Below are 55,396 nucleotides of genomic sequence, written 5' to 3' on the forward strand. Positions count from 1 at the left end.
AAGACCGACACCAATGCAGTCAGCGAAAAGCTGACCGAGATCGTCGGCAGTGCGCAGCATATTTCCGGCTCGCTGAAGCAGGCGACCGGCGAAATCCTTTCGGGCATGAACGATCTTTCCGAACGCACCACCAAGCAGGCAGCGACGATCGAAGAGACGTCCGCTGCCATGGAGCAGCTGGCGTCGACGGTGGCCGACAATGCCCGCATGGCGGAGGATGCCAGCGGCAAGGCGCAGACCGTTTCGCGCAGCGCGACGCAGAGCGGAGAGACGATGAACCAGGCCAATGAAGCCATGGAGCGGATCACGTCGAGCTCGGCCAAGATCTCCAATATCATTGGCATGATCGACGATATCGCCTTCCAGACCAATCTGCTGGCGCTCAATGCGTCGGTGGAAGCGGCGCGCGCCGGCGATGCCGGCAAGGGCTTTGCGGTGGTCGCCGTGGAAGTGCGGCGCCTGGCGCAGTCCTCGGCCGAGGCATCTTCGGAGATCAAGGCGCTGATCGAACAGTCGTCCGGCGAAGTGCAGGGTGGATCGCGCCTTGTGTCGAGTGCGTCCGAACAATTGTCGGCCATGCTCGCCGCAGTCAACGAGAATGCCAGCATGATGCAATCCATCGCCAAGGCCAGCCGCGAGCAGGCGTCGGCCATCGACGAAGTGACGGTCGCCGTGCGCCAGCTCGACGAGATGACCCAGCACAATGCGGCTCTGGTGGAAGAGACCAACGCCGCTATCGAGCAGACCGAGGCGCAGGCGAGTGAGCTGGACCGTGTCGTTGACGTGTTCACGCTCGATGGTCGTGCGCCCAAGCGGTCTGCTGCGCCTGTCGCCGCGCCGCCAGTTGCGGCGCCGCGCGACGCCTCGCGCCGAATGCAGTCGGTCAAGCAGAGCTATCTCAGCGACGGCAATGCAGCGATTTCAAGTGACTGGTCTGAATTCTAGAATTCACCTGTAAAACGCATGAAATGGGCGCCAGTGGCGTCCATTTTTATTTGGTGTCAGACCTTTAGTATTTTACTGGCCATTAACTGCCTTTGCCACAGTGTGACCATCGGACGCAGTAGCAGATTATGGCAGCCACGCCTGGGAAACGGGGCCGCCGGAGGAGCCAGGCGTTCGTATATTCCATATCCATCCACATATCGTGGCTGCGGATCCGGGCAGGTCTTGCCCCGGAGCGAGGCACCTATTGCCCGTCGATCCCGCCCGCATGCCCGTCCAGACGTTCGGAGCCTATCGGTGACCCATCTCTTCACAGGCAGCATTGCCCGGCGGCTCTATAGCCTGCTGTTCGTTTTTGCCATCGGCTTTGCGGCCGTGGTGGCCTATCAGCTGTTCGCCCTGCGGCAGAGTCTGGACCAGTTCAAGCGCACGGAAATCCAGTCCGTGGTGCAGACCGGCGCGAGCATTGTCGAGCATTACTACGAACTGGCCCAGGCGGGCACGATGACGACCGAAGCGGCGCAAGCAGAGGCGCTCGATTCATTGCGGGCCGTGCGCTACCAGGGCGAGGAATATCTCTTCGTCGACAATTACGACTACATCAACGTCATGCATGCCTATCAGCCGGAAAAGCAGGGCACCAACCGCAAGGACGTGACCGACGGCAATGGCAAGCTCTATCTCGACGAGCTGATCACGCAGGCCAAGACGCAGGGCTCCTATTTCATCAATTATGCCTTCAAGGACAAGGACGGTGCGTTCAAGGACAAGGTCACCTATGCCCAGGCTTTCGAGCCCTGGGGGTGGGTAATTGCCTCGGGCGTGCTGATGACCACGGTGGAAGCCATTTTCTGGCAGGCGGCGATCACCAGCGCGCTGATCACGCTGGGCGTAATGGCGAGCGTACTGCTGTTGGGCGGCCTGATTGCCCGCGCCATCAGCAAGCCGGTCACAGGCCTCACCCAGGATATGACGCGCATCGCCGACAATGACTTCTCGATCGTGCTTGAAGGTCAGGATCGTCGCGATGAGATCGGCGCCATGGCGCGCGCCGTGGAAGTGTTCCGTGAGAACGGGCTCAAGGTCAGCCAGATGACCGAGGCAGAAGCGGCCCGCATCATTTCCGACCAGAAGAACCGCCAGCAGATGATGAGCGAGCTGCAGTCGGCCTTCGGCAATGTTGTGGATGCGGCGATTGCCGGGGACTTCACCCGTCGCGTCGAGGCCGAATTCCCCGATCCCGAGCTCAATGGTCTTGCCAGCAGCGTCAACAGCCTTGTCTCGACGGTCGATCGCGGACTTGAGGAGAGCGGCCAGGTGCTGACGGCGCTGGCCAATACCGATCTTACCAAGCGTGTCGAGGGTCAGTATCAGGGCGCCTTCGCCCAGCTCAAGGCCGATACCAATGCGGTGGGTGACAAGCTGACCGATGTGGTGACCCAATTGCGCAATACCTCGCGCTCCCTGCGCGTGGCGACGGGTGAAATTCTCGCCGGTGCCAATGATCTGTCCGAACGTACGACCAAGCAGGCAGCGACGATCGAGGAGACTTCGGCTGCCATGGAGCAACTGGCTTCCACCGTGCTGCAGAATGCCCAGCGCGCCAAGGATGCCAGCCTAAATGCGGCCGAAGTGACCCGCACTGCCGAAGAAGGCGGGCAGGTGATGGCCAAGGCCAATGAGGCCATGGCGGCGATTGAAACCAGTTCGGGCAAGATTTCCAATATCATCGGCATGATCGACGATATCGCCTTTCAGACCAATCTCCTGGCGCTCAATGCCTCTGTCGAGGCGGCGCGCGCCGGTGATGCCGGCAAGGGCTTCGCCGTGGTGGCGGTGGAAGTGCGCCGCCTGGCGCAGTCGGCGGCATCTGCCTCGTCCGATGTGAAGGTGCTGATCGAGCAATCGGCCGGCGAGGTCGGGCTCGGTTCGCGCCTGGTCTCGGATGCGGCGGCGCGACTGACGGCCATGCTCGATGCGGCGCGCTCGAACAACCAGTTGATGGACGGCATTGCGCGGGACAGCAATGAACAGGCTGCGGCGATCGACGAGGTCAATGTCGCGGTGCGACAGATGGACGAGATGACGCAACACAATGCGGCGCTGGTCGAAGAAACCAATGCCGCCATCGAACAGACTGAGGCGCAAGCCAGCGCGCTCGATGACATCGTTGCCGTGTTCCACACCCATGGCTCTGCCCCGGCGCCCCGAAGCATTGCTCCGGCAGCGCCTGTAGCCTCGCGCAAGCCGGTAAGCGTCAGGAACGCTGCGGCCTCCTATCTCAGCCAGGGCAATGCAGCGCTGGCTACGGACTGGAGCGAATTCTAGAGCCTGTCGGGAGCGGTCGTCGCGAGATGGCCGCTCCGACGCACTCAATAAATTCGAATGAAGCGCTTATTTAACCATATGCTTTCTATGGTGGATTCCACGTCATGACCGTGGAGAGGAGCTGCGGGCGTGCCTTACAGGCAGTATTGCCGCAACTCCGGAAGACCGTCATGGCCAGCCAGCTCAAACTTGCCTTCAAACTGCCCGCAATGGTTGTCGCCATCGCGCTGGTCACCGGCGCGAGCCTGGCTTTCGCCGCCTATTTTGCCAGTAGCGCCATCGTCAACGACCAGGCCGAGCAACGCCTGACGTCGGCAGCCGTCAATGCAAGGTCGGCGCTCGATGCCTATCTGACGGAAATGGCCGAAGACCTAACGCTGTTTGCCGGGCGGTCGGAAATCGCCGCCAGCATCGACCTGTTCTCGGGCGCCATGCGCTCGATGAAGGGTCAGGGCGATCCGACCGAACTGCTGCAGGACGCCTATATCACAACCAATCCCAATGCTCCCGCCGAGCGTATGCTGCTCGACAGCTCCGACAAGGTGCCGGTCTATGACCTGCATCATCGGAGCCTTCATGCCGACTTCCGCGACCTGCTGAGCAAACGCGGCTATTACGACGTCTTCCTGTTCGATACCGATTTCAACAATGTCTATTCGGTCGCCAAGGAAGCCGATTTCGGCACCAATTTCGCCGAAAACGGGGGGCCATGGGCCGATAGCGACCTGGGCCGCGTTGTGCGCCTCGCCATGGCAGGCCAAGAAGGACAGGTGTTTCTCACCGACTTTGCGCCCTATGGTCCAAGTGCTGGCGCGCCGGCCGGCTTCATTGCCGCGCCCGTCTATGACCAGGGCTTTCTGATTGGCGTGCTGGCCTTCCAGATGCCGACGAGCCGAATCGGCGAAGTGCTGGCCCGTACCGAGGGTCTGGGCGAGAGCGGAGAAACCTATCTTGTCGGGCAGGACGGGCTGGCGCGCAGCGACTCGGCCAAGACCGCCGGCAATGACGTCCTGCAGCTTTCCCTTCAGGGCGATGTGGTCAGCGCCGCGCTGGGCGGAACGCCCGGCATGGGCGAGATGCGGCACCATGACGGGGAGACCTATGTCGCCGAAGCCGAGCCCCTGAGCTTTGGCGGTGTGGACTGGGCCGTGGTGTCGCTCGAAAGCAAGGCAGATATCGAGGCGCCGGCCGCCGGCCTGCGCAATACCATGCTGGTGATCGGCGCAGTGTTGCTGGCGCTGGCTGCGATCAACAGTGTGCTCATTGCCCGCACCATAACCCGGCCCATTTCGCGTCTGACCAATGCGATGACCGAGCTCGCGGGCGACAGGCTCGACATCGCCGTCCCGGGTCTCGATCGCGCGGACGAGCTTGGCCATATGGCGGACGCCGTGGATGTGTTCCGCGCCAATGGCCTCAAGATGCGCGACCTGCGTGCGGCCGAACTGGACAGCAGCGCCGAACGTGCCGGCGAAGTGCGCGTGATCCAGGCGCTACAGCTTGAAATCGGCCAGGTGGTCGATGCGGCGCTCGACGGCGATTTCAGCCACCGCATTCGCATTGAGCCGGCGGACGACGAGCTGCGTCGCCTGGCGCAGAACGTCAACAACCTCGTGGCTTCGGTCGATCAAGGACTAGCGGAGACCGGCACGGTGCTGGCGGCGCTGGCGCGGGCCGATCTCAGCCAGCGCATGGAGGGCCACTACAAGGGCGCCTTCGCGCGGCTGCAGGAAGACACCAATGGGGTGGCGACACAGCTCGGCCAGATCGTCACCCAGTTGCGCGGCACGTCTGGAGCACTCAAGACCGCTACCAGCGAAATTCTTTCGGGTGCCAATGACCTGTCCGAACGCACGACGCGCCAGGCGGCGACCATCGAGGAGACCAGTGCGGCGATCGAGCAGCTTAGCCGCACGGTGGTCGACAATGCCGGCCAGGCCGAGCAGGCCAGCCAGAAGGCCCGTGCGGTCTCGGCCGAAGCCGAGGCGAGTGGCGCGGTCATGGTCGAAGCCACGGGCGCCATGGAGCGCATCACCCAGTCTTCGGCCAAGATTTCCAACATTATCGGCATGATCGACGACATCGCATTCCAGACCAACCTGCTGGCGCTCAATGCCTCGGTCGAGGCCGCGCGTGCCGGTGATGCCGGCAATGGGTTCGCCGTGGTGGCGGTGGAAGTGCGGCGCCTGGCGCAGTCCTCGGCCGAGGCATCCTCGCAGATCAAGGCGCTGATCGAGCAGAGTGCCAGCGAAGTGCAGGGCGGTACCAAACTCGTCGCCAGCGCCGCCGAGCGGCTGGTGGGCGTGCAGGAGGCGATCCGAGCCAATGCCAGTCTGCTCGATGCGATCGCCAAGGCCAGCCGCGAGCAGGCGGGGGCCATCGACGAGGTGACGACCGCTGTGCGGCAGATGGACGAGATGACCCAGCACAATGCGGCGCTGGTGGAAGAAACCAATGCCGCCATCGAGCAGACCGAGGCGCAGGCGGGCGAGCTGGACCGGGTGATCGGAGTCTTTACCCTGACGGATGCCGTCCGCGGCGTAGAGCTGGATCTGCCGCAGCGCCGCCGGGCCTGACGTTAAGACTTTGCAGCGACGGTGAACTACGTAGAAGGGCGCATTTGTTGCGCCCTTTTTATTTGTTCCGATCCTGAAATTGGCGCTCCATTAACCTTTCGCGCGCAGGATCGCAGCCGGGACGCAGATCACAGAAACTTCATCGCCGGTTGGGATCGGCGGTGGCAAGGCGCGGTCGGCCATGATCCCACTTGTCTCCTGCATAGAACCAATGACAGCCCCACCAGCGGGCTGTGCCGGATATGGGAAATGCCCTCCATATGCCTGCGAGAGCAGCAGCCCAGGCCCGGGTTGGCTCGCAATCCTGTTTCACACCACATCAGCAGATTTCGAGCGCCGCCACGCGGCATGATCAGAGGCTGGAGGGCCTTCTCGATGGGAATTTTCTCGCGTCAAAACAGGGATGATGACAGGGCCAAGGTGGATGCCATCATGCGCAGCCAGGCGGTCATCGAATTCAATCTCGATGGTACCATCATTACCGCCAACGACAATTTTCTGGCAGCGCTCGGCTATCAGCTCAGCGAAATCCAGGGCAAGCACCACCGCATTTTCGTCGACCCGGAGGAGGCCAACTCGCCGGAATACAAGCAGTTCTGGACCGATCTGGCGCATGGCCAGTTCCAGTCAGCAGCCTATCGGCGTATTGCCAAGGGCGGCCGTGAAGTGTGGATCCAGGCGACCTACAATCCGGTTTTCGACAAGCGTGGCAAGCCGATCAAGGTGATCAAGTTCGCCACCGACATTACCCAGCAGAAAAACCAGTCAGCCGACCACGAGGCGCAGATCGCGGCCATCTCGCGCGCGCAGGCGGTGATCGAGTTCGGTCTCGACGGCACCATCCGGAATGCCAACGAAAATTTCCTCGCCACTCTGGGCTATTCGCTCGACGAAATCACCGGCAGGCATCATCGCATGTTTGTCGATCCCACCCATGCCTCGAGCGCCGAATATCGCCAGTTCTGGGAACGGCTGCGCAGCGGCGAATATGTGGCGGGCGAATTCCAGCGCGTCGGCAAGAATGGACAACCAATCTGGATCCAGGCCTCCTATAATCCCGTGCTCGATGCGCAGGGGCGGCCGGTCAAGGTGGTCAAATTTGCCACCGACATCACGGAGCGCAAACGCGCCGAGGGGATTATTGCCCAGCTCAGCTCAAGCCTTGCCAAGATGGCGGAAGGCGATCTCAGCGGGCGGATCGATACCGAGTTTACCGGGGAATACGAGCAGCTGCGACAGGCCTTCAACCGCTCGCTGAGCCGGCTGCTGGATATCGTTTCGAGCCTGCGCAGCACATCGCGCTCGCTCAAGAATGCGACCGGGGAAATCCTCGCCGGTGCCAATGACCTGTCGGAACGCACCACCAAGCAGGCGGCCACGATCGAGGAAACCTCCGCCTCGGTCGAGCAGCTGTCGAGCGCGGTGCATGCCAATGCCGATCGTGCTGCCACGGCAAGCCAAAAGGCCAAGGCTGTAGCGACCAGCGCCACGGAAGGCGGTTCAGTGATGTCACAGGCCAATACGGCAATGGATGCTATTGAATCCTCCTCGGCCAAGATTTCCAACATCATCGGGCTGATCGACGACATCGCCTTCCAGACCAATCTGCTCGCCCTGAACGCTTCGGTCGAAGCAGCGCGGGCGGGCGATGCCGGCAAGGGTTTTGCCGTTGTGGCGGTTGAAGTGCGGCGACTGGCGCAGTCGGCGGCGCAGGCATCGAGCGAGGTCAAGGTGCTGATCGAGGCCAGTGCCAGCGAGGTCAAGGCGGGATCGCGCCTCGTCGGCCAGGTGGCCAGCAAGCTCAAGGATATCGTCACCGGCGCTCAGGAAAGCTCCGCGCTGATCGATTCCATTGCCCAGGCCAATAGCGAGCAGTCCTCTTCGCTCGGAGAGGTGTCGGTTGCGGTTCGGCTGATGGACGAGATGACGCAACACAACGCAGCGCTGGTGGAAGAAACCAATGCCGCGATCGAACAGACCGAGGCACAGGCCAGCGAACTCGACCATATCGTCGAGATTTTCAAGCTGGACGAAAAGATGCCGCTGTCGCCGCCAGCCCGCTCGGCGCCGCCGGTGCAGTCGTCGGTCTCGCGCTACAAGCCAGCCTTGCGCACGGTCGGCAATGCAGCGGTTTCCGAGGACTGGAACGAGTTCTAGCGGTCTGCTGACAGGCTCTGTCAGGACCTCGGATGAAGGGTGGCCCGGCGTCACAACCCGGGCTGCCATCATGCTCACCTCCGTCATCGATCCCGTCTATTCGAAAAGCTTCGCCGAACTGGTCGCGCCCTTGCCGGCGCCGGTGGGCGAATTGACGGCCCGGCTGGTGGCGCTGGTTGCCGCGCATCCCGGCCTTAGCGGCAAGGTGATGACGGGCTGGCGCTCGGTCAATTTCCGTCATGGCCAGGCCGGCCATCTCTGTTCCGTCTTTCCCCATCCCGACCGCGTGTCGCTCTATTTCGAGCATGGCCGGATGCTGGCGCATGGCGATGGGTTGCTCGAAGGCGACGGCCTCAAGAGCGGGCGCTATCTGCGGCTTGTTCCGGGTGATGATATTCCGGTCGACCGGATCGGCATGTTGCTGGGCGAGGCCATTGCCCTCTTTGCCTGAAGCATGCTTGAAGCAGTCTCCAGCATGGAGATTGCTCATGGCGCGCATCGGGCTCGTGGCTCACGACGACAAGAAGGACGATCTCTGCCGCTGGGCCGAGCATCACAAGCACAAGCTGGCACAGCACGAGCTTTGGGGCACAGGTACCACGGGCAGCCGCGTCATGGCCGCCACCGGCATGACGGTGACCCTGCTCAAGAGTGGTCCTTTGGGCGGCGATCAGCAGCTCGGCGCGATGATCTGCGAAGGCAAGCTCGACATGCTGATCTTTTTCATCGATCCGCTCTCGGCCCAGCCGCATGACGTCGATGTCAAAGCCCTGACCCGCCTCGCAACGCTCTATGACGTGCCCTGCGCCAACAACAAATCCACAGCCGACGCGGTCCTCGCCTATCTCTGACGGACCAGTTAGTTGACCCATTGCCCGCCTTATGAGCAGATGCCGCAAAATAGCCGGAATAAAAACCGGCACGACTTGGCATTAGGAAAATCGGGACGGGCTCGTGTCCTCTGACTTGGTAATTGACGTTCGCAACGTCACAAAACGCTTTGGCGGGCTGACGGCCGTCAACAATTGCTCGCTCTCGGTGCGACGCGGCTCGGTGACCGGGCTGATCGGGCCCAATGGCGCTGGCAAATCGACGCTGTTCAATATCGTTGCCGGCAATATCGTGCCCGACGAGGGCGCGGTGATCTTTGACGGCAAGGACGTTACCGGCTTCAAGCCGCATGAACTGTTCCGCACCGGCATGCTGCGCACTTTCCAAATCGCGCATGAATTCAGCCAGATGACGGCGCTCGAAAACCTGATGATGGTGCCGGGCGACCAGCCGGGTGAGCATCTGATGCAAACCTGGTTCCGGCCGGGCCTGGTCCGCTCGCGCGAGACGGAAGTGCGCAAGAAGGCGCTCGATGTCATCGATTTTCTGAAGCTCGGCCATGTGCGCAACGAACTGGCCGGCAATCTCTCGGGCGGTCAGAAAAAGCTGCTCGAGCTGGGCCGCACCATGATGGTCGATGCCAAGGTCGTGCTGCTCGACGAAGTTGCGGCCGGCGTCAACAAGACGCTGCTCAACGACCTGGCCGCCAATATCGAGCGGATGAACAAGGAGCTGGGCTATACGTTCTTTGTCATCGAGCATGACATGGATCTGATCGGTCGCCTCTGCGATCCGGTCATCGTAATGGCGCAGGGCGAAAAGATCGCCGAAGGCCCGATGGCCGAAATCCGCGCCAATCCCCAAATCGTCGAAGCCTATTTCGGCACTCCGGTCGAGGTAGCGTAATGGCCCTGTTGCAACTCAAGCACGTCGTCGGCGGCTACGGCGGCGCGCCGATCCTCAATGGCGTCAACATGGCCATCGAGCAAAGCGATATCGGCGTGATCGTCGGCCCCAATGGCGCCGGCAAGTCGACCACGCTCAAGGCCATCTTCGGCCTGCTCAAGGTCACCGGCGGCACGGTGGATTTTTTGGGCGAGAACATCGCCAATTCGCTGCCCGACAAGCTGGTGCCCAAGGGCCTGAGCTTCGTGCCACAGGAAAAGAACGTCTTCACCTCGATGAGCGTCGAGGAAAATCTCGAAATGGGGGCCTTCACCCGCAAGGATGATTTCTCCGAGACCATGCAATGGGTCTACGAAATGTTCCCCGTGCTGGCCGAAAAGCGCCGCCAGCCGGCGGGCGAGCTTTCGGGCGGGCAGCGCCAGATGGTGGCCATGGGCCGCGCGCTGATGAGCAAGCCGAAGCTTTTGATGCTCGACGAGCCCTCGGCAGGGCTGTCGCCGCGCTATGTCATCGAAATCTTCGAGACCATCGTGCGCGTCAACAAGGAAGGCGTGGGCATCCTCATGGTCGAGCAGAATGCGCGCCAGGCGCTGGCCTTCGCATCAAAGGGCTTTGTGCTTGCACAGGGCCAGAACCGCTTCACCGGCACGGGGCAAGAGCTCATTGCCGATCCCGAAGTCGCCAAAAGTTTCCTCGGGGGCTGAGCCGTGACCGAATTCATCTTCTTTATCAACCAGGTGGTCATTGCCGGCGCGGTGCTGGGCTGTATCTATGCCCTGGGCGCCGTCGGCATCACGCTGGTCTTCGGCATCCTGCGCTTTGCCCATTTCGCGCATTCCGAGCTCATGACCTCGGGCGCCTTCTTTGCCTTTCTTTTGGCCAGCGCCTTTGCGGCATGGGGCATCGTGACACCGATCCCGACCGGCTTTGTCGTCCTGCCCATCGCCATGGTGGCTTCGGCCATCTTTGCGCTGGGCGTCGACAAGGGCTTTTATGCGCCGCTGCGCAAACGCGGCGCCAAGCCGGTGATCCTGCTGATCGCCTCCATCGGTGTCACGTTGATGGTGCAGGGCCTCATCCGCCTGTTCTTTGGCGCGGGCTCCTATTCGTTCTTCGAGACGGAGACCAAGGACGTCTTCCGCATCGACACGAGTTTTCTCGGTTCGACAAGGCCGCTGGTCATCACCGAGCCGCAGCTGATCATGATCGTGGTGACGGTCATTACAGTGCTGGCATTGCACTTCTTCCTGACCCGCTCGCGCCTGGGCAAGGGCATGCGCGCCATGGCCGACAATGCCGATCTGGCGCAGGTCTCGGGCATCAACACGGCGCTCGTCGTGCGCGTGACCTGGGTGGTTGCCGGGGCGCTGGCCTGCATGGCCGGCACCATGCTGGCGCTGGATGTGACGCTCAAGCCTGATCTGGCTTTCAACATCATCATCCCGATCTTTGCCGCCGCCATCGTCGGCGGGCTCGGCCAGGCCTATGGCGCCATTGCCGGAGGCCTGCTGATCGGCTTTGCCGAGTCGCTGGCCGTGTTCAACTGGACCATGGTGCTGCGGCCGCTCAATGCCGTGTTGCCGGAATGGGCACAATTGCCAGCAACGCTGTCGCTGGTGCCTACCGAATACAAGCTGACCGTTGCCTTCGTCATTCTCGTGGTCGTGCTGCTGGTTCGTCCCACGGGAATCTTCAAGGGAGCTTCGTCATGATCCGGCGTTCGCTAACCCTCTTTGCCGGCCTGTTCGTGCTGATCCTTGTGATCGGCTGGGCCATGGGCCTGCCCTTTACCTCTTCGCGCCTGGTCGAGGCGGCAGCCTATTCGCTGATCGCGCTGGGGCTCAATATCCAGTGGGGCTATGGCGGGCTGTTCAACTTCGGCATCATGGGCTTCCTGATGCTGGGCGGCTTTGCCGTTACCTTCATCTCCTATCCGGTCAATCCGCAGTTCTGGGGCTCCGATGGCCCCTGGATGCTGGGCCGGGCGCTGATCGCCTTCGCGGCCGGTGCGCTTCTCGTTTATGGGGCGCGGCAGAGTGACAGGGTCGGCATTCGCGGTGGCTGGAAGACTTTCGTCACCGTGCTGGCCTGGTTTGTCGCCTATTGCGTCTATCGCAGCCAGATCGACCCGGCGGCGGCCTATATCGAGGCCAATGCCGGCTTTGTCGGTGGCCTGGGTGGCCATCCGGTGCTGGGCTGGCTTTTTGGCGGCGTTCTGGCGGCGGCAGTGGCCTTTGTAGTCGGCAAGATCGCGCTTGGCCTGCGCACCGACTATCTCGCCATCGCGACGATCGGCATTTCGGAAATCATCCGTGCGCTGATCAAGAACATGGACTGGTTGACTCGCGGCACGCTGACCGTCTCTCCCATTCCGTGGCCGACCAACCTGCCGCAGGCCTATCAGGCCAGCGGATCCAGCCAGTTCGAATCGCTCATCCTCGCGCGCGGCGGCTTCCTGCTGCTGGCGATTGCCGTGCTGGCGGTGGCGCTGTTCCTGATTTCGCGTGCCTATGCCGGTCCGTGGGGCCGCATGATGAGGGCGATCCGCGACAATCACATTGCTTCGGCTTCGATGGGCAAGAATGTGACTGCCCGCCAGCTCGAAATCTTTGTCTTCGGCTCGGTGCTGATGGGCATTGGCGGCGCCATGCTGGTCAGCTTCACGCAGATCTTTGATCCATCGAGCTATCAGCCGATCAACCACACCTTCCTGATCTGGGTGATGATCATCGTTGGCGGCGCCGGCAATAATTGGGGTGCCGTGTTCGGCGCCGTGCTGATCTGGCTGGTCTGGGTCGTCTCCGAACCGCTGGCAAAGGTTATCTTCGATTTCGTCAGCTACTGGTCGAGCAATGTGGGCTGGGGCGCCATCCCCGAGATAGAATCCCGCTCGGCGCAGATGCGTGTCTTCGTGCTGGGGCTGGTCATCACCATCGCCCTGCGCTGGGCGCCAAAGGGCCTGATCCCGGAAGCGGTCAGGCGCGAGGGCTAGGCCTGGGTGCTGCAAGCTTTGAAAGGGCCTGTCTTGCGACGGGCCCTTTGCTTTTTCAGTAGTGCCTAGCCTCATAGGTCAGCGCCAGGGCGCCCGAGCCAAAGGTCCGCTGGCTGGTCAACTTGAGGTCGATATAGGCTGGCAGGCCGGCGAAAAGCGTCGGGCCGTGGCCGGCGATGCGCGGATTGACCACGAAGACATAGTCGTCGATCAGGCCTAACGCGGCGATCTGGCCGGCGAGGTCGACACCGCCCAAAGAAATCACCCCGTCTTCCTCGCGTTTCAACCGCTCGACTGCAGCCTCGAGGTCTCCCTCCAGCAGTTCGGAATTCCAGTCGAGTTGGGTCAGCGTGGTGGAGGCTACGACTTTGCGCGCCTTGTGAATGGAATGGGCAAAGGGTGCCACCCAGTCGGCCATGCCATCGGGCACCAGACCGCTTTCGCCTATTGGGCGCCACGCGTCTTCCATCATCTGATAGGTGACGCGGCCATAGAGCAGGACGCTGGCCCTTCCCACGACATCGGCCCAGAACTGGTGCATATCCGGGTCGGGCATGCCGGCCCTGTGGTCACAGCAGCCGTCCAGCGTGACGTTGATCGCATATTGCAGTCTGGCCAAGATGTCCTCCCACCAAGGCGGGCATGCTAGCAAACCGCTTCAATATTGCAAGCGGTCTAGCCAGGCATGCTAATCGTGCCGTCCCCGGCGATGGGGAAGTCGGGGTTCCAGGCGATCTCCCAGGAGAAGCCATCCGGGTCGGCCAGATAGGCTACGCGCCCGCCCCAGGGCATTGTGCGGGTCGGCGCGGTAATCGTGGCACCCAGCAAAACCAGCTTGTCGACGATGACATCCACATCGTCTTCCGCGCGCACATTATGCGACAGCGAGAAGGCGCCCGGTCCCTTGATGTCGGGCGTACCGGCGTCCTTGGCGAGGTCAGGATAGAGCGACAGGATCAAACCGCCGAGCTGGAAGAAGGCAACGCCTTCCGCTTCCTTCATCGAACGTTGCCAGCCTAGTGCCTCATAGAAGGCAATGCTGCGGGCGAGGTCTGTGACACCAAGGGTCACGAGGCTGATGCGGGGTTCCATGGCTTTCTCCTTCACAGGGGCAACGAAAAAGGCCCGGGATCGCTCCCGGGCCTCGTCATTCTCAACGCTTTGCCGAGCCTTACTGGATCTGGCCCTTTTCGACGAACTTGCCGCCTTCGACGGCGAGTTCCACGATGATGCCGTCAACGTCGCCAGCTTCGTCGAAGTCCAGCGAACCGCCAGCGCCTTCATAGTCGATATCGGTGCCGGCCTTGATCAGCTCGACAGCCTTGGTCCATTCGCCGGGCAGGATCTTCTCGCCGGGGGCGGAAGACACTTCGCGCAGGGCGGCCGAGAGACCTTCGCGGTCAGCAGAACCGTTCTTCTCGATGGCGAGAGCCAGCAGGAAGGCGGCGTCGTAGGACTGGGGGGCGTAGGTGGCGTTGGCGGTGAAGCCTTCGCCGGTGAAGGCATTGTAGATGTCCACGGCGTCACCGGTCGGTGCGCCGGCGCGGGTGGCGATCAGGCCTTCGACGGCCGAAGCGTCGATGCCCGAGAGCAGGTCGTCGCCGACCATGCCGTCACCGCCGACATAGGTGGTGAAGTTGCCGGATTCGACGGCCTGGCGCAGGATGGTGTTGCCCGAAGCATTGGCATAGGCCAGCACAACGAGGTTCTGCGAAGCAACCAGGTTGCCCAGCTCGGCGCGATAGTCGGCCTTGCCTTCTTCGTGGGCGACATTGGCAGCAATGGTGCCACCGCCAGCGGTGTAGGCGGCTGCCAGCGCGTCGGCAAAACCCTTGCCGTAGTCATTGTTGACATAGGTGATGGCGATGTCCTGGATGCCCTTGGCGAGCAGCAGGTCAGCCATCTTCACGCCCTGGAGCGCGTCCGACGGGGTGGTGCGGTAAACAAGGTCATTGTCTTCGAGCGTGGTCAGGGCCGGGGCCGAAGAGGCCGGCGAGATGAACACGACATTGCCCGAGAGGCCCGAGCCGTTGAAGGCGCCGATGGTTTCACCGGTGCAGAGTGCGCCGACGACGGCAGTCACATTGTCGGTGTTGATGACGCGGTCGGCAGCGGCAGCAGCAGCGGTCGCATCGCAGGCGCCGTCAGCGGAAACAAGCTTGAGCTCGCCACCCAGGATGCCGCCCTGTTCATTGATCTGGCTCACGACCAGTTCGGCGCCGGCAAAGATCGGCGGAGTGAGGGATTCGATCGGGCCGGTGAAGCCGCCGATGAAGCCGATGGTGGCGCCGGTGTCCTGCGCGATAGCAGGTGCGGCGACGGCGAGCGTCGAGGCAGCGACCGCCAGGGTCAGGGTATTCTTGAGATTGAGCATTTACGTCCCTCTGATGGGTCGCTCCGCCGTGCGGCTCTTGCCCGAGCCCGTCTTAACGTGTGGAGCGACGCGATAAGCGGGCGCAACCCCGCGCCCGGCTGGAGGGGACTGTTGCACATTTATTTGGGCGGAGTCACCGGGAATTGAGCAAGGAAATCGCGGCCGTGCCGCAGTTGCTTAACGCAAATGGTTTTTGCATAGACTGAGGCAAATCCCCAGGGGAGAAATCAGCATGGTGGCACGGGTCTCGGGCATGGCATTGCTGCTGGCGAGCCTGCTGTTCGCGGCACCGGCGCTGGGTCAAGTCACCGTGCTTGACCAGGCGCAGGACGCGGCTGCCCAGGCTGCAGGTGCTCCACCACCGATATGCGGCACGCAGCCGATCATCATTGCCCGCATGGCCTGGCCCTCGGCGGAGCTTCTGGCCGAGATCCATGCGCGCATCCTGCGGGCCGAATTCAACTGCGAAGTGAGCGTGGCGCCGGGCGATCTGGCGGCGACCGGGTCTTCCATGGGTTCTACTGGCCAGCCGGCCGTGGCGCCGGAGATGTGGGTGACGCGCATTGCCGATGTGTGGAATGCCGGCATCGATGCGCAGATGATCCGTCCGGCTGCCGCTACCTTCACTGAAAACCAGTTCGAGGGCTGGTTTGTGCCTGACTATCTCGCGGCAGAGCGACCACAATTGCTGCAGGCCAGCGGACTGGCGGCAGCTTTGGCGGGCGGGGCGCTGGTGCGCTTTATTTCCTGTCCGGCTGATTGGGCCTGTGCGGTGGTCAATCGCAACCTGATCACGGCGCTGGGCCTAAGTGATCAAGTGGAACTGGTCGAGCCAGCTAATCGCTTGGAAATGGACCGGATGATCGGCGAGGTGGTAAGCCGGCACGAGCCAGCTCTCTTCTACTACTGGCAGCCTAACGCGGTGCTGGCGCAGTTCAATTTCGTGCCGGTCGACCTCGGTGCCTATGACCCGGAAAAGGCCAAGTGCCTGGCGCAGGTTTCCTGTCCCAACCCGGAGGCCAGCGCCTTCCCGGAGGAGACCGTGGTGATCGCCCTGGCGGACTGGGTGTTCACCGAGGCACCGGCCATTGCCGGCTATTTCCAGCGCAGCAGCATCGGTCTTGGGGAAATGAACGAGTTGATGGCGCAGCTCAGCGAGCCGGGCGCTACGGTGGAGGCTGTAGCGGAGCGGTTCGTTGCCGAGCGCGGTGATATCTGGCGCAGTTGGGTCGGCACGGCGCCCTGAAACAAAACGGGCTCCCGAAGGAGCCCGTTTCAATCTTTGATTACGAAGCGGCGCGCGCCGCTTCGAGCCAGGCGTCGACCGTATCGCGATTGGTCTCGATCCAGGCAGCGGCCTGACCTTCGATGTCCGTGTTGCCGGCATTGACCTCGGCATTCTGGGCATAGATGTCGGCGATCGGCAGATCGAAGGCTTCGAGCAGCGCGCCTACGGCCGGATTGTCGGCGAGGAAGGTAGTGTTGACCACGGCGTCGATCGAGCTGGCCGGGAAGCCGAGCATGCAGGGATCGTTGACGCAGCCGACAACGCCTTCGCGGGTCGCCGCGTCGGTCAGGTCGGCCTGGTCGGCCTGCAGGTTGACTTCGGGCACTTCGATCCAGACGACATCCTCACCCGGGACGAGGTCGTTGACCGTCCAGTTCGGCGTCCAGGTGTAGAACAGGATCGGGCTGCCAGCCTGGTAGGCGGCAAGGGCATCGGCCATGGCGGCGGGATAGCCGGCCTTGATCAGGTTGATGTCCTCGTTGAGCTCATAGGCGTTCATCTGATGCTCGATGGTCAGCTCGCAGCCCCAGCCCGGCGGGCAGGCGACCATGTCGGCCTTGCCGTCGCCATCGCGGTCGAAGGCAGCTTTGACGTCGTCGCGCTTGAAGTCGGCGATGGAGGTGATGTCCATTGCCTCGGCCGTCTTCTTGTCGACGAGATAGCCTTCCATGGCCGCGCCATCGACGACGCCCTCGATGATCTCGGCTGCGCCCTCGAATGCGGGCTTGTAGGAATTGTGCAGCGGGAACCAGGCATCGACCCAGAGCGAGACATCGCCCATGGCGACCGACTGATAGAAGGCTGCATTGTCGAGGGTCAGCGGCTTGGCCACCGAATAGCCGAGTTCAGTGGCCAGCTGGCGGAAGATTTCGGTCTGGAACCAGCCCGTATCCCAGGTTGGCTGGGCTAGGGTGATTTCCTTGCCTTCACCCGGCATGTCCTGAGCAAGCACAGGCAGCGTGGCGACCGAAGTCAGGGCGATGGCGGTGAGGGTCGACAGGGTCTTGAGACGGAACATTGCTGTCGGGTCTCCTTTATTTGGCTTTTCATGGGTCCGTGCGGGGACGGATAGCGAGCGGAGACGCGAGGTCTCCGGTGGTGCGGCGTGGTTACGCCGTCTTTCCGGCGGCGACGGGCGCTGGTGCGCCCGGCCTGAACCAGGAAATCAGTGTCTGGCGCAGGGAAATGGTCTGAACCTTCCCCTGTTCACCCAGGCCCTGGGTGATGCGGTCGAGCACGATGGCAAGAATGACGATGCCCACGCCACCGGCGGTGGCACCGCCGACATCGAGGCGGCCCAGACCAGTGTTGACGATGAGGCCCAATCCGCCGGCCCCGATCAGGGCGGTGATGACCACCATGGAGAGCGCCAGCATCAGGGTCTGGTTGAGGCCGGCCATGATGGTGCGCATGGCCAGCGGCAACTGAACTTCGGTCAGCAGCTGGAAGGGCGTCGAGCCAAAGGCATGGGCGGCCTCGATCAGGTCACCACGCACATTGCGGATGCCCAGATTGGTCAGCCGAACGATGGGCGGCAGGGCGAAGATGATGGTGGCAATGATGCCGGGCGCCATGCCGACGCCGAAGAGCATGACGATGGGAACGAGGTAAACGAAGCTCGGGATGGTCTGCATCACGTCGAGCGTGGGCTGCATGATCTTCCAGGTCAGGTCGCTGCGAGCGGCCAGAATGCCGAGCGGAATGCCGATGATGGCACAGAACACCACGCCGGTGATGATCATCGAGAGCGTCGTCATGGTTTCCGGCCAGAGGCCGATCATGTCGATGAAGATAAAGCCGAGCAGCGTGAAGATAGCCATGCCGCGGCCAGCATATTTGAGCGCCAGCAGCACGAAGGCCAGGGTGATCACCACCATGGGCACAAAGGTGAAAAAGGCATCGAGGCCATTGAGCACCTGGGTGATCGGCACCTGGATGGCGCGGAACAGCGGGCGGAAAGTAGGCACCAGCCAGCCGCGCACAAACGTGTTGACCAGCTCGGCAAAGGGGATCGTGAAGAAGTCAGACGGGCTCACGCACGCCTCCTTGAATGGATGTTTCGGACAGGCCTGAATCAGCGCGCGGCAGGGGCCGCAGCGGCGGAAGCGGCTGGCGATGGCGGCGGCACTTCGGGCGTATCGCCGGTCAGCTGGGCAAAGACCGCCTCGGGCTCGACGACGCCGACAAGCTTGTTGTCGGCATCGGTTACCGCAATGGGCAGGCCGGTGCTGGCCGCGCCATAGAGATCGACCAATTGGGTATCGCGGTCGGTCGTGGGGAAATCGGTGATCAGGACATCGGACAGATGGACGTCGTCGGCACCGCTGTCGCGATCGGCTGCGGCGGCCTGCTGATAGGTCACGACGCCGGCAATCTCCTCGCCGTCCATGACATAGACCGCATTGAGATTCTGCTCCTCCATCGTCTTGACCGCATCGCCGGCCGTGTCGCCGTCGAGCTGCATGACATTGGCCTCGCTGGAGACGGTTTCGGCGGTGAAAACGCGACCGCGGTCGATGTCGGCAACGAAGGCGGCAACATAGTCATCGGCAGGGTTGGAGACGATATCCTGCGCCGTACCGGTCTGGACGATCTGGCCATCCTTCATGATCGCGATGCGATCGCCCAGGATCAATGCTTCATTGAGATCGTGCGTGATGAAAATGATGGTCTTTTTCAGTGTCCGCTGCAGGCCCAGCAATTCGTCCTGCATTTCCTTGCGGATCAGCGGATCGAGGGCGCCAAAGGGTTCGTCCATCAGCAGTATTTCTGGTTCGGTGGCCAGAGCCCGCGCCAGGCCGACGCGCTGCTGCATGCCGCCCGAAAGTTCGGAGGGCAGGCTGTCAGCCCAGGCCGCAAGCCCGACGCTATCGAGCGAGGTGAGGGCCTTCTTGCGGCGATCAGCCAGCGGCACCCCCTTCACCTTGAGGCCATAGGCGGCGTTCTCGGCAATGGTGCGATGGGGAAAGAGCGCGAAGTGCTGAAAGACCATGGCGATCTTGTCACGGCGGATGCGCCGCAGGGCAGCCGGGGTACAGGTGGCCACGTCCTCGCCGTCAACGGTGATGCTGCCCGAGGTGGGCTTGATCAGCCCGTTGAGCATGCGGACCATTGTCGATTTGCCGGAACCGGAAAGTCCCATGACGACGAAGATTTGTCCTTCGTCGACATCGAAGTTTGCCGCCTGCACACCCACCGTCTGTCCGGTGTCCCGCAGGATGTCTTCCTTGGTCTCGCCTGCCTTGAGGCGCTGCAATGCCGCCTTGGGGGCATTACCGAAAATTTTATAGACGTCCTTGACGCTTAACTTGGGAGCCATGCGGCCTCTTTTGAATGCGGAAGAATAATCAAGTCTATATGACGCAATATTCTTGCTAGTTATGTTCAGCACAAAAGTATCTCAACCGGGCTGCAGGCAGCAGTCCGGCGAGTTGTGCGAAATGACATTGGTTTGTGCACTAACAATACGAATGCTGGTGCCTTAGTTCAACCACAAAACCGGCTTTTTTCGATTGTGGGCACGTTAAGGGACCGGCTGCGCGGCGCTCAAACTACCGGAAAATGGGAGATTATTGGTCATATCTACTGACCAAATTTTTTCTAATATTTTTTCGTGAAGAGGGCGTTTTCGCCTTCTTCATGTCACCATAGGCCTGATCAGAATGCTCCCCGGCGCAGTTGCCGAGGGGATTAATCGGTCCCTAACCTCAATTCATCGGCTGGCTGGCTTTGTCGCAAACCTGTCATGGAGCCATGACAGTTAGCAGCGAATAAAGCCACGTCTGTCCAGACCAGTGTACGTCCGTCCGTTTCTTTACCCGCGATTCAGACTCCTCCGTAAATATACCTATGCAAATGGCCCGGCCTGCTCCATTTGCTGCAATAGTTGCCTCTAAGAACACTGCGCCTTGATCAGCGCCACCAGTCCGAGACCGAGCGACCCATGCGCCGCGACCCGATCCTGTCGTCCATTCTCATCGGCTATCAGCGCGTGGCCGTGGTCGTCGGCATCCTTGTCGGCGCCAGCATTGTGGTTCGCCTGCTTGTCCTTTTCGATCTGCTCGATGCCAATGCGCTGGCCGTTGTGCCCGCGGGCACGATCGTCACCGGCCTGCTTATGCTGTCGGTCCTGGTCTATGGTCACTTCTGGCTGTCGCGTCGGCTGAAACTGATTGCGGAGGAAACCCGGCTGGCGCGCAAAACGGCCGATTGCGACGCGCTGACCGGCGTGTTCAACCGCGCCTCGTTTCTCGATGCGCTGGCCGACGACGTGTTCCATGGTTCGGAACGGGCTGTTGGCTATATGCAGATCGACATGGACAATCTCAAAGTGCTCAACGACAGCGCGGGCCATGCCGCCGGCGATGCGGCGCTGATCCATCTGGTGCGCACCATCAAGCAGGTGATCCCTGGCGGCGTGCTGGGGCGCCTGGGTGGCGACGAGTTCGGCGTCATCATCGTCGGGCACGACAACAAGCCGGCGATGCGTCGGCTGGGTGAGGAATTGCTGCGCCAGTTGGGCCGGCCGATCAGTATTGCCGGGCGCCCGGTGCGCCTCTCCGCATCGATCGGCGTGGCTATGTCACCCCTCGATGCGGTCGACCCGACCGACCTGATTTCCAAGGCGGACCTGGCGCTCTACAAGGGCAAAAGGGCCGGTCGACACCAGGTCATGACCTTTGAAGCGGACATGATGGGCGACGAGCGTCATCGTCGTTTCGTCGAGCGCGAGTTGCGCGCGGCCCTGCTGATGAACGAGCTGGAATTGCATTACCAGCCCGTGTTCAGCAGCGACATGTCGATCCGCTCACACGAGGCGCTGGTGCGCTGGCGCCATCAGGTGCGCGGCATGATTCCGCCGGCGCAATTCGTGCCGATCGCCGAAGAGAGTGACCTGATCGACAAGCTCGGCGATTGGGTGCTGCGGCGTGCCTGCGCCGACCTGCCCGCTCTCGGCGGCAGCCCGGTAGCCGTCAATGTGTCGCCAACCCAGTTACGGCACAATGATTTTGCCGCGCGCTTCGCTGCAACCCTGCAGGAGCTTGAGGCCGATCCTCGCCTGTTGATCGTCGAGATCACCGAAACTGTGCCGCTTACCGCAAAGGCGGTGGAACTGGCCAATATCAAGGCGCTGCGCGCCATGGGTGTGCGCATTGCCATTGACGATTTCGGGGCTGGTCATGCCAGCCTGCAATATCTGCGCAGCTTTGCTTTCGACATCATCAAAATCGATCGCTCCTATGTCGCCAATATGGACGACAACCGGGTCGACGGCATGATCATCTCGGCCATCTGCGATATCGCCCGATCCCTGCCGGTCGATGTGATTGCCGAAGGCATCGAGACGCAGGAACAGCTGCGCCGGCTGCGTATTGCCGGCTGCAGCGGCTTCCAGGGCTATCTCCTAGGCCGTCCTGAGCCACTTTCCGCCTTCGAGGATGTCGCTGCAGCCTGACAGGCTGGTGACAGCTAGTCTTCCGTCCTAGTTGCATCAGGCATGGCCCGGTGGATATAAGAACCGGGGAGCCCTATCGTGGCAGCGGGAGTAGTGCCTTGGATTTGAAGCGGATCAACGAACACGTCAGCGTATCGGGACAAATTCAACCCGAGGACGTCGCCGCGATCAAACAGGCCGGATTTACCGCAATCATCAACAACCGCCCCGATGGCGAATCGCCGGATCAACCGGCCGGTGCCGAAATAGAAGCGGCCGCAAAGGCTGCCGGTCTTGATTACTATGCCATCCCGCTTGGGCGTGAAGGCGTCAGTTCCGACATGGTCGAACAGACCAAGGCCGCGCTCGAGGGGAGCACGGGTCCGGTGTTTTGCTATTGCCGGTCGGGCACGCGTTCGACAACGCTCTGGGCCCTGAGCCAGGCGGGTGAAATGGATGCCGGGGAGATCATCTCGCAGGCGGCGGAAGCCGGCTATGACATGAGCCATCTCGCCGGCCATCTCAGCCGCAACTAGATTTTGCAATTCGGCGGTTGGGCGGTTCAACCGTCCCATCCGTTCATGACCACCTGAGCCGGACCCGCAAAACGGGTCTTCAGCCCCTCCTGCTCGGACATGCAATCGATGCCAATCAAGAAAATCCTCGTCGCCAACCGCAGCGAAATCGCCATCCGCGTGTTTCGCGCCGCCAATGAACTGGGTCTGAAAACCGTCGCGGCCTATGCCGAAGAAGACAAGCTGGCGCTGCATCGCTTCAAGGCCGACGAGGCCTATCTGATTGGCAAGGGCAAGGGGCCGGTCGAAGCTTACCTGCAGATCGACGAATATATCCGCATCGCCCGCATCTCGGGCGCCGATGCGATCCATCCCGGCTATGGCCTGCTGTCGGAATCGCCCGAATTCGTCGATGCCTGCGAGGATGCAGGGATCATCTTTATCGGCCCGCGCGCCCAGACCATGCGCGACCTTGGCAACAAGGTTGCTGCGCGCAACATGGCCATCGCGTCCAATGTGCCGGTCGTGCCGGCAACCGAAGCGCTGCCCGATGATCCCGAGGCAATCAAGAAGCTGGCAGCCGAGATCGGCTATCCGCTGATGCTGAAGGCCTCCTGGGGCGGTGGCGGGCGCGGCATGCGCCGCATCATGGATGAAAAGACGCTGCTCTCGGAAGTCAGCGAAGGCAAGCGCGAAGCCAAGGCCGCCTTCGGCAAGGACGAGATGTATCTTGAAAAGCTGATCGAGCGCGCCCGCCATGTGGAAGTGCAGCTGATCGGCGACGATCATGGCAATTTGGTGCATCTGTTCGAGCGCGACTGTTCGGTGCAGCGTCGCAACCAGAAGGTGGTCGAGCGCGCTCCCGCGCCCTATCTCGACGACAGCGTGCGCAAGGAACTGACCGACGCTGCCGTGCGGCTTGGCAATGCCGCCAGCTATCGCGGCGCGGGCACTGTCGAATTCCTGATGGATGCCGATACCGACAAGTTTTACTTCATCGAAGTGAACCCGCGCATTCAGGTGGAACATACCGTCACCGAGGAGGTGACGGGGATCGACATCGTCAAGGCGCAGATCCATCTGCTCGACGGCGCCGTGATCGGTACGCCTGAATCGGGTGTGCCTCTGCAGGACAATATCAAGCTCAACGGCAATGCCATCCAGTGCCGCGTGACGACGGAAGACCCCGAGCATAACTTCATTCCCGACTATGGCCGCATCACCGCCTACCGCGGTGCTACGGGCTTTGGCGTGCGCCTCGATGGCGGCACGGCCTATGCCGGTGCGGTGATCACGCGCTTCTACGATCCGCTGCTGGAGAAGGTCACCTGTTGGGCGCCGAGCGCCGAGGAAGCCATTGCCCGCATGCATCGCGCGCTGCGCGAGTTCCGCATCCGCGGGGTCTCGACCAATCTGGCGTTCCTCGAGAACATCATCACTCACCCGGACTTTGTCGAGAACCGCTACACGACGCGTTTCATCGACACGACGCCGGAACTGTTCAACTTCAAGCCGCGCAAGGACCGTGCGACAAAACTGTTGAGCTATATTGCCGACGTGACCGTCAACGGCCATCCGGAAGTGCGCGACCGGCCGCGGCCGCCGGCCGAAGCTGCGGCGCCTGTCGTGCCGGAATTCCCGGCGCTCAGCGTCGTCGAGGGCAGCCGGCAGATTCTCGACCGCGAGGGTCCGGCAGGCCTCGCCAGGTGGATGAAGAAGCAGTCGCGCGTGCTGTTCACCGACACGACGATGCGCGATGCGCATCAGTCGCTGCTGGCGACGCGCATGCGGTCCTATGACATCACCCGCATTGCCCAGGCCTATAGCCGCGGCCTGCCGAACCTCTTCTCGCTTGAATGCTGGGGCGGGGCGACCTTTGACGTCTCCATGCGCTTCCTCAACGAGGATCCGTGGGAGCGTTTGGCCAAGGTGCGCGAAGGCGCGCCCAATATCCTGACGCAGATGCTGCTGCGCGGCAGCAACGGCGTCGGCTACACCAATTATGCCGACAATGTCGTCAAGTTCTTCGTCAAGCAGGCCGCGGCCGGCGGCGTCGACGTGTTCCGCGTCTTCGACTGCCTCAACTGGGTCGAGAACATGCGCGTCTCGCTCGACGCCGTGCTCGAAGAGGGCAAGGTCGCCGAGGGCGTCATCTGCTATACCGGCGATCTCTTCGATCCCGATCGCTCCAAATATGATCTCAAATATTACGTCGGTCTGGCCCAGGAGCTGGAAAAGGCCGGGGCGCATGTGCTGGGTCTCAAGGATATGGCGGGTCTGCTGAAGCCTGCCGCGGCCAAAAAACTCATCTCGACGCTGCGCAACGAAACAAACCTGCCGTTACACCTGCACACTCACGATACCTCGGGCGCTGCGGCGGCGACGGTGCTGGCTGCGGTGGATGCTGGTGTCGATGCCGTCGACGCGGCCATGGATGCCCTCTCGGGCACGACCTCGCAGCCAACGCTTGGTTCGATCGTCGCGGCTCTGGCCGGTGGCGAGCGCGATCCGCAGCTCGACGCCAAGGCGATCCGTCAGATCTCCTTCTATTGGGAAGCCGTGCGCACGCAGTACCGCGCCTTCGAGAGCGATCTCAAGGGCGGTGCGTCGGAAGTCTATCTGCACGAAATGCCGGGCGGGCAGTTCACCAATCTCAAGGAACAGGCGCGCTCGCTCGGTCTTGAAACGCGCTGGCACGAAGTCGCCCAGACCTATGCCGACGTCAACCAGATGTTCGGCGATATCGTCAAGGTGACGCCCTCGTCCAAGGTCGTCGGTGACATGGCGCTGGCGATGGTCTCGGCCGGGCTGACCCGTTCAGACGTCGAAGACCCGAAGCGCGACATCGCCTTCCCCGATTCCGTCGTCGGCTTCTTTGCCGGTGACCTCGGCCAGCCGCCGGGTGGCTTCCCCGAAGCGCTGCAGAAAAAAGTGCTGAAGGGGCGGACGCCGCTGACCGAACGGCCCGGTTCCTACCTGCCGGCCGTCGATCTCGAGGAGGAACGCAAGAAGTCGTCGAGCATGCTTGGGCATGAGGTCGACGATTTCCGGCTGGCCAGCCATCTCATGTATCCCAAGGTCTATGCCGACTTCGAAAAGACGCAGGAGCGCTACGGCCCGACCGAAGTGCTTCCCACGCCTGTGTATTTCTACGGGCTGGAAGAGGGCGACGAGCTTTTGGTCGATATCGAGAAGGGCAAGACGTTGGTCGTCACCTATCTCGGCCGCGCCCCGACCAATGAAAAGGGCGAAGTCCGAGTCTTTTTCGATCTAAATGGCCAACCCCGCACAATAATTGTCCCCGACCGCCTGAAGGCGGGCGAGGTCAAACTGCGCGCCAAGGCCGTGCCGGGCGATGCCAAACAGGTCGGCGCACCTATGCCGGGCGTCATCTCGACCCTCGCCGTCAAGCAGGGCCAAAGTGTTCAGGCTGGTGATGTTTTGTGCTCGATCGAAGCCATGAAGATGGAAACTGCCATCCATGCCGAGGTCGATGGCGTGGTGGCGGAACTGCTGATCAAGCCCGGCGACCAGATCGACGCCAAGGACCTGCTGGTCCGACTGGAATAGCAAAATGGCCCGGGAAACTGGGCCTTTTTACGTGTCAGACGCGGCGGGCGCGGCCATTGATGGTCTGGCCATTGCGCTCGCGCATGTCGGCCTTGACCGGAATGGGCAAGCGGGAAACGATCCAGCTGACCATCATCGGCACCAGCACGATATCGTCGATCCAGCCCGCGAGCGGAATGAAATCGGGGATGATGTCGATCGGATTGACCAGGTAGAAGGCGACGAACAGCGTCGCGGCCTTGAGCAGGATCGGCGTTTCGGGCGCGAAGAATGCCTTCCAGAGCTGGACGACTTCTTTGCGGAAGAGGACGAGGCGGGGGAGGAGCATCTTGAACATTCTTGTTAAATGGTTCGTGGCGCCGAAGGTTCAAGACCCATGTGATCACGCAAGCGTAACATTGCTCTTGTAGCCTCGAAGGCTTATCTCTCCCCTCAGGTTTGACGAGGTGTTTCATGGCGGGTCCGGCGGCACGCAGGCATTCGGTTGGAGTTCAGGTCGGCGGCGTGATGGTCGGCGGCGGCGCGCCCGTGGTCGTGCAATCGATGACCAATACCGACACGGCCGATATCGACGCGACGGTCAAGCAGGTGATGCAACTGGCGCGGGCCGGCTCGGAAATCGTCCGCATTACGGTCGATCGCGACGAATCCGCAGCGGCCGTGCCTGTTATCCGCGATCGCCTGAGCTTCATGGGCTATGACGTGCCGCTGGTGGGGGACTTCCACTACATCGGCCACAAGCTGCTCACCGATCACCCAGCCTGCGCCGAGGCTTTGGCCAAATACCGCATCAATCCGGGCAATGTCGGCTTCAAGGCCAAGCGCGATACACAGTTTTCGACGCTGATCGACATCGCCAATCGCTACAACAAGCCGGTGCGCATCGGGGTGAACTGGGGCTCGCTCGATGAGGAATTGCTTACCAGGCTGATGGACGAAAATGCCGCGTCCGAGACGCCGATCTCGGCTGCCGCCGTGCAGCGCGAGGCCATCATCCAGTCGGCACTACTTTCGGCCCGTCGCGCCGAAGACCTCGGCATGGGGCGCGACCGGATCATTCTGTCGACCAAGGTCTCTGATGTCCAACATCTGATCTCGGTCTACGAAGACCTTGCTGCACGCTGCGACTATGCGCTGCATCTGGGGCTGACCGAAGCGGGCATGGGCACCAAGGGCGTGGTCGCTTCGTCGGCGGCGCTGGGGATCCTGCTGCAGCAGGGTATCGGCGATACGATCCGCATTTCGCTGACGCCAGAGCCGGGTGGCGATCGCACCACCGAGGTCAGGGTGGCGCAGGAATTGTTGCAGACCATGGGTTTCCGCCAGTTCCTGCCGGTCGTCGCGGCCTGCCCGGGCTGCGGTCGCACCACCTCGACCACATTCCAGACGCTGGCCAAGGACATCCAGGATCACCTTAATGTCTCCATGCCGGAATGGCGCGAACGCTATCCGGGCGTCGAAACGCTGACGGTGGCGGTGATGGGCTGCGTGGTCAACGGACCGGGGGAGAGCAAGCATGCCAATATCGGCATTTCCCTGCCCGGCACAGGTGAAACACCCGCGGCCCCGGTGTTTGTCGATGGCGAAAAGGTCGTCACCCTGCGCGGCGCCGATGTGGCGGATCAGTTCAAGGTGATGGTGGCCGACTATATCGAGCGCAAGTTCGGTCAGGGCCAGAAGACGGCTGCGGAATGAGCGACCCCGACCGGGACGACGACTATCGCCCGCGCACATTTCTCCAGGTGCTCTACGGCAATCCGCGGCGCTGGATCTATATCGGCCTGCTCATTGTGGTGCTGCTTATCCTGCGCTGGACCGGCAACCTCTAGGCTGCTTCTGGCGGGATGCAGGCATCGACCCATTTGTTGCCGCAGAGCTCGGCCAGGCGTTCGACGCTGAGCCGGACCGAGGCATGGGTATCGCCGCCGGCTGGGATCATCACGTCATAGACCTTGATGGAAACGTCGAGATAGATCGGCAAGGGTGCGGGCAGGCCAAAGGGGCAGACGCCGCCGACCGGGTGGCTGGTCAGGCGCAACACATCGTCGGAACCCAGCATGCGCGGGCGCCCGCCAAAGGCGGTCTTGGATTTCTGGTTGTCCAGCCGGGCATTACCGCGCGTCACTAGCAGGAATTCCTCGTCCTTGACGCGGATGCAGAGGGTCTTGGCGATCTGGCCGGGCTCGACGCCATGCACGGCGGCGGCGAGGTCCACAGTGGCGGTGGAATTATCGGTGACTTCGACAACGAGATCAGGTGCGCGGGCGGCCAGATCGGCCTGTACGGAGGCAAGGGACAAGAGATTTCCTTCAGAACAGGCTGGCGAGTTTGTCTTCGTAGTCGGCACGCATCTTGTAGTGGACGGGCGCCGTCAGGGCGCGGCGCATGAAGTCGGGGTCGAGCTGGCGCTTGCCGTCGAGCGCCATCAGCTCAGCAACGGTGATGCGCGCGCCCTGATAGGGTGTGACCGTCACGTCCATGCCGGTTTCGACAGTGCCTGGAATTATGACGCGGCAGTAGGCGCCTGGGCGGCCCGCGCGGTGGAAGCGCTTGACGAAGCCTCGGTCACCCATCTGGGCGGCAAAGGTCATGCAGGGTGTGCGGTGCGAGGTGACTTCCATCACGACCGGACCGATGGTGAAGCGGTCGCCGACGGCAACGCGGCCGCCCTCAACACCTGAAATGGTCAGGTTGTCACCAAATGTGCCCGGCTCGATGCGGCGACCGAGTTCGTCAGCCCAGAACTGATAATCATCGGCGAAATAGATATAGATGGCTTGGTCGACACCGCCGTGATGCTTGCGGTCGCAGATGGCGTCATCCTTGATGCCCTGCGCATCGATCTCGGCGCTGGGCTGAGGGCGTTTCACAATGCCGGTGAGCGGTTTGTAGCCCTCGATATGCTGGGCGGTACCGCGGTTGACGCTGAGCAGGTTGGCCATGTCAGTTCTCCCGGCTGGCGAAATATTTCGCCGTGGCGCGCAGACCGTCGGCCTTGGGGCCAAAGGTGCGCAGGGCGGACAATGCGTCATTGACGGTCTGGTTCAATCGGGCGCGGGCGCCATCGACGCCCAGCTGAGCGACCAGCGTCTGCTTGCCGGCGTGGGCATCCTTGCCGGTCGCCTTGCCCATGGCTTCGGTTGTAGCGGTTACGTCCAAGATGTCGTCGGCGAGCTGGAAGGCGCGGCCGGCGGCCTCGGCATAGGCGGTGACGACCGACAGGGCGCGCGGATCGGCGCCGCCCAGAATGGCGCCCATACGGACGCTGGCGCGGATCAGGGCGCCGGTCTTCATGGCCTGCATGGTGGAAATGTCGTCGCCCGAAAATCCGCCCTGCTCGCCCTCGATGTCGCGCATCTGCCCTCCGACCATGCCGCCCACGCCGGAGCCGGCGACCAGTTCGGCCACGAGGCGGATACGGGTGGATGCATCAGGGTGGCATTCGGGATCGGCCAAGAGGCCGAAGGCATGGGTGAGAAGGGCGTCGCCGGCGAGGATGGCGGTGGCTTCGTCATAGGCCCTGTGCACGGTGGGGCGGCCACGACGCAGGTCGTCGTTGTCCATGGCCGGCAGGTCGTCGTGAATCAGCGAATAGCAATGCACCATTTCCACCGCCAGGCCTGCGGTCAGCGACTGGGCTGGTGGGACATGGAAAATGGCAGCAGCCTGGCGCACCAGCAGCGGGCGCAGGCGCTTGCCGCCTTCCAGCGCGCCGTGGCGCATAGCAGCCAATACGCGTTCCGCGGCAGGACCGGGGCCGGACAGGCGGCCGGCATCGAGATGCTGCGCCAATCCGGCTTCCACGGCGCGCGCGCAATCAGCGATGTCGGCGGCAAAATCATACATGCCAGTGTGCTAGCCAATTGCAGGACGCGCGGCAAGCACAGCAACGTTTTCCTTAACCCGCCATGCTATTTGCCTCTCATGGCGCGCAAGGCAAAAGGCATCTGGCGGATTCTCCGCCCTCTGGGTTTGATCATGGCAGCTCTGGTCGCCATCCCGGCCTTACTGACGCCGGTCTATCTCGTTGTCGATCCCGTCTCGGTGCCCATGCTGGAGCGCTATCTCACGGGGCGGCCGGTGGTGCGGGAATGGCGCGATATCGGCGATATTTCGGACCGGCTCAAGGCTTCGTTGATCCTCTCCGAAGACGGGCAGTTCTGCCGCCATTGGGGCGTCGATTTCGGCGCGCTGCGCGAAGAGGTCGAGCGCTATATGGAGGGTGAGGACGCGCGGGGCGCGTCGACCATCACCATGCAGGTATCGCGCAACCTTTTCCTCTGGAACAGCCCCAGCGTCATCCGTAAGGCGCTGGAAGTGCCGCTGGCGCTTTATGTCGATCTGGTTCTGCCCAAGCGCCGGATCATGGAGATCTATCTCAATATCGCCGAATGGGGTCCCGAGGGACAGTTCGGCGTTGGCGCCGGCGCACAACGGGCTTTCGGGGTTGAGCCACAAAATCTCGACTGGTACCGGGCGACGATGCTGGTGACAGCGTTGCCCAATCCCATGCTGCGCCAGCCGGGACGGCCATCACAAGGCATGCTTCGGATTGCCGGGATCATCGAAGGTCGCGTGATCGAATACGGGCAGCGCGCGGAATGCGTTGGCGAGAACGGGCGCCTGTCGCTGTGAACTGAGACGCGTTTTTCGGGCCGCAAAACCGGGAGCCACTTTTGCTGAAAACGCTTTAGGCCGCTTCTTCCTGCGCCAGCAGATCAGCCAACGCCATCAACTGGCGGTCGCGGATGCCCAGGTCCTGCAGGTGGCGGGCCGTGTTGAGCACATAGTCCACGTTGCGACCGGAGAGGCCGATGCCGGCGCGGACCATGGCGAGTTGCTGGTCAAGATCGAGATTGCCGGCGAACTGTTCGTGGCGCTCGTCGACGAGAAAGGCGAGGGCGCTGACAGTCCGGCCATCGGCGAGGCGCACCGGGCGCATGACGTCGCGATAGACCGCCGTCACCTGCTCGCGCTCCTGCAGATAGGCAAAGGCATTGGCCCAGTTGGCTTCTGCCACCTCGAACACCATGCCGCGGCAGGAACCACCGCGGGTCAGGCCGAAAACTAGGCCTGGACGGTCCACCGTTCCGCGATGGTGGTGGGAGACAATGGAGAGGCTGCGGTGGGCGCCCTTGAGCAGGCCCTGCTGCGCCGAGACATAGGCGAAGCCGGGATTCCAGATGAGGGACCCGTAGCCGAAGACCCAATGAGTGCTTTTGCTGTGCGTATCTTGCATGGTCATAACCTGAACAGAAATCTAGGCAAGCCTGCGACGGCAGGCAATGGGCGGGAATGGTTATGTGCCCTGCAGCGTGGATACCACCTTCAAATGGGTGGGACGGGCTTTGGCCCCGGCGCGTGGAAGGGTAAGACTTCCGGCCATGAAAAAACGAATCATCATCCTGGGCTGTGTCGTCATCGCCGTGGTCGGCATTTGGAGCGCCGCCTGGTTCGTGCTGGCGGGCATGGTGAAGCAGAATATCGAAGCCATGGCACAGGCCGATGGCGTGTTGAAGCCCAATGTCACCTGCGAAACGCTCAATATCGGGGGCTTCCCCTTCCGTTTCGATGCCGATTGCGTCAATGCGCGGATTGTCAGTGGTGATGTGGTGGTGGATGTGCCGGGCATTCGCGCCAGCATACGCGTCTATGCACCGACCCATCTTCTCGCCTGGGCGCAGGGACCGGTTCAGCTCAGCGATAATTTCACCGGCACGCGCAATGCGGTGGCCTGGTCCAGCCTTGAGGCCAGTGTCCGGCTCGACAATTGGCGGATTGCCCGCGCCTCGATCTCGGGCAAGGACTTGGTCTGGAGCGATACGCTGTTCGGCAATTCGGTGATTGCGCAGAGCCCGCTGACCGAACTGCATCTGTTCGACATTCCCGAGCAACATGATGCAGAGCGCAAAACGGCGGCGCTAGCCGTTTATGCCAAGGCCGACACACTCGCCTGGCCGGGACTGACGCTGACCGATACCAATGCCGAAGTGCAGCTCGAGATGAGCGGACTGCCCGACGATGTGCGGACCTGGGGTGACCCGCTGCTGCTGCCTGCGATCCAGCAAGCCGGTGGCAAACTCAATGTTGTGTCGGTACGAGCGACGGACGCGGCTTCCACGCTGGAAGCCAATGGTGTGCTGGGTGTTGACGACCAGGCGCTGCTTGATGGCCAGATCGGTATAGCCTCGACCGGCGTGGCCGAACGCATCGGTCCGATGATCGAAGAGCCTTGGCGCACACTGGTGCTGGGCACGCCGGGGCAGGATGGGGCCTATACCAATCAGCTGACCTTCAAGGCCGGCGCGATCTTTTCCGGTCTTGTTCCGATCGCCAGCATACCGCCACTATACTAGGCGTCTTCCCCGCCATCATGCTCACGGACAAATTTTGTCTCGGGAGCAGGCGGGGATTCGTGGGGGCGGCCGAAATCTGGGGCAGCAGTTTCCTGGCCGGCCGAGATGATCGAGCGGCGTATGGCGCGGGTACGGGTGAACATGGCTTCGAGCGCTGGCCCGTCGCCCATGCGCACCGAGCGCTGCAGCGCCGACAGATCTTCCGAAAAGCGGCCGAGCATTTCCAGCACGGCTTCGCGATTGGTCAGGAAAATGTCGCGCCACATGACAGGGTCCGAGGCTGCAATACGCGTAAAATCTCGGAAGCCCGAGGCGGAGAACTTGATGACCTCAGACTGCGTCGCAGTTTCGAGGTCTGCGACGGTGCCCACGATATTGTAAGCCACGAGATGGGGGATATGGCTGGTAATGGCCAGAACCATGTCGTGGTGCGCTGCATCCATGCTTTCGACCTGGCTGCCCAGGGCGCGCCAGAAGGCAGCGAGCTTTTCGGTCTGGGCGGGCGGTACTTCGGGGCCCGGGGTCAGTACGCACCAGCGGCCGGTAAAAAGCTCGGGGAAGCCAGCAGAGGGGCCGGATTTTTCGGTGCCGGCGATCGGGTGGCCAGGGATAAAATGCACGCTATCGGGAACATGGGGGCCTACGGCTTTGACCACATGTTCCTTGACCGAACCGACGTCGGTGAGGATGGCGTCGGGTTCAAGCGCCGGGGCGATAGCCTTTGCAAGGTCGGCATAGACGCCAACGGGCGCGCAGAGAATGACAAGATCGGCGCCGCGGACGGCTTCGGCGGCATCGAGCGTATAGATATCGCCCAGGTTCAGCTCACGCGCTTCGTCGAGCGTCTCCTGCTTGCGGGTGGCGATGGAAATGACCTCCACCAGACCCTGCCGGCGCGCAGCCAAGGCAATGGAGGAGCCGATCAGGCCGATGCCGATGAGGGCGAGCTTGCGGAAATGAACTGTCATGCGACCTTGACCAGTGCCTTGAGGATGCCGACGACGCCGCGCATCGCCTGTTCCGAACCGATGGAAATGCGCAGGCCATCAGTGATGCCATAGGAGGCGCCGATTTCGCGCACGATAAGCCCGCGCTCGCGCAGGGTTTCGAAGGCCAGCGCGGCGTGGTCGGCATCGGGAAACAGCACCATGACGAAATTGGCCTGGCTCGGGATGACGCGGAAATGGTTGGAGTCGTTGAGCTCTTCGGTCAGCCAGTCGCGCCATTGCGCATTATGCGCCCTGAGTTTGTCGTTGAATTCGCTGTCGCGCGCGGCTGCAGCGCCAGCCAGTTGGGCAGGCAGGTTGACGTTGAACGGGCCACGGATGCGGTTGATGGCGTCTACGACGTGGGCAGGCCCCATCATCCAGCCGATTCGTGCTGCTGCCAGACCCATCTTGGAGAAGGTACGGACCATGACGACATTGTCCGCCTCGCGCACGAGGTCGGCGCCGATGGTGTAATCGGCTGCCGTGACATATTCGGCATAGGCATTGTCGACGACGAGCAGGATGTCCTTGCGCAGCCCGGCATGCAGGCGCCGCACTTCTGCGTCCGGCAGGTAGGTGCCGGTGGGATTGTTGGGATTGGCCAGCCAGACGATCTTCGTGCGAGGTGTTACGGCAGCGAGAAGTGCGTCGACATCGGCCGTATAGTCGTCTTCGTCGACCATGACGATTTCGGCGCCAGCGGCCTTGGTAATGATCGGATAGACCGAGAAGCCATAGCGGTTCATCACCGCTTCATCGCCGTGTCCGAGATAGCATTGGGCGATCAGATGCAGCAGGTCGTCCGAGCCATTGCCACAGACAAGGCTCTCGGCGTCAATGCCATGTACTTCGCTCAGTGCTTCGCGCAGCAGGGTCGAAGAGCCCTCGGGATAGACTTCCAGATGGTCGGCGACCGAGCGGAAGGCTGCCATGGCCTTGGGGCTGGCGCCCAATGGGCTTTCATTCGCCGATAGCTTGACGGCATTGCTGCCCTTGGCGCCGGACTTGCCGGGCACATAGGGCGCAATATCGAGAATGCCGGGCTGTGGAACGGGGCGGATAAGGTCTTCGGACATGATGCCAATCTGGGCGGAAAAATCGCGCGGACCATAGTCAAACCAATGCTCATTGGCAAAGGAAAGCATCTAGCCGTGGCGTGCGGTGGCGGTGCTCAGGGTGGGGACGCGAACGAAGCGTTCCTCGCGTTTGCGGCGGGGAACGGCGGGGAAGGCTTGCTTGCGGGCTCGAACGCAGATGACGCCACTCATCGCGGGTCCGAACAGGCGCCCGGTGCGCTCGATGAGTCGGGTGGATTTGAGCACCAGCGAGCTTTGCACAGGCGGCAGGAAGAGGCCGTCGCGCCAAGCTTCGGGCACGAAGCTGTGGTCGCGCAGCAGTCGATCGAGCTGTCCGCCGGAATAGGGGTTGCCCTGACCGAACGGCGTGTTGTCGCGCTGCGCCCATATGCCTCGGCGACGCGGGACAACGATGATCAACTGTCCATTTGGGGCGGTGATGCGCCAGAGCTCGCGCATCAGCTCCTCGGCATCGGCAACATGCTCGAGCGCATGGATGGCAATGGTCAGGTCGACGGCAGCGTCGGTCAGCGGCATTTCGAGTGGGTCGCAGAGCACGGTGTGGCTCGGGCCCTCGCGCGGCCATGCCGATGCCCCCTGACGGGCCGGCATGAAAGCCAGCACGCGCTCCGCCTTTTCGAGAGTGAAGCGCAGGTAGGGCGTGGCGAAGCCGAGGCCGAGCACGCGCTTGCCGACAATGTCATCGGCAAGACCGATCACCTGTTCGCGCACGAGGGCGCGCGATATGCGGCCCAGCGGTGAGCGGTAGTAGGCAATGAGGCGAGTCACGTCGGCTGTCATGGCTGCAACTGTGCCGCTTTCTCAATGACTTGTCCATTTGGCCGGTTGTCTTGTGCAACCGCACGCCCTAGCTTCCCGGTTCTATCGCTTTGCAAGGAGTTGTGCCGTGAGTCTGATCGTCGATGTGTTTCCCGCGCGAAGCGATAATTTCGGCTATCTCGTGCATGATACGGCAACGGGCCGCACAGCGGCGATCGATGCGCCTGAAGCGGCCGCCATCAAGACTGCGCTGCTGCATCGCGGCTGGACGCTGAGCGACATCTTCATCACGCATCATCATATCGACCATGTGGAAGCCATTCCCGAGCTCAAGGCCGAGTTCGGGGTGCGCGTGGTTGGCCCGCGGGCCGAGGCCGACAAGATCGAGGGGCTGGACGAACTAGTTGCCGGCGGCGAAACGGTGAGCCTGGGCGAGACCACTTTCGATATCTACGACGCGCCGGGTCATACGCTGGGTCAGATTGTTTTCCACGACAAGGCAGGCAAGCATCTCTTTACCGCCGATGCCCTGTTCTCGCTGGGTGTCGGGCGCATGTTCGAGGGCACGCCCGGTCCGATGTGGGAAGGCGTCAAGGCTTTGCGCGAATTGCCGGACGATACCTTGGTCTATTGCGGCCACGAGTATACCCAGAGCAATGCGAGGTTCGCGCTGTTGATCGACCCCGACAACGCGGCCCTGCAGAAGCGGGCGGCCGAGGTCGATGCGCTGCGCATTGCCGGCAAGGCAACAATCCCGTTCCTCCTCGGTGAGGACAAGGCGGCCAACCCGTTCCTGCGCGCCGACGCGCCAGAACTGGCCAAATTCTACGGGCTGGAAGGTGCTGCGCCTGGCGAGGTGTTTGCCGCCATCCGTAAGGGCAAGGACAACTTCTAGTCTGAGCTTTTCGGCATTTTGAAAAGCGGTCCGGTGTAGCAGCGCCGGACCGCTTTTTGCTGTCGCATGGCTCGTCAGTGGTTAACCAAGCGTAAATAGGGAGCGGAAAGCGTTAACAAAACGTTAGCAATTGGCACGCGGATTGCCTCTAATGAGGCATAGGGCCATTGCTTATGTTTCATTTCGAGACAGGTCGGCCCGCCCTGATACAGGCGAGGCGAAAATGGCCGATAGCGAGACACATTTCTCCGGACTTCCCGTTCCCCTGGAAGCGCGCCAGCCCAGACCATCTCTCCTTCGCAATCAAACCCGGGCCGATTTTGTCAGCCAGCTGCTCGCCGGACGCGAAAAATTGCCGCCGCAACGCGAGCGTCGCCGCGGCAGCTCTGAAGGCGCCATTGGCGCCTATTCGGCAGGAGCGAAGGTTGCCATTAAGCGTATGCCCCTTGGTTATCGGACGACCATCGTCGCCTAGCCCATCGTCACGTCGCGACCGGCGCTGGTGATGGAGACGGTGAAACCGGCGACGACGTCGATCAATGCCATGACCATAAGCAGAAAGAAGACCGAGCTGGCGGCAGCGCCGGCCAGCAGGAATTCGATCAGGAAGGCGACGAAGAGCACCATGGAGAGCATGTGCTCGACGATGGACGAGCGCCCGGCATTGGTCGACTTCAGCACTTCGATGAAGAGGCAGATGATGCCTATGACCAGCAGGAAATCGCCAGCGGTGACGGCCCAGGGCGTGCCCGAGACCATGGGGATGGTGAACAGTCCATTGCTCCAGCCGGCGGGCGAGCCACCAAACACCAGAAACGCCACGATATTGTAGAGCACGAAGGGTACGACCAGCAGTGGCGGAATGAAGGGCCCATTGCGGCGCGGGGCGTGCGGGGTCGGCATGTAGACGGTTTCGGTCATTGGGGTGGCTCTCCGTTCGTTGGCAGCATGCCAGAGGAATGCAAAACGAGAAAGGCGGCCGCTGGATGCCAGCGACCGCCCTTTTTGTTGTCCGAATTCCCGAATTATTTCTTGAGCTTGAGCGGGCCGACCATCTGTTCGGGCTTCACTTCGGCGTCGAATTCATCGCCGGTGAGCAGGCCCAGCTCGATTGCCGTCTCGCGCAGGGTGCTGCCATTCTTATGAGCGGTCTTGGCGATCTTGGCGGCGTTGTCATAGCCGATCTTGCGGTTGAGCGCGGTCACCAGCATCAGCGACTGGTCGACCAGTTGCTTGATGCGCTTGTGGTCAGGCTCGATGCCGATTGCGCAATTGTCGTTGAACGACTTGGCGCTATCGGCCAGCAGCCGCACCGACTGCAGGAAGTTATAGGCGATGACCGGCTTGAAGACATTGAGCTCGAAATTGCCCTGGGATGCGGCAAAGCCGATGGCGGCGTCATTGCCCATGACCTGGGCGACGACCATGGTCATCGCCTCGGACTGTGTCGGGTTGACCTTGCCCGGCATGATGGACGAACCGGGTTCGTTTTCCGGAATGGTGATCTCGCCCAGACCCGAGCGGGGACCGGAGGCGAGCCAGCGCACGTCATTGGCGATCTTCATGAAGGCAACGGCGAGCTGCTTGAGCGCGCCCGAAGTGCCGACAAAGGCGTCGTGGCCGGCGAGCAGGGCGAACTTGTTGGGGCCGGTGACGAAGTCATGGCCGGTAAGATCTGCGATCTCCCTGGCCACGGCGACAGCATAGTCAGGGTGGGCATTGAGGCCCGTGCCGACGGCAGTGCCACCCAGCGCCAGTTCCTTGAGCTGGGGCAGGGTCGTCTTGATGGCGGCGACCGCATAGTCGATCTGGGCGACCCAGCCGGAGATTTCCTGGCCCAGGGTCAGAGGCGTCGCATCCTGGAGGTGTGTGCGACCGATCTTGACCACATCCATGAATTCCTCGGACTTGGCGTGCAGCGTATCGCGCAGGATCTGCACGCGCGGGAAGAGGTAATTCACCAGCGCTTCCACGGCGGCGATATGCATGGCCGTAGGATAGGTGTCGTTGGACGACTGGCTCATGTTGACGTGGTCATTGGGGTGCACGGGTTTTTTGGAGCCCATGGTGCCGCCAGCCAGCTCGATGCCGCGGTTGGAGATGACCTCGTTGACGTTCATGTTGGACTGGGTGCCCGAACCGGTCTGCCAGACGACAAGCGGGAAATGGTCGGAGAGTTTGCCGGCGATCACTTCATCGGCGGCGGTGACGATCAGGTCGCGGGTTGCCTCGTCGAGCAGGCCCAGCTTGTGATTGGCCAGGGCTGCGGCTTTCTTGAGCACGCCGAAGGCGGTGACGATCTCGGTCGGCATCTTCTCGCCACCGATGTCGAAATTCATCAGGGAGCGTGCCGTCTGCGCGCCGTAATACTTGTCGGTCGGGACCTCGATGGTGCCCATGGTGTCCGATTCAACGCGCATGCTCATATAGTCACTCCCGGATTGGCCGCGACGCTGGCGGCAGACTTTCAACTGGCCCATCAGACCAGGGACGCAGGATCCCGTCGGTCTGATGGCAAAGCAAAACGGCCGATCTCAAAGGAGACCGGCCGTCGCAATATCACAGATCCAGCGCAGTTTGCGCCTCGTCTTTGGAATTAGTTCTTGGCCGCGAGGACCTGGCGACCGCGGTACATGCCGGTCTTGAGGTCGACGTGGTGCGGGCGGCGCAGCTCGCCGGAATCCTTGTCCTCGACATAGGATGCGCTGGCAAGGGCGTCGGCCGAACGGCGGAAACCGCGCTTCATTGGCGAGGTTTTGCGTTTTGGAACTGCCATGGTCCGGTCCTTTTGAATTCAATATCGTTGCGCCGCCAGGGCGGCCCAGAGACTTATCTCTGAAGGGATTGGTGGGCTCTATAGAGCAAGTCTGAAGGCTTGGCTAGAGGTTATGAAGGAGTCGAGACGGGGATTCTTTGTTCCCGGATCGACGGCGCCCGCCTCAGGCTGCCTGTGCGCCGGCAACCGGTTCGGCACCCTCGAGATCCCAGATCGTGCTCAGGCGTTCGGCGGCCATCGGGGCAGCTGGAACACGGAAGACACGATCGGCACAATCGAGCGCCAGGCGGAAGCGGGTGCGGCTCAGCGGATCGGCCACGAGTTCGTCGCTGGACCCCACCCAAAGCACATGGCTGCCCTTGGCCAGGAGGAAAAGCTCGGCGCCGGCGAAAGCAAAACGATCGAGGCTTTCACTGACGAGGCCATAGGTCTGACCCGAGCGGCCCAGCCAGGTGCTGTGCCGGCCAAAGCCGTGAACCACCACATTGTTCTCGATGATGCCAGCCATCCTCAGCGCCCCATCCCTGTTCCAACGAACAAGAACAAAATTAGAACAAAATACGAAGCACGTCAAGCGGCGCGTATCGTCATCACTAGATGTATGTGAGTGTTCGTTGATGTCGTCAATATGTTGTGGTTATGCCGTGTGTCCGGTGGTTTTGCGGCGCTCTTCGACGCGCGCCTGAAACTCGGGCGTCAGGGACCGGCCGAGGCCTTTGTCGACTGCGTCGAGAATCAGCGCATCGGACTGGGTTTCGATGGCGGATTTTAGGCGTTCCATAAAGGCCGCCGCCGTGAGGCCCGGCTCTATGGGCGGCAGAAAACGCCCCTGGGCGGTGCCCGGCCAGATCAACAGGCTGTTACGTCCCCAATAGAGCCCGGAGTTGAGCGCCACGGGCACCACCGGTACCTTGAGTTCGAGATAGAGACGCACGATGCCCTGGCGATAGTCGGCCGGTGCCAGCGGTGCCTTGCGGGTGCCCTCGGGGAAGATGACGATACGACAACCGCGGTCGGCAGCGTCGTGGGCCTGGGCCATCATCAGGGGAATGGCCTCGGCGCCCTTCTTGCGGTCGACCGCAATGCAATCGAGTGAGCGCGCGGCCCAGCCGAAGAAGGGAATATCCATCAGCTCCTTCTTGACCACATAAGCGGGGCGATGGGTGTGGGGGAAGATGGCGAAGACATCCCAGTCGCTCTGGTGCTTGGCAGCGATGATGCAACCGCCAGCCGGGATATTTTCCTCGCCGGTCATCTGCGTTTTCACTCCCGCGATGAAGCGCAGCAGGATCACGTTGGACCAGCACCAATAGTGCGCCAAAGCCCAGCCGAGCTTCGAGCGGCCGCCGGCGATGCGACCGACGAGCGCGATCAGGATGGCGAGGATCGCGGTCTGGCCGATGAACAGCAAGTAGAAGACAGCCGTGCGGATCGATTGGATGACGGCCATGGTTCCTCCTGCGCTGCAGTGGGCTGCAGCTATGCGTCGGCCTTGGCGAAGTGGTGCCGCAGGTCGGTCAGTTGTTGCGGGCTCAGCACCCTCTTGGGGAACACCCTATACAGCCGATCGGATTCAAAGAGCAGAAGGATCTTGTCGTTTTCCGTCCATCCCGGGAAATGGCTCCAGGGCATGTCGAAGCTGCCATATTCGGTTTTGACGGTGAGCTTGTCGTCAGTCCAGGCGTAGCCGAAATCGCCGTGCAGGGAGCGCTGTTGTCGGAAATTGCGCCGGGCCAGCGTGGGGATCAGCCAGAGGGTCCATGCCAAGATAATGGCAAAGGGCAGGATGGAGAGGCCGAGGATGAGACCCGGATTACTGGCAATCGCCGACGGATCGGTCTTGCCTGTCACCAGATAGGTGAAGAGGATCAGTCCAGCAAACCAAAGGCTGATATAGGCCACGATGACTTTGGGGCGGCTGAGGTTCTTGCCGGCGAAAAGTCGTGCGGCCTGGATCAGATCGGCTTCGGCGAAGCGAAATGTCTCGGTCTGCCCCGCTGCCACTTACGAGGTCTCGCTCAGGAAGCGACGGACGGTGACACGGGAGGTGATGGCGGTGAGGGCTGCAATCACCGGAATTACGGCAGCAATGCCGATAATGCCACCGGTGCCGAGCGAGAAGCGTCCGAACAGCACGCCAAGCTGGGCACCGGCTTCGCTCGACAACATATTGCCCGCCGCAGTGCCGATCAGCGCAAAGAACAGCAGTGCTGCGACGGCGCCGAGCAGGCCACCCTGGAGGCCAATGGAGAGGAAGCGCCCCTGGAATTCGCCAGCAATGAAGCGGTTGGAGGCGCCGATATAATGCAGCACATCGACGATCTCGCGATTGGTCGCCATGGCGCCGCGCGTGGCAAAGACGATCGCCAGCACGGTAGCTGCGCCGATCAGCAGCAGGACCAAGACACCCGACAGTACGACGGTGCCAGCCATGGTGTTGAGCTGCTGGCGCCAGGCGGCATGGGTATCAAGGCTCGCGCCATTGATCGCGCCCAGGTTGCGTTGCAGTCCCTCAATATCGGCATCGACCGGATCGGCGAGCTGGACCACGACAAGGCGGGGGATTTCAATGGCCGTCAGGTCAAGGCCGGCACCAAGCCAGGGCTCGAGCAAAGCTTCGCTTTCCTCGACGGTCAGGGCGCGGGCAGAGGCGACGCCGGGGGTCGATTGCGCCAACGAAACGGCGGTGCGGATATTGGAATCCATCACCTCGCCCTCGACGGGGCGTATCTGGATGGTCACCTCGCGGCCGGTATCGGCCGACCAGGCAATGGTGGATTTCTGGACCAGCACCACGCCACCCAGCGTCACCGCCGAGAGAAAGCTCATGATGGTGATCAGCAGCAAAAGCGTGCGTCCAGCGACGCTCTTTTCTGGAACGATGGGTGCAGCGCCCTTGCGGGCCGGCACGATGCGGCGAAGGCGCTCAATCATGGATGGTGAGCTCCCCTTTTTGCAGCAGCATGCGCGGATAGTTGAATTTATCGAGGAGCGGCAGTTCGTGGGTCGCCAGAATGATCGTTGTGCCCAGCGTGCGATTAAGCTCGGCGAAAAGATGCACGAGGCGGCTCGACAGTTCCGGATCGACATTTCCGGTCGGCTCGTCGGCCAGCAGAACCTTGGGCCGGGCGATGACGGCGCGGGCAATGGCGGCGCGCTGTTTTTCGCCACCGGACAGCAGCGAGGGCAGGGCATTCATGCGTTCGCCCAAGCCGACCCATTCGAGCAGTTCGGTGACATTGGGGCGATATTCGCTCTCGGGCTGGCCCAACACGCGCAGCGGCAGGGCGACGTTTTCAAAGGTTGTCAGGTGGTCGAGCAGGCGAAATTCCTGGAAAACAATGCCGATGTGACGGCGCATCTGCAACAGGCGATCGTGCGTGAGGTTGCCGACGTCCTCGCCAAACATGGTGACATTGCCGCGGCTGGGCTTGAGCGACAGCAGCAGCAGGCGGAGCAGGCTGGTCTTGCCAGAGCCGGAGGGGCCGGTCAGAAAGTGAAAAGAGCCGGGCTCGACCGAAAAGGTCAGGTCCCGCAGGATCTCCGGACCATTGCCGTAGCGCAATCCGACATTGGAAAACTCGATCAAGAGTGCCTGGCTCCAGTATCGTCCGCCGATCGGCGAATCAGGTGTTGGGCGCAGCATAACAGCCATAGAGGCCGCATGCGCTGCCGGGCCGTGTTGGCGGTATGAAAGCGGCACAAATGTGGTGGATTATCATTGGACTGGACGCAGTTTGAGGAGTCTTAACCCCCGGGCGATAGGCTTGGGGTTCAGCGTCCCTCATTTCGTCTGGCCCGATGATCATTACCTGTCCGCATTGCCAGACCAAGTATCAGGTCACCTATGAGGCCATAGGCTCGGCTGGCCGCAAGGTGCAATGCGCTCATTGCCAGCAGGCCTGGCAACAAAAGCCGCTCGATCCGGACGCAGGTGCAACGCCGGAACAGAAGCAGGCGTCGGTCGCGATGACCGAGGATGCAATGGATGACGCCATTGCTGCGGAAGCCGATTCTGTGATCGTCGAGAACGCACGCAAGTTGCGCCAGGAGAAAGCTGCCGAAGAGGCGCAGCAGCGCGCCGCGGCCGCTGCCGCGGCGGTAGCCAGCAAGGCCGAGGCGGCCATGCTCAAGAAGCGGCAGAAGGATTTCCTGAGGCGCCACAGCGCCATGGTGGCCGACCTGCCGCTGGCGCGCTTGCGCCGTACATTCCGTGTGATGGGCGTCCTGGCGCTGGCTGGGGTGCTGGCCCTGGGTTATTTCGGCCGTGTGCAGGTCGTGCAGCAGTATCCGGCGATGGCCGGCGTTTATGAATCCCTGGGTCTCGGCGTCAATGTCGTGGGGCTCGATTTTTCCGACGTGACGACGCAGCAGTCGTCGCGGGATGGTCGCGAAATGCTGGCTGTCTCGGCGCAGATCGTTGGCCTCGAAACCGAGCCCGTGCCGGTTCCTGCGGTGGTGGTTACGCTGCTCGACACCCATGGTCAGGGCATCTACGAGTGGAGCGTGACGCCTTCCGTACGCGACCTGATGGCGGGCGAAAGAGCCACATTCGACACTCAGCTCACCTTGCCGCCCGGCGATGCCGCCAGTGTTCGGTTGAGCTTTGCGGGCGGCCAGAGCGCGCCGCTGCAGGCGTCGACACCGGCCGACACACACACGTCAGAAACAGCGCCTGCGACGGAGGACACGGGTCATACCGCGCCCGGCGCGACCCAAGATCATGCAGCCCCGGCTGCTTCCCAAGAGCATTCTACCCCGGAGCATCATTGATGGCCCGAATCCTTGTCGCCGAAGACGATCCCTCCGTTCGCGCCTTTGTGGTCAGCGCCTTGACCATGAAGGGTCATGAGGTGGTGGCCGAAGAAGACGGTGGCCTTGCCGCCGAAACCGCGGACGCTGAAAACGGCCGGTTCGACCTGCTGCTCAGCGATATCAAGATGCCGATCATGGACGGGATTGCGCTGGCGCTGCATGTTGCCGCCAAATTTCCTGAGATCACCATCGTACTGATGACCGGCTTTGCTGACCAGCGCGAGCGTGCGCATGGGTTGGACGCGCTGATCTATGACGTCATCACCAAGCCCTTCACGCTGGCCGACCTGTTGCAGAAGGTCGAGGATGCGCTCGAGGGCAAGCCAGTGGAAGTGCTGTCGCTGGCCCGGCGGGCGCAGCAACAGCCCTAGAGGGTCTGGATTTCTGGTCGCGCTTTCGGACCGGAAAACCGGTTCCCACTTTTCCTGGAAGCGCTCCTAGAGCCAGTCAGGAACCGAATCCAGCGCGATCAGCTCGTCGAGGCTCTTGCGCGGGCGAATGACGTGGAAGCGGTCGCCATCGACCAGAACTTCCGGGATCAGGGCGCGGGAGTTATAGGTCGAGGCCATGACGGCGCCATAGGCCCCCGCGCTCATGATGGCCAGGAGATCGCCTTCCTTGACACCGGGCATAGTACGTCCCTTGGCTAGGTAATCGCCCGTCTCGCAGACCGGGCCGACGATGTCAGCCGTGATCGGCGCGAGGTTGGAGTGATTGACCGGCACGACGTCGTGGTGCGCTTCGTAGAGCGTGGGGCGGATCAGGTCGTTCATGGCCGCGTCGACGATGACGAAGTTTGACGCGCCTTCCTTCACATATTCGACCTTGGTGACCATGATGCCGGCATTGCCGACCAGCAGGCGCCCCGGTTCGATCACCAGCGAACAGCCGAGCTGGCCGATCTTGTCGCGGACGACCGCGGCATAGGCCTCGGGGGCGGGCGGGGCTTCCTGGTCATGATGGTAGGGAATGCCGAGACCGCCGCCGACATCGACGTGATGGATGGTATGGCCGTCGGCGCGCAGGGCCGTCACCAGTTCGGCGAGCAGGCCGAAGGCGGCACCAAAGGGTTCGAGATCGGTCAGCTGGCTGCCGATATGCATGTCGACGCCAACGGCCTCAACATTGGGCAGGGCGGCAATGCGGCGATAGACCTCGCGGGCGCGCTGATAGGGAATGCCGAACTTGTTCTCGGCCTTGCCGGTGGAAATCTTGGCATGAGTGCGGGCATCGACGTCGGGATTGATGCGGACGGAGACCTTCGCGGTCAGGCCCATGTCGGCAGCGATCATGGACAGGCGTTCGAGCTCAGGCTCGCTCTCGACGTTGAAGCACTTGATGCCGGCTTCAAGGCCGCGGCGCATTTCGGCGACGGTCTTGGCCACGCCGGAGAAGACGATCATCTCCGGCTTGATGCCCGCGGCCAGCGCCCGCTCCAGTTCGCCTAGCGAGACGACGTCGGCACCAGCGCCTTCAGACGCCATTAGCTTGAGCACGGCCTGGTTGGAATTGGCCTTCATGGCATAAGCGAGCAGCGTCGGAATGCCCTCGAAGGCGGCCTTCACCACGCGCACATGCCGGCGCAGGGTGGCGCTGGAATAGACATAGAAAGGCGTGCCGACCTTTGCCGCGAGGTCATTGAGATTGACGTCCTCGGCATAAAGGGTTTCGTCGCGGTGGTGGAAATGGTGGACCAAGGCCGGTGCTCCGTCGGGATTGTTTCAGGCTCTAAGCCAAAGCCCTGAAAAACGAAAGCAAGACTTACCGATCAGCCTCATAAGCGGCTTCGATCCGTTCTGCGACCAGGGACTGCAATTGCCAGAGATGGGGATCGTGAATGCCCATGCATTCGAGATGGGCCACGGTGGCAAAGAGATATTCTGCCATCGAGCCACGCGAGCCGACGGCACGCGAAAGGACATCGGCGATTTCGTCCATCGAGAGGCCTGAGACATAACGGCCCGAGTTGCGGTCGATGCAGAAGGTGATGGCGCGGATGACGTGCTCGCCGGATTTGACATTGACCCAGCGGGGCGGGAAGGCCGAGGGCAGCCAGCCCATTTCGCGTTCCAGAAGCTTGACCAGGTTTTCGTCGACCTGCCCGGGCGGCAGGCGGTAGAGCACGCCATTGCAGGCGCCGCCGCGATCGAGCGCCAGCATCAGGCCGGGGTTTTCGTCCGAGCCGCGCCAGCGATTGTTCCAGCCAAGGCAGAAGGCCCGGTGCCAGCCGCGCACAAGGCCCGTGCGCATTTCGACGAAGTCGCAGGCCGGCTTCCAGATCAGCGAGCCATAGGCAAAGATCCAGACCTCGTCATGATCGCGGTCGGGACCGAGCAAGGTTTCGATGGTGTTGGCATGATCGTCCGCGGTTGCTGCCCGCATCCCTTCGGGCGGCGGCGGCATGTCTTCGGATGCATCCTCGGGAACCAGATAGCCAACATGACGCTCGGTGAGACGCATCTGTCGTTGTCGGCCAGCCATCAGCAAGGGTCCAAATCAGTGAGCTCTTCTCACAACCTATGCTTCAGGCAAGCTTATTCAACCCCGCGATCGCCGTGCATGGCTTCAATGCGATCGGCAACCAGGCTTTGGAGTGTCCAGAGATAGGTGTCGTGGATACCCAGCGCTTCGAGCTGTTCGACCGTGGCGCGCAGATATTCCGCCATCGATCCGCGAAAGCCGCAGGCAGTGGCAAGGATGTCTGCCGTTTCCTCGGGCCCGAGGGCACCGATGTAGCGACTGCTCCTGCGGTTCATCGGAAAGGCCAGGGCCGAAACGGGACCTTGTTCGGTGCGCACCTTGATCCATCGCGGTGGGAAGGCGGTGGGGACCATGCTCATCTCGCGGCGAATGAGAATATCGAGCTCGGCGCGCAGTGTTTCATCGGGCAAGCGATGCACCACACCCCTGCAATGGCCGCCCCGGTCCATCGCCATCATCAGGCCTGGTGTCTCCCGGCTGCCGCGAAAGCGATAGTCCCAGCCCAGCGTGAAGGAACGGTGCCAGCCGGCAGCGGTGCCGGTGCGCTGTTCGACAACCTGATAAGGCGGATTCCAGATCAACGAACCCGAAGCAAAGACCCAGAACTGCTCCGACGTCGGGGCCGTATCGAGAATGCGATCGACCTCGGCGGCATAGTCGGCATCATCGGCCGGGCGATAGCCCTCGATCAGCACCGGGCCGGGGTCAGCTATGTCGCGGTGGACGCGCGCGACATGGTCATGTGTCAGGCGGGCAATTCGCGGCGTGGTCATCCTGCCACCTCGGCTGCTTGCGGCCAGCTCCTATCAAGTGGACCGACCGCCTCAGCTCTATTCTACGCCACCATCGCTATGGCCGCCCGACTTTTTCTTGCCCAGTGGCTTGGGCTCGTGTGGCTGGCCGGTCAATTCGGTCTTCCAGCGCGCCGCCTGAATGAGAACATTGGCCGGGGCCGTGCCGCCATAGCTCTTGCGGGCCGCGACCGAGGCCTCGACCGTGAGCACCTTATGGATGCGGCTGTCGATGCGCTGGTCGACAAATTTGAAGTCTTCGATGGTCAGCCCTTCGAGGCCGCAGTTTTTCTGCTCGGCCAGGGCCACAATCTGCCCGGTGATGTGATGGGCATCGCGGAAGGGGATGTTGAGCTCGCGCACCAGCCAGTCGGCGATGTCGGTGGCGGTGGAGAAGCCGGCGGCAGCTGAAACGCGCATACGCTCGTGATTGGCCTTCATGTCGCCGACCATGCCGGTCATGGCAGCCAGCGAGAGCGACAGCGAATCCAGCGCGTCGAAGGCGACTTCCTTGTCTTCCTGCATGTCCTTGGAATAGGCGAGAGGCAGGCCCTTCATGACGACCAGCAGACTGGTCAGCGCGCCGAGAATGCGGCCGATCTTGGCGCGGACCAGTTCGGCGGCATCGGGATTGCGCTTCTGCGGCATGATGGAACTGCCGGTAGTAAACTTGTCGGAGAGACGCACGAAGGCGAACTGGGCCGAGGACCAGATCACCATTTCCTCGGCGAAGCGGGAAAGATGCATGGCGCAGATCGAGGCGGCGGCGAGGGTTTCGAGGATGAAGTCGCGGTCGGAGACGGCGTCGAGCGAATTGGCGGTCGGGCGGTCGAAGCCGAGCTTTCCGGCCGTCATGTGACGGTCGATCGGATAGGGCGTGCCAGCCAGGGCGGCCGAGCCGAGCGGGCTTTCGTTGAGGCGCTTGCGCGCATCGAGCAGGCGGCCGCCGTCGCGACCGAGCATTTCGACATAGGCCAGCAGATGGTGGCCAAAGGTCACCGGTTGAGCGCTCTGCAGGTGGGTGAAGCCGGGCATGATGGTCTCGGCCTCTTCCTCGGCTTTGGTCACCAGGGCGAGCTGCAGGGTCTGCACCTGGATGACTAGGGTGTCGATGGTGTCTCGCACATAAAGCTTGAAGTCGGTGGCGATCTGGTCGTTGCGCGAGCGCGCCGTGTGCAGGCGCCCGGCGGCATCGCCGATCTTTTCGCGCAGGCGCGACTCGACATTCATATGGATGTCTTCAAGGGCCCGCGAGAACGTGAAACTGCCGCCCTCGATTTCGGCGAGAACCTCGTTTAGACCGGCAATGATGCTGTCGCGGTCGTCCTTCGTCAGAATGCCCGTTTCGGCGAGCATTGTGGCATGGGCGATCGAGCCGGCAATATCCTGGCGGAACAGGCGCTGATCAAAACCGATCGAGGCGTTGATTTCTTCCATGATGGCGTCGGGGCCGGTGGCAAACCGTCCACCCCACATCTTGTTGCTCATTTCCGGAGACCTCTATGACCGATATGCAAGCGCCCCGCCCCGGAGCAACGAGCCGGGTCCGGCTGTGGATCATCCTGGGCTTAGTGGGATTGGCGGTAGCTATAGCGGCGTGGGTCTATGTCGGCAATGGTGCCCAGGCGAAGGAATGCCCGGTGCAGGCCGATGATGCGGCAGCGATCGACGCGGCGGCGGTGGGCGAACTTGCAGCCCTCAATGGGACGGGCGAGGGACGCGGCTATGCGACGATGGCGTTCAAGGATGCCAGCGGTACGGAGATGACGATCGGCGACTTCAAAGGGAAGGCGCTGCTAGTCAACTTCTGGGCCAGCTGGTGCGTGCCGTGCCGCGAGGAGATGCCGGCACTCGATGCGCTGGCGACCAAATACAATTCCGATGCCTTCATGGTGTTGCCCATCAATCTTGATATCGGCGCCAATGGGCTGGAAAAGGCAGAGGGTTTTCTCGAAGAAAACCAGTTCGCCAACCTGCCGCTCTATGCTGACAATACATTCTCGGCTTTCGAACGGCTGAAGCAGGAAGCCGTTGCTATTGGCTTGCCGGCAACGCTAGTGCTGGATGAGAATGGCTGCGAGCTGGGCGTGCTGCAGGGACCGGCCGAGTGGAACACTCCGGACGGAGAAAAGGTGATCGAGACGCTGATCGGTCTGGGGGCCTAGATCAGCCGGTCGACCTGATAACCATTTTCGACGACGGGGGGCGGCGCTTCGCCGCTCGGACTGGCGTCTTCGGCTGCCGCCTGTTCCTTGTCCATCGCAAGCTTGAGTTCCGCGCGCAGGGCGGCGACCTTGCCCAGCGAAGCCTCCATTGGCGCTTCGCGGTCGGCGATACGGTTGATCATCACTGAGGGCATCGTACCAATCGCGTTGCTCATGGCCCTATGCCTGCTTGTTGACCTGCAGACCCTGGCCTGCCGGCGCCGGCGGCATGGCCGACTGCAGCATATCGACAAGGAGCTGGCTCTGTAGCTCGTGGTTTTTCTTGAAGACGGCAATCTGGGTGCTGTTCTGCACCTGGGCCGAGTTCATCGCCATGACCTGCATGGAGAGATCGGTATTCATCACGGACCTCCTTCTGATAGTCCGCCTGAAACACTAGGTGCGGGATATAAACAAAGTCTTCGATGACAGCGTTAATTTGATGAGAACTGCGCGCTTAACACGGTGTTAATCGCGCTTTCAGCCTTTCGCGGGAGACCGATCCCGGTTCATCGCCTGCTTACGTTTCTGCCTGCACATGGGGTGCAACTCGTGGCCCCGAAGGTAGACGCTCCAAGACATGCTGGTTCAAGACACGATTATTGCCCTCATCCACGGTGTTGGCCTGCTCGCCCTCATGGCGATTGCCTTCGGCCAAGTCGAGCGACAACAGCATTGGGCGCGCGGCTTCCGCTCCTTCATCCATGGCCTGATCTTCGGATCAGGCGCGATTGTCGCCATGCTGGCACCGGCGCGGATCGGCGACGGCATCATCGTCGATTCCCGGGCCCTGATCGTCGCCTTTGCGGCGGCCTTCGGCGGTTGGCCGGCTGCGCTGGTCGCCGTGGCGATCAGTGCCAGCTTCCGGCTCTGGCTTGGCGGCATTGGCGCCACGCCGGGCGCAGTTGGAATCGCGGCTGCAGCTGCGTTGGGCCTAGGCTGGCGCCACTACCTGCGCCCCAAGACCCGCATCAAGCCGCGTCATCTGGTCGTTCTCGGGCTCGTCGTGTCCTGTTACCTGCTGCCAAGCATGGCCATGGGCTATTCGACGATCAGCACGGTGATCGGCATTATCGGGCCCTATATGGTTGCGGCATCAGTTTTCGCTTCGGTGCTGCTGGGCCTGTTTGTCGACCGCGAACTCAACCAGATCGAGCGCGAGCAGCAGTGGAAGATGCGCGCTTTGACCGATCCGCTGACAGCCCTGCCCAATCGCCGCGCCTTCGAACGCGGCATTGACAATCTGCGCCTGGACAAGGATCAGGCGGCGCTGCTGATCATCGATCTCGATCATTTCAAGCTGGTCAACGACACGCATGGCCATGCGGCGGGCGACTATGTGCTCCAGCAGGTGTCGTTGATCCTGCGCGCCAATATGCGCAATGGCGACCTGCTGTCGCGCCTGGGCGGCGAGGAACTGGCGGTTCTGTTGCCCGATACGGGCACAGTCGATGCCAAACTGATTGCCGAACGCCTGCGCCAGGCCATTGAAGCGCTCAATATTCACTGGGAAAACCAGACCATTTCAATCACCGCGAGCTTCGGCGTCGTGGTTGGTCTGGGCACATTGGCCAGCGCCGAGATGTTCGCCCGGGCGGATGCGGCGCTTTATGCAGCCAAGAATACCGGACGAAATCGCGTGGTGTTTTCCGGCGAGATGCTGGCGCCCGGCGATGGCACGGCTGTCATGCCCTTGGCGCCTGGCCGCGCCGCCTAGTCGCCCTTGGCCACGTCGCCGTAATTGCCCGGCACCCAAAGCACATCCTTGGCACCATTGGCATTGGCTATGCGGGCCAGGACGAAAAGCAAGTCCGACAGGCGGTTGAGATAGCGGATGGCTTCCGGGTTGGTGTCGGGTTCGACCGATGCCAGTTCTACAGTGATACGCTCGGCGCGTCTTGTCACCGTGCGGGCGATATGGAGCGCGCTCGACAATGGTGTTCCCGCGGGAAGGACAAAGCTGGTCAGTGGTTCGACATCGCTGTTGAAATGGTCGATCTGCTTTTCGATGAATCCGGTCTGGACCGGGCGAAGGCGGAGGCTCGGATAGGATTGGCCCGGATCGTCGGCGCCAGGCGTCGCCAGGTCGGAACCAACATCGAAGAGATCGTTTTGCACGCGGCTCAAAATCTTGTCGATCTTGGGCATGAAAGTGGTGTGGAGGCGCGCTTGGCCGATAAAGGCATTGGCCTCGTCCACCGTACCATAGGCATCCACCCGCAGATCGAATTTGGGACGGCGCGGCCCGCGAACCAGGCCCGTCGTGCCGTCGTCGCCCGTACGGGTATAAATCTTGTTGATCTTGACCATGTTTGGCTATCCGCGTCCGCCGCCGAAGAAGAACAGCGCACCCATCAGCAGGAAAAGCGCAATGGCCTGGCCGATGACCCGCAGGCGCATCAGGCGCTGGCTGGTATTGCCCGGTCCGGCCTTGAGCATGTTCCAAAGCCCCATTCCCAGGATGACCACAACGAAAAGCAGCGTGAGGGCGATGGCGATGTTGAGAAGCGTCTGCATGAAGTCCTACCGGGGAGTGTGCTTGCCATTGATATAGGTGATGAGACCCTCGGCCAGCGCGTCATAAATGGCACGAATCCGGTGCGACGTGAACAATTCCCTGTGCGTTGTCAGCCAGAGAGGCAGTGGCGGAATCTTGAGCTCGATGGGGATGAGCACCATTCCAGGTGTCTGGAGCACGAGGTTGGCCTGGGCGAAGCCGATGCCGAGCCCCGCCTTGGTCAGCTCCCAGAGATGGGGCTGGTCGTCGGAGCGCAGTACGAAATTGTCGCGGGTCAGCTCGACGCCCAGCGTGCGGGCATGCAGTTGGATGGCGTCGGAGCGGTCGAAGCCGATCAAGTCGTGCCGCCAGAGCTCGTCCATGGTGTGCGGGCGTCCGCGCCGCGCCAGGTAGCTCTCGTGAGCGGCTGGATAGAGCGGAATGTCGCCCAAGTGCCGGGTGACCAGTTCGAGCTGGGTCGGGCGGAACATGCGCAGGGCAATATCTGCTTCGCGCATCAGAAGATTTTCCGCCGAATCGGAGGGGATGATTTCGAGCGCAATTCGCGGATGCAGCTGGCGGATGCCCAGCAGGATACTTGGAAGCACATAGTTTGAGATCATGGCGCTGGCCGTAATGCGAACCGTGCCGCCGCTATCGTCCTGAGCGCCATCGGCGAGGATCGCTGCTTCAGCAAGTGCGGCCTGGGCTTGTCCGACTGGCTCATAGAGGCGGATGGCAATGGCCGTGGGCCGCAGTCCGGTCATGGTGCGTTCAAACAGCGAGAGGCCAAGGTCGGCTTCCAGCGTTTCGACATGGCGGCCGACTGTCGGTTGGCTGATGCCGAGGCTGCGCGCGGCGGCCGAAAGCGAGCCATGCTTGACCACGGCAGCGAAGCTGCGCCACAGCGCCCAATCTGGCTCCCTATTCATGATTGAATGTCACACCATCGAAATCTGCCAATTCAGATACGGTAGTGCATTGGGCATGATGCTGTCACCAACAGATGAGGAGCCATCATGTCCAAGGGAAATGTCACTATTCTGGGAAGCAACGGCCATATCGGCAATGCCGCGATGCAGGCCTTTGCCGACGCCGGCTGGAGTGTCACTGGCCTGGCGCGCGCCAATCGCAAGCCGGTCGCCGGTACACGGGTAATCATTGGCGATGCCAATGATCTGGAGACGGTTAGGGCGGCGACGGAGCAGGCCGATGTGGTCGTCCATGCCCTGCACCTGCCTTATGACAAGTGGGGCAATGGCGCGTCGGAGGCGCAGTTGCAGGTGGTGCTGGATGCCATCAAGGGTCAGGGTAAGACGCTGTTGTTTCCCGGGACGATCTACAACTATCGCGCTACAGACCGTACGGTCGCGCCGGGGCTGCGCCAGTCCGGCGAACAGCCACGCGGCGAAATCCGCATCCGGCTCGAACAGATGCTGCGCAAGGGTGCCGAGGCTGGCGATTTCCAGGCAATCATCCTGCGGGCCGGCGATTTCTACGGTCCTGGCAATCGAGGCGAATGGTTCGAATCGGCCATGCTGATGGATCACGCAAAGGGCAAGCTCCATCATCTGGGAGCGCTCGAAACCCGCCATAGCTGGGCGTATCTACCTGATCTCGGTCGCGGCTTCGTCAGGCTGGCCGAGGCGCGCGCCACGCTGGACAATTTCGAGAATTTCCACTTTGCCGGCCATTGGGTGTCGCATGGCCAGATGATGCAGGCGATCCAGGCTGCAGCCGGCAAGCCGCTCAAGGTCTCGTCGCAGGCCTGGTGGGCAATCAAGGCGATCGGCCATTTCAACCCGATGATGCGTGACATCTATCGCATGCGCTATCTGTGGCAGAACGAGATGGAACTGGTCGATCCGCGCTTCGATGTGCTGGTCGGCCCCGGGTTCATTACACCTTTCGACGAGGCGGTAGCCGCCACCGTCGAAGAACTGCTCGAAAGCCGCAAGGCTGCCTAGAGACCGACGGCGCGCCGGACATCCTCCGGCGTCCAGCCCCTGTTGCGCAGGTCGGCAAGGCTTTTCGAGTTGCGTGACTTGGCGAGCTTCTTGCCGGAATCGTCGAGGATTAGACGGTGGAAATTGTAGATGGGCGAGGGCAGACCGAGCAGCATCTGCAGCAGGACATGGATATCGGTCGCGGCCTCCATGTCGCGGCCGCGGGTCACATGGGTGATGCCTTGGGCGGCATCATCCGCCACGACGCTGAGGTGGTAACTGGTCGGCATGCCCTTGCGCTGCAGCACGACATCTCCCCAGCGCTCCGGCTTTGCGTGCCGGATCTGCGGACGGTCGGTCACCAGCGGCCCGACTACGGAATAGGTCAGCATGCCGACCTTGCCCATGGCCTTGTCGACATCGAGCCGGAACTGCACGGGGTCGCCGCGTTCGAGCCGTTCGATTTGCTCTCCCCGATCCATATGCCGGCAGGTGCCGGGATAGAGCGGCGCGCCGTCGGGGTCGGTGCCCGTGGCATGGACCGCCAGCTCGCTGCGCGAACAAAAGCACGGGTAGAGCAGGCCGAGGTCGCGCAGGTGATTGCCGGCCGCGGCATAGACGTCCATTCGCTCGGATTGAACCATGACCGGTTCCGGACAGTCGAGGCCCAGCCAGTGCAGATCGCTAGAGATTGCCGCGACAAATTCGGGTTTACTGCGCTCGGTGTCGATGTCTTCGATGCGCAGCAGCGCCGTGCCGCTGAGCAAGTGCGCGGCATTCCAGGTATAGAGTGCCGACCAGGCATGGCCGAGATGCAGCAGCCCGTTGGGGCTGGGCGCAAAGCGTAGGAGCGGTTTTGACGTTTTCTCTGACACGCGGTTCTTCTACATGAGCCCGATCCTGCCGTCACCGCGTCTCGATACGGCAGCGCTGGTTGCCGAGCATATCGAGATCCTTGCGACCATCGACCCGCGTATCGCCGCAGTGCGCAATTTTGCCGGGCCCGTTCAGCCGCGCATCAATCCGCCCGGTTTTGTCGGCATCGCCAAGGTCATCACCGGCCAGCAATTGTCGGTGGCGAGCGCCGCGGCCATCTGGGGCCGGTTCGAGCAATTGCCCGGTGCCCTCGACCCCATTGCCTATCTGTCGCTGAGCGAAGAGGCCGTTCGTGCGACGGGTTTTTCCCGCGGCAAGTTCGAGACGGTCCGCGTCATTGCCGAGGCCATGGTCGCCGGCCAACTCGACTTCAGCCATCTCGAAACCCTGCCAGCCGACGAGGCCGTGCACTATCTCGTCGCCCATAAGGGCATCGGTCCCTGGACGGCCGAGGTTTATCTGATGTTCTGCGCCCAGCACCCGGACGTGTTTCCTTCGGGCGATCTGGCCCTGCTCAAGGCGGTACAGCATGGCCTCGGACTTGACGCGCGACCAACCATCAAGGAGATGATCCACATTGCCAAAGGCTGGGCGCCGCATCGTTCGGCCGCGGCCCTGTTGTTCTGGCGCTATTTCGCCGTGATGCGCGACCGAGAAGGAATATTGCTGTGACCAAGCTTTCCGGCCCCATGCTGCCACCCGCCTCCGGAAAGGCGCCCAAACAGGCCGTGGTGCTGCTGCATGGCTATGGCAGCGATGGCAATGATCTGATTGGTCTGGCGCCAAACTGGCAGAGCGTGTTGCCCGATGCGGTTTTCGTGTCGCCCAATGGACCCGATATCTGTCGGCAGTTTTCGGGTGGCTATCAGTGGTTCGACATCAGTTTTGACGGCGACCGTCTTGCCCAGCGACAAGAAGGCGTCATTGGCGCCCGCCCGGTACTTGCGGAATTTCTCGAAGACCTGTGGGCGCAGAGCGCCGTCACGCCGGAAAACACC

General features: G+C 62.1%; 59 protein-coding genes (2 of these 59 only partly in view). 27 read left to right on the plus strand and 32 right to left on the minus strand.

All coding sequences use genetic code 11. The features are described from left to right. The 10 genes from P0Y65_20045 to P0Y65_20090 form a co-directional block, all read left to right on the plus strand. Positions 1 to 945, plus strand: the 3' end of a protein-coding gene (locus P0Y65_20045) for a methyl-accepting chemotaxis protein (GenBank protein ID WEK04437.1). It extends 1,140 nt beyond the left edge of the window; the window shows 945 of its 2,085 coding nt (coding positions 1,141-2,085); its start codon lies off the left edge, out of view; its stop codon occupies positions 943 to 945. 297 nt (positions 946 to 1,242) lie between these two features. Further along, on the plus strand, positions 1,243 to 3,273 hold the full coding sequence (locus tag P0Y65_20050) for a methyl-accepting chemotaxis protein (protein WEK04438.1): 2,031 nt from the start codon (positions 1,243 to 1,245) through the stop codon (positions 3,271 to 3,273). A gap of 170 nt (positions 3,274 to 3,443) precedes the next feature. After that, positions 3,444 to 5,849, plus strand: a complete 2,406-nt coding sequence (locus P0Y65_20055; protein ID WEK04439.1) for a methyl-accepting chemotaxis protein — start codon at positions 3,444 to 3,446, stop codon at positions 5,847 to 5,849. A gap of 432 nt (positions 5,850 to 6,281) precedes the next feature. Next, positions 6,282 to 8,006, plus strand: a complete 1,725-nt coding sequence (locus P0Y65_20060) for a methyl-accepting chemotaxis protein (protein ID WEK04440.1) — start codon at positions 6,282 to 6,284, stop codon at positions 8,004 to 8,006. Between the two features lie 70 nt (positions 8,007 to 8,076). Further along, the gene (locus P0Y65_20065) at positions 8,077 to 8,457 is read left to right on the plus strand and encodes a DUF1801 domain-containing protein (GenBank protein WEK04441.1); all 381 of its coding nucleotides are present in this window, start codon (positions 8,077 to 8,079) and stop codon (positions 8,455 to 8,457) included. 31 nt (positions 8,458 to 8,488) lie between these two features. Then, positions 8,489 to 8,857: a methylglyoxal synthase gene (locus tag P0Y65_20070; GenBank protein ID WEK06855.1), complete on the plus strand. Its 369-nt coding sequence runs from the start codon at positions 8,489 to 8,491 to the stop codon at positions 8,855 to 8,857. A gap of 103 nt (positions 8,858 to 8,960) precedes the next feature. Then, positions 8,961 to 9,743, plus strand: coding sequence for an ABC transporter ATP-binding protein (locus tag P0Y65_20075; protein ID WEK04442.1), 783 nt, complete (start codon positions 8,961 to 8,963; stop codon positions 9,741 to 9,743). Continuing rightward, complete coding sequence (locus P0Y65_20080) at positions 9,743 to 10,447, plus strand: ABC transporter ATP-binding protein (protein ID WEK04443.1); 705 nt, start codon at positions 9,743 to 9,745, stop codon at positions 10,445 to 10,447. The genes P0Y65_20075 and P0Y65_20080 overlap by 1 nt, the downstream gene beginning before the upstream one ends. A gap of 3 nt (positions 10,448 to 10,450) precedes the next feature. Continuing rightward, a complete protein-coding gene (locus P0Y65_20085) occupies positions 10,451 to 11,455 on the plus strand; it encodes a branched-chain amino acid ABC transporter permease (GenBank protein ID WEK04444.1) in 1,005 nt (334 codons plus the stop codon). Further along, positions 11,452 to 12,735 carry a branched-chain amino acid ABC transporter permease gene (locus tag P0Y65_20090; protein WEK04445.1) on the plus strand — a complete coding sequence of 428 codons (1,284 nt, stop codon included), beginning with the start codon at positions 11,452 to 11,454 and terminating at the stop codon, positions 12,733 to 12,735. The genes P0Y65_20085 and P0Y65_20090 overlap by 4 nt, the downstream gene beginning before the upstream one ends. A gap of 55 nt (positions 12,736 to 12,790) precedes the next feature. Here P0Y65_20090 and P0Y65_20095 read toward each other — a convergent pair whose 3' ends face one another. From P0Y65_20095 to P0Y65_20105, 3 genes are all read right to left on the minus strand, one after another. After that, on the minus strand, positions 12,791 to 13,354 hold the full coding sequence (locus tag P0Y65_20095; GenBank protein WEK04446.1) for a dihydrofolate reductase family protein: 564 nt from the start codon (positions 13,352 to 13,354) through the stop codon (positions 12,791 to 12,793). A gap of 56 nt (positions 13,355 to 13,410) precedes the next feature. Then, complete coding sequence (locus P0Y65_20100; protein WEK04447.1) at positions 13,411 to 13,827, minus strand: VOC family protein; 417 nt, start codon at positions 13,825 to 13,827, stop codon at positions 13,411 to 13,413. Positions 13,828 to 13,906: 79 nt separating this feature from the next. Beyond that, the gene (locus P0Y65_20105) at positions 13,907 to 15,109 is read right to left on the minus strand and encodes an ABC transporter substrate-binding protein (protein ID WEK04448.1); all 1,203 of its coding nucleotides are present in this window, start codon (positions 15,107 to 15,109) and stop codon (positions 13,907 to 13,909) included. A gap of 232 nt (positions 15,110 to 15,341) precedes the next feature. Between P0Y65_20105 and P0Y65_20110 the strand changes: the two genes are divergently transcribed. Beyond that, entirely contained in the window at positions 15,342 to 16,355 is a 1,014-nt protein-coding gene (locus tag P0Y65_20110) for a glycine betaine ABC transporter substrate-binding protein (protein ID WEK04449.1), read from the plus strand. A 40-nt stretch (positions 16,356 to 16,395) separates the two neighbouring features. Here P0Y65_20110 and proX read toward each other — a convergent pair whose 3' ends face one another. The 3 genes from proX to P0Y65_20125 all read right to left on the minus strand — a co-directional run bounded on the left by proX (position 16,396) and on the right by P0Y65_20125 (position 19,716). Continuing rightward, positions 16,396 to 17,415 carry a glycine betaine/L-proline ABC transporter substrate-binding protein ProX gene (proX, locus tag P0Y65_20115; GenBank protein ID WEK04450.1) on the minus strand — a complete coding sequence of 340 codons (1,020 nt, stop codon included), beginning with the start codon at positions 17,413 to 17,415 and terminating at the stop codon, positions 16,396 to 16,398. 91 nt (positions 17,416 to 17,506) lie between these two features. Beyond that, positions 17,507 to 18,433, minus strand: a complete 927-nt coding sequence (locus P0Y65_20120; protein WEK04451.1) for an ABC transporter permease subunit — start codon at positions 18,431 to 18,433, stop codon at positions 17,507 to 17,509. Positions 18,434 to 18,471: 38 nt separating this feature from the next. Next, a complete protein-coding gene (locus tag P0Y65_20125) occupies positions 18,472 to 19,716 on the minus strand; it encodes a glycine betaine/L-proline ABC transporter ATP-binding protein (protein ID WEK04452.1) in 1,245 nt (414 codons plus the stop codon). Between the two features lie 624 nt (positions 19,717 to 20,340). On the opposite strand from P0Y65_20125, the gene P0Y65_20130 reads away from it, so the two are divergent. The 3 genes from P0Y65_20130 (at position 20,341) to pyc (ending at position 25,916) form a co-directional block, all read left to right on the plus strand. Beyond that, positions 20,341 to 21,852 carry a GGDEF and EAL domain-containing protein gene (locus P0Y65_20130; protein ID WEK04453.1) on the plus strand — a complete coding sequence of 504 codons (1,512 nt, stop codon included), beginning with the start codon at positions 20,341 to 20,343 and terminating at the stop codon, positions 21,850 to 21,852. Between the two features lie 98 nt (positions 21,853 to 21,950). Then, positions 21,951 to 22,367 (plus strand): TIGR01244 family sulfur transferase, encoded by a 417-nt coding sequence (locus tag P0Y65_20135; GenBank protein WEK04454.1) that lies wholly within the window; start codon positions 21,951 to 21,953, stop codon positions 22,365 to 22,367. A gap of 108 nt (positions 22,368 to 22,475) precedes the next feature. After that, on the plus strand, positions 22,476 to 25,916 hold the full coding sequence (pyc, locus tag P0Y65_20140; protein WEK04455.1) for a pyruvate carboxylase: 3,441 nt from the start codon (positions 22,476 to 22,478) through the stop codon (positions 25,914 to 25,916). Positions 25,917 to 25,950: 34 nt separating this feature from the next. Here the strand turns inward: pyc and P0Y65_20145 are convergent, their stop codons facing one another. Further along, the gene (locus tag P0Y65_20145; protein WEK04456.1) at positions 25,951 to 26,244 is read right to left on the minus strand and encodes a DUF1232 domain-containing protein; all 294 of its coding nucleotides are present in this window, start codon (positions 26,242 to 26,244) and stop codon (positions 25,951 to 25,953) included. A 125-nt stretch (positions 26,245 to 26,369) separates the two neighbouring features. Between P0Y65_20145 and ispG the strand changes: the two genes are divergently transcribed. Beyond that, entirely contained in the window at positions 26,370 to 27,611 is a 1,242-nt protein-coding gene (ispG, locus tag P0Y65_20150; protein ID WEK04457.1) for a flavodoxin-dependent (E)-4-hydroxy-3-methylbut-2-enyl-diphosphate synthase, read from the plus strand. Continuing rightward, a complete protein-coding gene (locus P0Y65_20155) occupies positions 27,608 to 27,745 on the plus strand; it encodes a hypothetical protein (protein WEK04458.1) in 138 nt (45 codons plus the stop codon). Before ispG ends, P0Y65_20155 begins: the two co-directional genes overlap by 4 nt. Here P0Y65_20155 and P0Y65_20160 read toward each other — a convergent pair. From P0Y65_20160 to P0Y65_20170, 3 genes are read right to left on the minus strand one after another with little or no spacing between them, the layout of a single operon-like run. Next, on the minus strand, positions 27,742 to 28,215 hold the full coding sequence (locus P0Y65_20160) for a YbaK/EbsC family protein (GenBank protein ID WEK04459.1): 474 nt from the start codon (positions 28,213 to 28,215) through the stop codon (positions 27,742 to 27,744). The genes P0Y65_20155 and P0Y65_20160 overlap by 4 nt on opposite strands. Positions 28,216 to 28,225: 10 nt before the next feature. Next, the gene (locus P0Y65_20165) at positions 28,226 to 28,858 is read right to left on the minus strand and encodes an MOSC domain-containing protein (protein ID WEK04460.1); all 633 of its coding nucleotides are present in this window, start codon (positions 28,856 to 28,858) and stop codon (positions 28,226 to 28,228) included. Between the two features lies 1 nt (position 28,859). Next, a complete protein-coding gene (locus P0Y65_20170) occupies positions 28,860 to 29,762 on the minus strand; it encodes a polyprenyl synthetase family protein (protein WEK04461.1) in 903 nt (300 codons plus the stop codon). Between the two features lie 132 nt (positions 29,763 to 29,894). Between P0Y65_20170 and P0Y65_20175 the strand changes: the two genes are divergently transcribed. Then, a complete protein-coding gene (locus P0Y65_20175) occupies positions 29,895 to 30,551 on the plus strand; it encodes a transglycosylase domain-containing protein (protein ID WEK04462.1) in 657 nt (218 codons plus the stop codon). 55 nt (positions 30,552 to 30,606) lie between these two features. Here the strand turns inward: P0Y65_20175 and P0Y65_20180 are convergent, their stop codons facing one another. Continuing rightward, positions 30,607 to 31,155 carry a gamma-glutamylcyclotransferase gene (locus P0Y65_20180; GenBank protein ID WEK04463.1) on the minus strand — a complete coding sequence of 183 codons (549 nt, stop codon included), beginning with the start codon at positions 31,153 to 31,155 and terminating at the stop codon, positions 30,607 to 30,609. Positions 31,156 to 31,300: 145 nt separating this feature from the next. Here P0Y65_20180 and P0Y65_20185 point away from each other — a divergent pair, with 145 nt between their 5' ends. Then, complete coding sequence (locus P0Y65_20185) at positions 31,301 to 32,272, plus strand: DUF2125 domain-containing protein (protein WEK04464.1); 972 nt, start codon at positions 31,301 to 31,303, stop codon at positions 32,270 to 32,272. Here P0Y65_20185 and P0Y65_20190 read toward each other — a convergent pair. From P0Y65_20190 to P0Y65_20200, 3 genes are all read right to left on the minus strand, one after another. Further along, positions 32,269 to 33,240 (minus strand): prephenate/arogenate dehydrogenase family protein, encoded by a 972-nt coding sequence (locus P0Y65_20190; GenBank protein WEK04465.1) that lies wholly within the window; start codon positions 33,238 to 33,240, stop codon positions 32,269 to 32,271. The two genes, P0Y65_20185 and P0Y65_20190, sit on opposite strands and share 4 nt — an antisense overlap. After that, positions 33,237 to 34,337: a histidinol-phosphate transaminase gene (gene hisC / locus P0Y65_20195; GenBank protein WEK04466.1), complete on the minus strand. Its 1,101-nt coding sequence runs from the start codon at positions 34,335 to 34,337 to the stop codon at positions 33,237 to 33,239. The genes P0Y65_20190 and hisC overlap by 4 nt, the downstream gene beginning before the upstream one ends. Positions 34,338 to 34,406: 69 nt before the next feature. Then, positions 34,407 to 35,126 carry a class I SAM-dependent methyltransferase gene (locus P0Y65_20200; GenBank protein WEK04467.1) on the minus strand — a complete coding sequence of 240 codons (720 nt, stop codon included), beginning with the start codon at positions 35,124 to 35,126 and terminating at the stop codon, positions 34,407 to 34,409. Positions 35,127 to 35,244: 118 nt separating this feature from the next. Between P0Y65_20200 and gloB the strand changes: the two genes are divergently transcribed. Then, positions 35,245 to 36,012 (plus strand): hydroxyacylglutathione hydrolase, encoded by a 768-nt coding sequence (gene gloB, locus P0Y65_20205; GenBank protein WEK04468.1) that lies wholly within the window; start codon positions 35,245 to 35,247, stop codon positions 36,010 to 36,012. A 223-nt stretch (positions 36,013 to 36,235) separates the two neighbouring features. After that, on the plus strand, positions 36,236 to 36,487 hold the full coding sequence (locus P0Y65_20210) for a hypothetical protein (protein WEK04469.1): 252 nt from the start codon (positions 36,236 to 36,238) through the stop codon (positions 36,485 to 36,487). Here P0Y65_20210 and P0Y65_20215 read toward each other — a convergent pair. The 8 genes from P0Y65_20215 to ftsE all read right to left on the minus strand — a co-directional run bounded on the left by P0Y65_20215 (position 36,484) and on the right by ftsE (position 42,377). Next, positions 36,484 to 36,915 (minus strand): hypothetical protein, encoded by a 432-nt coding sequence (locus P0Y65_20215; protein WEK06856.1) that lies wholly within the window; start codon positions 36,913 to 36,915, stop codon positions 36,484 to 36,486. The two genes, P0Y65_20210 and P0Y65_20215, sit on opposite strands and share 4 nt — an antisense overlap. 122 nt (positions 36,916 to 37,037) lie before the next feature. Beyond that, complete coding sequence (fumC, locus tag P0Y65_20220; protein ID WEK04470.1) at positions 37,038 to 38,438, minus strand: class II fumarate hydratase; 1,401 nt, start codon at positions 38,436 to 38,438, stop codon at positions 37,038 to 37,040. Between the two features lie 170 nt (positions 38,439 to 38,608). Beyond that, positions 38,609 to 38,788 (minus strand): 50S ribosomal protein L32, encoded by a 180-nt coding sequence (gene rpmF, locus P0Y65_20225; protein ID WEK04471.1) that lies wholly within the window; start codon positions 38,786 to 38,788, stop codon positions 38,609 to 38,611. Positions 38,789 to 38,951: 163 nt separating this feature from the next. Next, on the minus strand, positions 38,952 to 39,296 hold the full coding sequence (locus P0Y65_20230) for a hypothetical protein (protein ID WEK04472.1): 345 nt from the start codon (positions 39,294 to 39,296) through the stop codon (positions 38,952 to 38,954). 129 nt (positions 39,297 to 39,425) lie between these two features. After that, entirely contained in the window at positions 39,426 to 40,238 is an 813-nt protein-coding gene (locus tag P0Y65_20235) for a lysophospholipid acyltransferase family protein (protein WEK04473.1), read from the minus strand. Positions 40,239 to 40,267: 29 nt separating this feature from the next. Then, positions 40,268 to 40,792 (minus strand): YcxB family protein, encoded by a 525-nt coding sequence (locus P0Y65_20240; GenBank protein WEK04474.1) that lies wholly within the window; start codon positions 40,790 to 40,792, stop codon positions 40,268 to 40,270. Next, positions 40,793 to 41,722, minus strand: a complete 930-nt coding sequence (locus P0Y65_20245; protein WEK04475.1) for an ABC transporter permease — start codon at positions 41,720 to 41,722, stop codon at positions 40,793 to 40,795. It lies immediately after the preceding gene. Next, positions 41,715 to 42,377, minus strand: a complete 663-nt coding sequence (gene ftsE / locus P0Y65_20250; protein ID WEK04476.1) for a cell division ATP-binding protein FtsE — start codon at positions 42,375 to 42,377, stop codon at positions 41,715 to 41,717. Before ftsE ends, P0Y65_20245 begins: the two co-directional genes overlap by 8 nt. Before the next feature lie 212 nt (positions 42,378 to 42,589). Between ftsE and P0Y65_20255 the strand changes: the two genes are divergently transcribed. Further along, on the plus strand, positions 42,590 to 43,561 hold the full coding sequence (locus P0Y65_20255; GenBank protein ID WEK04477.1) for a zinc-ribbon domain-containing protein: 972 nt from the start codon (positions 42,590 to 42,592) through the stop codon (positions 43,559 to 43,561). Then, positions 43,561 to 43,974, plus strand: coding sequence for a response regulator (locus P0Y65_20260; protein ID WEK04478.1), 414 nt, complete (start codon positions 43,561 to 43,563; stop codon positions 43,972 to 43,974). The genes P0Y65_20255 and P0Y65_20260 overlap by 1 nt, the downstream gene beginning before the upstream one ends. A gap of 66 nt (positions 43,975 to 44,040) precedes the next feature. Here the strand turns inward: P0Y65_20260 and lysA are convergent, their stop codons facing one another. From lysA to argH, 4 genes are all read right to left on the minus strand, one after another. Beyond that, entirely contained in the window at positions 44,041 to 45,300 is a 1,260-nt protein-coding gene (gene lysA / locus P0Y65_20265; GenBank protein WEK04479.1) for a diaminopimelate decarboxylase, read from the minus strand. Between the two features lie 64 nt (positions 45,301 to 45,364). Continuing rightward, positions 45,365 to 46,084, minus strand: coding sequence for a gamma-glutamylcyclotransferase (locus P0Y65_20270; GenBank protein ID WEK04480.1), 720 nt, complete (start codon positions 46,082 to 46,084; stop codon positions 45,365 to 45,367). Between the two features lie 53 nt (positions 46,085 to 46,137). After that, on the minus strand, positions 46,138 to 46,857 hold the full coding sequence (locus P0Y65_20275; GenBank protein ID WEK04481.1) for a gamma-glutamylcyclotransferase: 720 nt from the start codon (positions 46,855 to 46,857) through the stop codon (positions 46,138 to 46,140). Positions 46,858 to 46,914: 57 nt separating this feature from the next. Continuing rightward, positions 46,915 to 48,363, minus strand: a complete 1,449-nt coding sequence (argH, locus tag P0Y65_20280) for an argininosuccinate lyase (GenBank protein WEK04482.1) — start codon at positions 48,361 to 48,363, stop codon at positions 46,915 to 46,917. A 14-nt stretch (positions 48,364 to 48,377) separates the two neighbouring features. Here argH and P0Y65_20285 point away from each other — a divergent pair, with 14 nt between their 5' ends. Next, positions 48,378 to 49,040 (plus strand): TlpA disulfide reductase family protein, encoded by a 663-nt coding sequence (locus P0Y65_20285; GenBank protein ID WEK04483.1) that lies wholly within the window; start codon positions 48,378 to 48,380, stop codon positions 49,038 to 49,040. Here the strand turns inward: P0Y65_20285 and P0Y65_20290 are convergent. Beyond that, on the minus strand, positions 49,037 to 49,255 hold the full coding sequence (locus tag P0Y65_20290; protein ID WEK04484.1) for a hypothetical protein: 219 nt from the start codon (positions 49,253 to 49,255) through the stop codon (positions 49,037 to 49,039). The two genes, P0Y65_20285 and P0Y65_20290, sit on opposite strands and share 4 nt — an antisense overlap. Before the next feature lie 4 nt (positions 49,256 to 49,259). Beyond that, complete coding sequence (locus tag P0Y65_20295; GenBank protein ID WEK04485.1) at positions 49,260 to 49,442, minus strand: hypothetical protein; 183 nt, start codon at positions 49,440 to 49,442, stop codon at positions 49,260 to 49,262. A gap of 217 nt (positions 49,443 to 49,659) precedes the next feature. Here P0Y65_20295 and P0Y65_20300 point away from each other — a divergent pair, with 217 nt between their 5' ends. After that, the gene (locus P0Y65_20300; GenBank protein ID WEK04486.1) at positions 49,660 to 50,796 is read left to right on the plus strand and encodes a diguanylate cyclase; all 1,137 of its coding nucleotides are present in this window, start codon (positions 49,660 to 49,662) and stop codon (positions 50,794 to 50,796) included. On the opposite strand, the gene P0Y65_20305 is transcribed toward P0Y65_20300, so the two are convergent. Genes P0Y65_20305 through P0Y65_20315 form a run of 3 tightly spaced genes read right to left on the minus strand, consistent with a single transcriptional unit; the run spans position 50,793 to position 52,508 of the window. Then, positions 50,793 to 51,389 carry a cob(I)yrinic acid a,c-diamide adenosyltransferase gene (locus P0Y65_20305; protein WEK04487.1) on the minus strand — a complete coding sequence of 199 codons (597 nt, stop codon included), beginning with the start codon at positions 51,387 to 51,389 and terminating at the stop codon, positions 50,793 to 50,795. The two genes, P0Y65_20300 and P0Y65_20305, sit on opposite strands and share 4 nt — an antisense overlap. Before the next feature lie 6 nt (positions 51,390 to 51,395). Beyond that, entirely contained in the window at positions 51,396 to 51,596 is a 201-nt protein-coding gene (locus P0Y65_20310) for a twin transmembrane helix small protein (protein ID WEK04488.1), read from the minus strand. Positions 51,597 to 51,602: 6 nt separating this feature from the next. Further along, on the minus strand, positions 51,603 to 52,508 hold the full coding sequence (locus tag P0Y65_20315) for a LysR family transcriptional regulator (GenBank protein WEK04489.1): 906 nt from the start codon (positions 52,506 to 52,508) through the stop codon (positions 51,603 to 51,605). An 87-nt stretch (positions 52,509 to 52,595) separates the two neighbouring features. On the opposite strand from P0Y65_20315, the gene P0Y65_20320 reads away from it, so the two are divergent. After that, complete coding sequence (locus tag P0Y65_20320; protein ID WEK04490.1) at positions 52,596 to 53,543, plus strand: NAD-dependent epimerase/dehydratase family protein; 948 nt, start codon at positions 52,596 to 52,598, stop codon at positions 53,541 to 53,543. Here P0Y65_20320 and gluQRS read toward each other — a convergent pair. Further along, positions 53,540 to 54,397 (minus strand): tRNA glutamyl-Q(34) synthetase GluQRS, encoded by an 858-nt coding sequence (gluQRS, locus tag P0Y65_20325; protein WEK04491.1) that lies wholly within the window; start codon positions 54,395 to 54,397, stop codon positions 53,540 to 53,542. The genes P0Y65_20320 and gluQRS overlap by 4 nt on opposite strands. 13 nt (positions 54,398 to 54,410) lie before the next feature. Here gluQRS and P0Y65_20330 point away from each other — a divergent pair, with 13 nt between their 5' ends. Beyond that, positions 54,411 to 55,070: a DNA-3-methyladenine glycosylase 2 family protein gene (locus P0Y65_20330; GenBank protein ID WEK04492.1), complete on the plus strand. Its 660-nt coding sequence runs from the start codon at positions 54,411 to 54,413 to the stop codon at positions 55,068 to 55,070. Next, on the plus strand, positions 55,067 to 55,396 hold the beginning of the coding sequence (locus P0Y65_20335) for an alpha/beta hydrolase (protein WEK04493.1). It continues 330 nt past the right edge of the window; the window shows 330 of its 660 coding nt (coding positions 1-330); the start codon lies at positions 55,067 to 55,069; its stop codon lies off the right edge, out of view. The genes P0Y65_20330 and P0Y65_20335 overlap by 4 nt, the downstream gene beginning before the upstream one ends.

It is taken from the genome of Candidatus Devosia phytovorans (assembly GCA_029202405.1).
Taxonomy (GTDB): Bacteria; Pseudomonadota; Alphaproteobacteria; order Rhizobiales; family Devosiaceae; genus Devosia; species Devosia phytovorans.

Bases quoted from the DNA above. Each gene is read 5' to 3' on its own strand.
- P0Y65_20245 (WEK04475.1), bottom strand. From the start codon at position 41,722: ATGATTGAGCGCCTTCGCCGCATCGTGCCGGCCCGCAAGGGCGCTGCA.
- fumC (WEK04470.1), bottom strand. From the start codon at position 38,438: ATGAGCATGCGCGTTGAATCGGACACCATGGGCACCATCGAGGTCCCG.
- P0Y65_20260 (WEK04478.1), top strand. From the start codon at position 43,561: ATGGCCCGAATCCTTGTCGCCGAAGACGATCCCTCCGTTCGCGCCTTT.
- P0Y65_20210 (WEK04469.1), top strand. From the start codon at position 36,236: ATGGCCGATAGCGAGACACATTTCTCCGGACTTCCCGTTCCCCTGGAA.
- P0Y65_20255 (WEK04477.1), top strand. From the start codon at position 42,590: ATGATCATTACCTGTCCGCATTGCCAGACCAAGTATCAGGTCACCTAT.
- P0Y65_20330 (WEK04492.1), top strand. From the start codon at position 54,411: ATGAGCCCGATCCTGCCGTCACCGCGTCTCGATACGGCAGCGCTGGTT.
- pyc (WEK04455.1), top strand. From the start codon at position 22,476: ATGCCAATCAAGAAAATCCTCGTCGCCAACCGCAGCGAAATCGCCATC.
- P0Y65_20235 (WEK04473.1), bottom strand. From the start codon at position 40,238: ATGGCCGTCATCCAATCGATCCGCACGGCTGTCTTCTACTTGCTGTTC.
- ispG (WEK04457.1), top strand. From the start codon at position 26,370: ATGGCGGGTCCGGCGGCACGCAGGCATTCGGTTGGAGTTCAGGTCGGC.
- P0Y65_20230 (WEK04472.1), bottom strand. From the start codon at position 39,296: ATGGCTGGCATCATCGAGAACAATGTGGTGGTTCACGGCTTTGGCCGG.
- P0Y65_20320 (WEK04490.1), top strand. From the start codon at position 52,596: ATGTCCAAGGGAAATGTCACTATTCTGGGAAGCAACGGCCATATCGGC.
- P0Y65_20185 (WEK04464.1), top strand. From the start codon at position 31,301: ATGAAAAAACGAATCATCATCCTGGGCTGTGTCGTCATCGCCGTGGTC.
- P0Y65_20155 (WEK04458.1), top strand. From the start codon at position 27,608: ATGAGCGACCCCGACCGGGACGACGACTATCGCCCGCGCACATTTCTC.
- P0Y65_20065 (WEK04441.1), top strand. From the start codon at position 8,077: ATGCTCACCTCCGTCATCGATCCCGTCTATTCGAAAAGCTTCGCCGAA.
- hisC (WEK04466.1), bottom strand. From the start codon at position 34,337: ATGTCCGAAGACCTTATCCGCCCCGTTCCACAGCCCGGCATTCTCGAT.
- P0Y65_20105 (WEK04448.1), bottom strand. From the start codon at position 15,109: ATGCTCAATCTCAAGAATACCCTGACCCTGGCGGTCGCTGCCTCGACG.
- P0Y65_20130 (WEK04453.1), top strand. From the start codon at position 20,341: ATGCGCCGCGACCCGATCCTGTCGTCCATTCTCATCGGCTATCAGCGC.
- P0Y65_20190 (WEK04465.1), bottom strand. From the start codon at position 33,240: ATGACAGTTCATTTCCGCAAGCTCGCCCTCATCGGCATCGGCCTGATC.
- P0Y65_20180 (WEK04463.1), bottom strand. From the start codon at position 31,155: ATGCAAGATACGCACAGCAAAAGCACTCATTGGGTCTTCGGCTACGGG.
- P0Y65_20125 (WEK04452.1), bottom strand. From the start codon at position 19,716: ATGGCTCCCAAGTTAAGCGTCAAGGACGTCTATAAAATTTTCGGTAAT.
- P0Y65_20175 (WEK04462.1), top strand. From the start codon at position 29,895: ATGGCAGCTCTGGTCGCCATCCCGGCCTTACTGACGCCGGTCTATCTC.
- P0Y65_20315 (WEK04489.1), bottom strand. From the start codon at position 52,508: ATGAATAGGGAGCCAGATTGGGCGCTGTGGCGCAGCTTCGCTGCCGTG.
- P0Y65_20310 (WEK04488.1), bottom strand. From the start codon at position 51,596: ATGCAGACGCTTCTCAACATCGCCATCGCCCTCACGCTGCTTTTCGTT.
- P0Y65_20275 (WEK04481.1), bottom strand. From the start codon at position 46,857: ATGACCACGCCGCGAATTGCCCGCCTGACACATGACCATGTCGCGCGC.
- P0Y65_20295 (WEK04485.1), bottom strand. From the start codon at position 49,442: ATGAATACCGATCTCTCCATGCAGGTCATGGCGATGAACTCGGCCCAG.
- P0Y65_20055 (WEK04439.1), top strand. From the start codon at position 3,444: ATGGCCAGCCAGCTCAAACTTGCCTTCAAACTGCCCGCAATGGTTGTC.
- P0Y65_20080 (WEK04443.1), top strand. From the start codon at position 9,743: ATGGCCCTGTTGCAACTCAAGCACGTCGTCGGCGGCTACGGCGGCGCG.
- P0Y65_20270 (WEK04480.1), bottom strand. From the start codon at position 46,084: ATGGCTGGCCGACAACGACAGATGCGTCTCACCGAGCGTCATGTTGGC.
- P0Y65_20060 (WEK04440.1), top strand. From the start codon at position 6,282: ATGCGCAGCCAGGCGGTCATCGAATTCAATCTCGATGGTACCATCATT.
- P0Y65_20165 (WEK04460.1), bottom strand. From the start codon at position 28,858: ATGGCCAACCTGCTCAGCGTCAACCGCGGTACCGCCCAGCATATCGAG.
- P0Y65_20170 (WEK04461.1), bottom strand. From the start codon at position 29,762: ATGTATGATTTTGCCGCCGACATCGCTGATTGCGCGCGCGCCGTGGAA.
- P0Y65_20285 (WEK04483.1), top strand. From the start codon at position 48,378: ATGACCGATATGCAAGCGCCCCGCCCCGGAGCAACGAGCCGGGTCCGG.
- P0Y65_20290 (WEK04484.1), bottom strand. From the start codon at position 49,255: ATGAGCAACGCGATTGGTACGATGCCCTCAGTGATGATCAACCGTATC.
- P0Y65_20110 (WEK04449.1), top strand. From the start codon at position 15,342: ATGGTGGCACGGGTCTCGGGCATGGCATTGCTGCTGGCGAGCCTGCTG.
- proX (WEK04450.1), bottom strand. From the start codon at position 17,415: ATGTTCCGTCTCAAGACCCTGTCGACCCTCACCGCCATCGCCCTGACT.
- P0Y65_20305 (WEK04487.1), bottom strand. From the start codon at position 51,389: ATGGTCAAGATCAACAAGATTTATACCCGTACGGGCGACGACGGCACG.
- P0Y65_20300 (WEK04486.1), top strand. From the start codon at position 49,660: ATGCTGGTTCAAGACACGATTATTGCCCTCATCCACGGTGTTGGCCTG.
- P0Y65_20100 (WEK04447.1), bottom strand. From the start codon at position 13,827: ATGGAACCCCGCATCAGCCTCGTGACCCTTGGTGTCACAGACCTCGCC.
- P0Y65_20215 (WEK06856.1), bottom strand. From the start codon at position 36,915: ATGCCGACCCCGCACGCCCCGCGCCGCAATGGGCCCTTCATTCCGCCA.
- argH (WEK04482.1), bottom strand. From the start codon at position 48,363: ATGAGCAACAAGATGTGGGGTGGACGGTTTGCCACCGGCCCCGACGCC.
- rpmF (WEK04471.1), bottom strand. From the start codon at position 38,788: ATGGCAGTTCCAAAACGCAAAACCTCGCCAATGAAGCGCGGTTTCCGC.
- P0Y65_20145 (WEK04456.1), bottom strand. From the start codon at position 26,244: ATGCTCCTCCCCCGCCTCGTCCTCTTCCGCAAAGAAGTCGTCCAGCTC.
- P0Y65_20090 (WEK04445.1), top strand. From the start codon at position 11,452: ATGATCCGGCGTTCGCTAACCCTCTTTGCCGGCCTGTTCGTGCTGATC.